We start from the raw sequence: 56250 nt of genomic DNA on the forward strand, positions 1-56250 counted from the left end.
CTTGCCAAGTGCCGGCCCGGCCGCTACAACCCCGCCCTCGTATCGGGTGTTCCGGCTCAAAAGGGCTGCCGTGTCCACCCAGAAGATCACTCCATACCGTCGGAGGTTATGAAATGCCCAAGATGAAGACCAAAAGCGCGGCCAAGAAGCGCTTTAAGCTCACCGCGACCGGCAAGGTCAAGCGGGCGCACGCCGGCAAGCGTCACGGCATGATCAAGCGCACCAACAAGCAGATCCGGAATCATCGCGGCACCGCCGTGGTGTTCGAAGGCGATGCGCGCAAGATCGTCAAGAACTACCTGCCGAACGATTGAGCTTAAGGAGATACTGACATGGCACGTGTAAAGCGGGGCGTCACCGCCCATGCCCGCCACAAGAAGGTCCTGAAGCTCGCCAAGGGCTATCGTGGCCGCAATTCCACCGTCTTCCGCGTCGCGATCGAAAAGGTCGAAAAGGGACTGCAGTATGCGTTCCGCGACCGTCGCGCCAAGAAGCGCAATTTCCGCTCGCTGTGGATCCAGCGCATCAACGCCGCTGCCCGCGAGCAGGGTCTGACCTACGGCCGATTTATCAACGGCCTCGCGCTCGCCGGCATCGAGGTTGACCGCAAGGTCCTCGCCGATCTCGCCGTGCACGAGCCCGAGGCTTTCAACGCCCTGGTGGCGCAGGCCAAAGCGGCCCTGCCTGCCTCGGCGGCCTGATCGGCCCGCGTTCGCCCAACTCAATTCAAGCGACCGTTTGCGAAGGGGGCCGTCATTGCGGCCCCCTTTGTTTTTGTCCACGCTGTCGCTGATCCGTGCGTTGAAAGAGGAAGCATGACCGAGATCGCCACGCTGGCAGCCGAGTCCGAAAAGGCCGTGGCTGCGGCTCCGACGCTGGAAGCCCTGGAAGAGGCTCGCCTTGCCGTACTTGGCAAGAAGGGCTGGCTCAGCGCCGCGCTGAAAGACCTGGGCGGCCTGTCGCCCGACGAGCGCAAGGCGCGCGCCCAGATGCTCAACGAGGTGAAGGATCGCCTCGGCGGCACCATCGAGGCGCGCAAGGGCGTGCTGGCCGATGCCGCGATCAACGCGCGGCTGGCGGCGGAAAAGCTCGACATGACGCTGCCGCTGAGCGACAGCCACGAAAGCCAGGGCCGCATCCATCCGGTCAGCCAGGTGATCGACGAGATCACCGAGATCTTCGCCGCGATGGGCTTCTCGATCGCCGAAGGTCCGGATATCGAGGACGACTTCCACAATTTCACCGCGCTGAATATCCCGGCCGAACATCCGGCGCGGCAGATGCAGGACACTTTCTATCTGCCGAAACGCGACGACGGCGAGCAGATGGTGCTGCGTACCCATACCTCGCCGGTGCAGATCCGCACCATGCGCTCGGGCCCGCCGCCCTATCGCATCGTCGTGCCGGGCCGCACCTATCGTTCCGACTACGACATGACGCACACGCCCATGTTCCACCAGATCGAAGGTCTGGTGATCGACCGCGACATCCATATGGGCCATCTCAAGGGCGTGCTGGTCGAGTTCTGCAAGGCCTTTTTCGAGACCGACAACGTGAAGATGCGTTTCCGTCCCAGCTATTTCCCCTTCACCGAACCCTCGGCGGAAGTCGACATCAACTGCTCGCGCGAGGGCGGCGTGCTGCGCGTGGGCGAGGGCGATGACTGGCTGGAAATCCTCGGCTCCGGCATGGTGCATCCGCGCGTGCTGCAGCATTGCGGCCTCGATCCGAACGAATGGCAGGGCTTCGCCTGGGGCATGGGCATCGACCGCATCGCCATGTTGAAATACGGCATCCCCGATCTGCGCGCCTTCTTCGATGCCGACCTGCGCTGGCTGAAGCATTACGGTTTCGTGCCGCTGGATGTGCCCACTCTGGGCCAGGGGGTGGCGCGATGAAATTCACGCTCGCCTGGCTGAAAAGCCATCTCGACACGAATGCCTCGCTCGACGAGATCGCCGCGAAGCTCACCGCCATCGGCCTCGAGGTCGAGGGCATCACCGATCCCGCCGCCGTCTTCGCCCCCTTCGTGGTGGCCGAGGTGAAGAAGGCCGAGCCGCATCCCAATGCCGACAAGCTGCGGGTTTGCGAGGTCTTCACAGGCAAGGAAACCCTGCAGGTGGTCTGCGGCGCGCCGAATGCGCGCGCGGGCATGAAGGGCGTCTTCGCGCCGGTCGGCTCCACCGTGCCGGGCACGCAGTTGCTGCTCAAGGCTGCCAGCATCCGCGGCGTCGCCTCCAACGGCATGCTCTGCTCCGAACGCGAGATGGGCCTGACCGACGAGCATACCGGCATCATCGACCTGCCGGCCGACGCACCCACCGGCGCGCCATTCGCCGCCGTGATGGGTCTCGACGATCCGATGATCGAGATCAAGCTGACGCCCAACCGCGGCGACTGCCTCGGCGTGCGCGGCATCGCGCGCGATCTGGCCGCTGCCGGGCTGGGCACGCTCAAGCCGCTCGAGATCAAGCCGGTGCCGGGCCAGTTCAAAAGCCCGATCAATGTGCGCCGCCAGTTCACGCCCGAGAATGACCGCGCCTGCGCGATCTTCGCCGGCCGTCTGGTCCGCGGCGTGAAGAACGGCCCGTCGCCGCGCTGGCTGCAGCAGCGCCTGAAGGCCATCGGCCTGCGCCCGATCTCGGCTTTGGTCGATATCACCAATTTCTTCACCTACGATCTCGGCCGTCCGCTGCATGTCTTCGATGCCGCCAAGGTGAAGGGCGACATCCAGCCGCGCATGGCCAAGGCGGGCGAGAAGCTGCTCGCGCTGGACGGCCGCGAATACGCGCTGGACGAAACCATGTGCGTGATCGCCGACGACAATGGCCCCGAGGGCATCGGCGGCATCATGGGCGGCGAGCATTCCGGCTGTTCGGAAGCTACCACCGACGTCTTCCTCGAATGCGCCTGGTTCGATCCGGTGCGCATCGCCACCGCGGGCCGCAGGCTCGGCATCCATTCCGATGCGCGCCACCGGTTCGAGCGCGGTGTCGATCCGGCCATGGTGCGGCCCGGCATCGAGCTGGCGACGCAGATGATCCTTGATCTGTGCGGCGGCACGCCGTCGGAGGTGGTGGTGGACGGCACCGAGCCCGACTGGCGGCGCAGCTTCACCCTGCGGCCCTCGCGCCTGCAGGGCCTGGTCGGCTTCGATTTGGCCATCGCGGAGCAGACCCGCATCCTCACGGCGCTCGGCTTCACCGTCATGCCGGCGGGCGACGCGCTCGCCGTGGCACCGCCTTCGTGGCGCCCCGACATCGACGGCGAGGCCGACCTGGTCGAGGAAATCGCGCGCCTGCATGGCTTCGAGGCGATTCCCGCCGTGCCGCTGCCGGTCTCGCGCGCCGTGCCGCAGCCGGCGGTGAATGCCGGCCAGCGCCGTGCCCGCATCGTCCGCCGCGCGCTGGCGGCGCGTGGCCTAGTCGAGGCCGTGACATACTCTTTCATCAAGCGCTCGGAAGCCGAAGTGTTTGGCGGCGGCCAGCCCGAACTGCTGCTGGTCAACCCGATCTCGGCCGACATGGATGCCATGCGGCCCTCCACACTGCCGGGTCTGATCGCGGCGGCGAAGCGCAACATGGATCGCGGCATGATGGATGTCGCGCTGTTCGAGCTGGGGCCGCAATATGCCTCGGCCGCGCAGGATGGCCAGGCCCTGGTTGCCGGCGGCATCCGCCGCGGCCAGACCGGCCCGCGCCACTGGCGCGACAAGCCGCGCAATGTCGATGCCTATGACGCCAAGGCCGATGCCATCGCCGCACTGGCCGCCGCCGGTGTGGCGGTCGAGTCGCTGATGGTGATGGACGGTGCGCCGGATTATTACCATCCCGGCCGCTCGGGCACCTTGCGCCTCGGCCCCAAGACGGTGCTGGCCGCCTTCGGCGAACTGCATCCACGCACAATCCAGGCCATGGACATCAAGGGGCCGCTGGTGGGCTTCGAGATCTATCTCGACCGCATCCCGGCCAGCCGCGCGAAGACCAAGGCCAAGCCGGCGCTCAAGCTGTCCGAGCTGCAGGCGGTGGACCGCGATTTCGCCTTCATCGTCGATGCATCCGTGGCGGCCGAAACGCTGCTGAAGGCCGTGCGCGGTTCCGATAAGGCGCTGATCGCGCGCGCCAGCGTGTTCGACGTCTTCGCCGGTCCGGGTATTCCCGAGGGCCGCAAGTCGCTGGCCATCACCGTGCGGCTGGAGCCGACCCAGCAGACGCTGACCGATGCCGAGATCGAAGCCGTGGCGAAGAAGATCGTGGCTGCGGCCGAGAAGGCCTGCGGCGCGACGTTGCGGGCCTAGGCGCCGGGCGCGGCATGCTGATCCTTGGCGTTCATTCCGGTTGGGCTGACGCCGGGGCGGCGGTCTTCGACGATTATGCGCTGCTGGCCGCCGTGCCGCTGGCGCGGCTGACCGGCATGCCGCGCGACGGCGGGCGTCTGCCCATCGAGGCCATCGTCGAATGCCTCGACATCGCCCAGGTCCGCGCTGATGAGATCGGCGCTTTGTCGCTGTCGCAGGGCGTCTTCCCCGGCCGCTATTTCGGCCAGCTCTCGCTGCCGCGCCGGCTCGGTCGCGGCTTGCGCCAGATGTTCGGCCGCGACACGCCGATGAACCTGAGCGACGAGATGCGCCGCCATGGCCGAGCGGCCGCCGGCCTGCTCGATATGCCCCTACTGCTCGACGATCTCGGACTCAACCGCAACATCGCGGTGCATGTGCATCGCGACCATGCCGCCCAGGCCCTGCTGGCGCTGGCCGAGGCCGAATGGGACAGCGGCCTGGTCTTCACCGCCGGCGAACAGGGCTGCAGCGCGCAGGTGCTGAAATACGGGCGCCTCGCCGCATTGTTCGACGACGAAGGCGAGTCCGCCGCGTTCAATCCCGGCCGCCTGCTCGACCTATGCGTCGATGTGCTCGGCCTGCCCGATGCAGCCACGCTGTTCGCACTGGCTGCCCATGGCGAGCCGATGCTGGGCCAGGCCTTCCTCGCCCATCTGCGCGTCGACGATGCCGGCCGCATCGACGCCGATTTCACTGCCGAGGGCGGCATGCAGCGCTGGCTGCGCCGCCTGGTGGGCGAACAGCCGCCGGCGCTGGTGGCATCCTCGCTGGTGTTTGCGCTGGCCAGCCTGTTTTCCCAGGCGATCACTGCGCTGATGCGGCGGCACGAGTTGCGCCATCTGGCTTTGGGCGGCAGCCTGTTCGCCGATCCGCGCCTGGTGCACATGATCGGCCAGGCCCTAGATCTGCCCGGCCCGCCGGCCGCCCTGTCGCTCTATCCGCGCGCCTCCAATGCCGCCCTGCCGCTGGGCGGTGTGCTCGACCTGCTGCTGCAGCGCGATGGTACAGCCGCATGGCTGCAGAAACGCCAGCCGTTGTCGCGCGCGGCCTGGGGCCGCGATTACGGCGCCGATATCGATCCGGTGCTGGGCAATGCCGGCTGCCGGCTGGTGAGCCACGATCCGGTGCGCGCCGCTGCCGCCCTGCTCAATGCCGGCAAGCTGGTCGCCTGTTACGATGGCCGCGCCTATGGCGCCGATGGCGGCGCGGCGCGGGTGGTGCTGTTCTCCGGCGCCAATGCCGGCGCGACGGCTGCGGCGAACCAGCGGCTGGACCGGCCTGGCTGGTTGCCGCCCTCGGTTTATGTCCCCGAGGTCGGCCTCGGCCTGCTCTGTCCCGGCCTCGATGCCGCACAGGCCCAGGGCGGCGTCGCGGCCCTGCCGGCGCCGCGCTGGCAGCAGACCCTGCATGCCGCCTTGCTGCCCGATGGCCTGGTGGTGCCCGTTGCGGTCGATGCGCGGCAGCAGCCCTTGCTGGCCGACCTGCTCGCGGCCTATGCCAACCTGAACGAATGGCCGGCCCTGCTCGGCCTGCCGATGCAGGCCGGCTCTGCACCGCCGGCCGATGCCCCGGCCGAGGCGCTGCAGCTGCTGCAGGATGGCCGCGTGGATTACATCGTCACCGACAACGCGGTTTGGGAACGCGGGATCTGAAGCGACGCCGCCAGTCATACCTGTAGTGCATCTGGTGCTCTCCACGTTGCGCCGCTGCCACTGCCGCCTATACTCATGGCCTTATCCAAAGACAGGAAACGTCATGAGCAAAACACACAGGATCGCGGTCATACCCGGCGACGGCATCGGCAAGGAAGTAGTGCCCGAGGGCCTGCGCGTGATGGACGCCGCCGCGCGCCGCTTCGATATCGGTTTCGCCTTCGATTCCTTCGACTGGAGCTGCGACTACTACCTGAAACACGGCAAGATGATGCCGGACGACTGGAAGCAGAAAATCGGCGGCCACGATGCTATCTTCTTCGGCGCCGTGGGCTGGCCCGAGAAGGTGCCCGATCACATCTCGCTCTGGGGTTCGCTGATCCAGTGGCGTCGCGAATTCGACCAGTATGTGAACCTGCGCCCCGTGCGCCTGATGCCGGGCGTACCGTCGCCGCTGGCCAACCGCAAGGTGGGCGACATCGATTTCTATGTCGTGCGCGAGAATACGGAAGGGGAGTATTCCTCCATCGGCGGCCGCATGTTCGCCGGCACCGAACGCGAATTCGCCATCCAGGAAACCATCATCAGCCGCATCGGCACGGACCGCATCCTGAAATTCGCCTTCGAGCTGGCGCAGAGCCGGCCGAAGAAGCATCTCACCTCGGCCACCAAGTCGAACGGCATTTCGATCACCATGCCCTACTGGGACGAGCGCGTGGCCGAGATGCAGAAGAACTATCCCGGCGTGAAGGTCGACAAGTTCCATATCGACATCCTCACCGCCCATTTCGTGCAGCATCCCGACTGGTTCGACGTGGTGGTGGGGTCCAACCTGTTCGGCGACATCCTCTCCGATCTCGGCCCGGCCTGCACCGGCACCATCGGCATCGCACCCTCGGCCAACCTCAACCCCGAACGCAAATTCCCCTCGCTGTTCGAACCCGTGCATGGCTCGGCGCCGGATATCGCGGGGCGTGGCATCGCCAATCCGGTGGGCCAGATCTGGTGCGGCGCCATGATGCTGGAGCATCTGGGCCATAAGGACGCGGCCGCGGCCGTTATGAAAGCCATCGAAGAGGTGCTGGAAGCCGGCCCGCGCACGCCCGACATGGGCGGCCAGGCCAATACCACCGATGTGGGCAAGGCCATCGCCGAAGCCGTGGTGAAGGGGTGAGTTTCTGATGACCGTCATGCCCGGATCAGGAAATGTTTTCTGGCCGGGCACCGACGCTTTCTTGCTTTTTTCTGAAGCGCTGAAACGTGAATGACGGGTATTTCTGCCCGGCCGTGTTTATTCGACCATTGCGTCCCATCACATCCGCCATCCCATTCGCAGCGGTATTATGATCCACGCTGCTACGGCATGCTGCAGTCTCAACGGTATCATGATCCGTCCCGTCATTGGTTTCTTCATCACCGGGCAAATGTTCGCGCACAAAATTGTGTCTTGGCGCGCGATTGGAAGCCTTTTTGACCTGCGTCAACCTCGTCTGGCCTGCCGCGTGTTATCGACGCCACGCATCTTTGATGAGAGCGAAAGAACGAGGCAGGGAGCAGATGATGGCATTGCAATTGCTGGTACCGGTAATCACCTATCAGGCCGGAAATGCCGATAAGCTGATCGATAACGTCACTGGTATAGCGAAATATCTTGCAGCAGATGTGCATGCCCTGGTCCATGTGCCGGATTTTCCGCCCGTGGCAAGCGCACTTGGCAACATGATGCTCGATGTGCCGTCGATGGTCCGTGACGTGAAGACGGATTGCCGCGCGCGCGCAAGAGTCCTGGTTGAAGTAATCGGCCAGGCGCTGGCGGGACAAAAATTGCAGTTCCGGACCACGGAAGTCGTGTGCTTTCCGCCGGAGTTCGGGGATGTGACGGCGGTGCATGCGCGATATCACGATCTGGTTGTCGTGGACCTGGACACCAGCGCATCGGCCCCGGGCGCGGCGGAGGCGATCATCTTCGGCTCGGGCAAGCCGACATTGCTGGTTTCCGACAAGGTGGAGAAAATCGACTTCGGCCATGTGATGATCGCGTGGGACGGAACGCGTGCCGCATCCCGTGCGGTGACGGATGCCGCCCACTTTCTCCAGCGCGCGACGAAGGTCACCGTCGCCACGGTGACGGAGGAGAAGCAGTTGCCGAGTGACGATCCGAATGCCCGTCTGGTGGATTATCTGTCTCGCTGGGGGATTCCGGCGCAGACCATCAATGTCGGCGGCGGCAGGTTCAACCCCGTTGCTAAGCTGCTCCAGGACAAGGCCAGGGAACTCGGTGCCGGCCTGCTGGTCATGGGCGGCTTCGGTCATTCCAGGGTGCGCGACTTCGTCCTGGGCGGCGCCACGAACGGCATCCTGAAAGACCTGCAGGTTCCGGCCCTGCTGTCGCACTGAAGGCGAGCGCGGGGCGACTTTAGTCCAGGCTCCGCGCCAGCCGCCATTCATCGGCGATCCGCGCCCGGCGGCGCAGCAGCGCCTTGTAGGTTTCCGCCTCCTGCGGGTTCAAACGCGGCCGCCGGCCCAGATGGGCGGCCAGCGCCCGGCATTCTTGCTCGCAGATCGCATATTCGCGGCCCAGCTCGTCGGCGGGATGGGGTGCGGGCGGCAGGGCAGGGGGCATGAGGACGTCTCCGGGGATCAGGATTGAAATGTACGCTCTTTGTTCTATCTGAACAAGGGCTGATCGGTGGTGAAGCGATTCTGCATCCCAAAAATCCGATTCAATAGAAATCAATGGTTTACACTATCAAAACCATCGCAAAACGACGCAAAACCTTCGCCGCCTGCCGCGAAATGGCGCCATTGCGCGCAGGAGCGCCGGCCGGCGGTGTGGCTGCATCCGAAAGCCGCGCAAAACGGCCGGCCTTGTCGGGGACTGCTCCGCTGCGGCCTGCGTTGCCGCCCATCATGGCGGATGCTACAACCCCCGCCCATGAGCGCACCCCCGATCACCGACCAGCCGGCAGCGGCCCCCGCCGGCATGAAGAAGCTCGACCTGCTGGCCGGCTTCATGGAAACCAACGGCCCGCTCTGGGGTCGGCTGGACGAGGCCGATGGTCTGCCGGTGATGGGTTTCCGCGTCGAGCTGCGCCACTGCAACCCGATGCAGATCTGCCATGGCGGCATGCTGATGACCTTCGCCGACATGCTGCTGGGTTTCACCGTCTCGGTCGCGGCCGGCGGCAAGAAGTTTCTGCCCACGGTGCAGCTTGGCGGCGATTATGTCGGGCCGGCGCCGCTGGGCGCCTGGGTCGAGGGCAAGGGCCGTCTGATCCGCATGACGCGCAACCTCGGCTTTTCCGAATGCCTGATCACCGCCGATGGCGCGCCCTGCCTGCGCGCATCCGGCATCATGAAAATTCCGTCTCAGGAATCCCGCGAGGGCAATGTCCTGAGCCTGTTCCGCTGAAACACGCGCTGGAAACGAGTCCGCTGTGGCCACCGACCTGTCCCTGATCCGCAACTTCTCGATCATCGCCCATATCGACCATGGCAAATCGACTCTGGCCGACCGCCTGATCGAGGCCTGCGGCGCGCTGGAAAAGCGCGAGATGAGCGAGCAGATCCTCGACAGCATGGACATCGAGAAGGAGCGCGGCATCACCATCAAGGCGCAGACCGTGCGCCTGAACTACAAGGCCAAGGACGGCAAGACCTACGTGCTCAACCTGATGGACACGCCCGGCCATGTCGACTTCGCCTACGAGGTCAGCCGCTCGCTCGCCGCCTGTGAAGGCTCGCTGCTGGTGGTCGATGCCAGCCAGGGCGTGGAAGCGCAGACGCTGGCCAACGTCTATCAGGCACTCGACGCCAACCACGAAATCGTGCCGGTGCTGAACAAGATCGACCTGCCGGCGGCCGATGCCGACCGCGTGAAGCAGCAGATCGAGGATGTGATCGGCCTCGATGCATCCGATGCCGTGCCGATCTCGGCCAAGACCGGCATCGGCATCGATCTGGTGCTGGAAGCGCTGGTCAACCGCCTGCCGGCACCCAAAGGCGACCGCGCCGCGCCGCTGAAAGCTTTGCTGGTGGATAGCTGGTACGATGCCTATCTGGGCGTCGTGGTGCTGTTCCGCGTGATCGACGGCACGATCAAGAAGGGCATGAAGATCAAGTTCATGTCGTCGGGCGCTGTGCATCTGGTGGAACGCGTCGGCGTCACCACGCCCAAGAAGGTTATGGTGGACGAACTCGGCCCCGGCGAGATGGGCTTCTTCACGGCGGCGATCAAGGAAGTGGCCGATACCAGCGTCGGCGACACCATCACCGACGAGAAGCGGCCGGCCGCCGAGGCGCTGCCGGGCTTCAAGCCCTCGATCCCCGTGGTGTTCTGCGGCCTGTTCCCGGTCGATGCCAGTGCCTTCCCCGAACTGCGCGAAAGCCTGGCCAAGCTGCGGCTGAACGATGCCAGCTTCCATTTCGAGATGGAAAGCTCGGCGGCGCTCGGCTTCGGCTTCCGCTGCGGCTTCTTAGGCCTGCTGCATCTGGAAATCATCCAGGAGCGGCTGGAGCGCGAATTCAACCTCGATCTCATCACCACCGCGCCCAGCGTGATCTATCACGTCTACAAGACCGACGGCACGATGGAAGAGGTGCATAACCCGGCCGACATGCCCGATCCGATGCTGATCGACCATATCGACGAGCCGTGGATCAAGGCCTCCATCATGGTGCCGGACGAGCATCTGGGCGCCATCCTTAAATTGTGCGAGGAAAAGCGCGGCCGTCAGATCGAGCTCACCTATGTCGGCAACCGCGCCATGGTGATCTACCGCCTGCCGTTGAACGAGGTGGTGTTCGATTTCTACGACCGGCTCAAGTCGGTCAGCCGCGGCTATGCCAGCTTCGACTACCAGATGGATGGCTACGAGCCGGGCCAGCTGGTGAAGATGACCATCCTGGTCAATGCCGAGAATGTCGACGCATTGGCCACCATCGTGCATTCGGCCCGCGCCGAGACGCGCGGGCGGCAGCTCTGCGAGCGGCTGAAGGAACTGATCCCGCGCCAGATGTTCAAGATCGCGATCCAGGCCGCCATCGGCGGACGCATCATCGCCCGCGAAGACATCTCGGCCCTGCGCAAGGACGTGCTGGCGAAATGCTACGGCGGCGACATCAGCCGCAAGCGCAAGCTGCTGGAGAAGCAGAAAGAGGGCAAGAAGCGCATGCGCAATGTGGGCAATGTGGAGATCCCGCAGGAAGCCTTCATTGCCGCGCTGAAGATCTCGGACAACTGAGCGGTTTTTAGGCCAGGGCTCCGAAGCGCTGGCGCCGTTTCGGCGGCTGCCGGCGGAACAGGATCAGCAGCACCAGGCCCAGGCCGCCCAGCACGAGGCCGGCCGGCGCGGCCAGGATCGCCACCATGGCGGGGTCCCACACCACGGGCGGCAGCAGGCTCTGCAGCAGGGCCGGACCCTCGGGATGGAAATGCATCCAGAAGTCGCGCAGGCTGATCAGCATGAGCCGGCCGCTTTCCAGCCAGCGCAACCCGTCGCCACCCAGTGCCAGCATCGCCAGCGCCAGCAGCAGCCAGCCCAGAATCCGTCCCAGCAGCACGATGCTCCCCCTGGTGAATCCGCCCGTCGGCCCAAGACTTTACGCCGTCCCGTGGGCCGATTGCAAATTCGTGTCCGGCGGGTATAGTGCCGGCCGCGCCGGAGGGATGGCCGAGTGGTCGAAGGCGCACGCCTGGAAAGTGTGTATACCTCAAAAGGGTATCGTGGGTTCGAATCCCACTCCCTCCGCCAGCCACCTGCTGCCGCCGTTCGATCCCTCAAGGGCAACGCGCAGCCGTCATTCGTTCTAACCGGGCCGGATGCCTCTCAGCCAAGGCTGGGCATGCCATTGGGTGCGCCATCGACACGGCCTTCCGGGAACGTTAAACCGGTCGCATGACATTGCGGCTCGGCCTTATCGGGTATGGCGGCATCGGACGGTCGATCCTGGCCGCCTGGGCGCAACGGCCCATCGATGGTCATGACATGATCGCCTTGCTGGTGCGGCCATATCAGCTTGCAGAGGCGCAGCAAGCCTGGCCGGGCCTGGCGGTGGCCGACAGCCTCGCCGATTTCCTCGCGCATCGGCCCGATATCATCATCGAGGCGGCCGGCCAGCCGGCGGTGCGCGAAACCGCCGAAGCCGCTCTGAAGCAGGGTTGCCACTATTACATCATCTCGACCGGCGCGCTCGCCGATGCGGCAATCCGCACGCGTATCCTGGAACTCGCAAATGCGGGCACGGGACGTCTGGTGATTCCGGTCGGCGCCACGGCGGGCCTCGATGGCCTGCTGGCGATGCGCCAGGACGGTTTGCACAGCGTCACCTACACCTCGACCAAGCCGCCGAAGGCCTGGAAAGGTACGCCGGCGGAACAGGCTTTCGACCTCGAAGCCATCGCAGCGCCCACGGTGATCTTCTCCGGCCGTGCCGACGAAGCGGCGTTGCGTTATCCCAAGAATGCCAACCTCGCGGCGACCGTCGCGCTGGCCGGTCTGGGCTTCGAGCGCACGCAGGTGAAACTGGTGGCCGATCCCGCCGCCACCGGCAATACCGGCTGCATCGAGGCGGAAAGCACATCCTCGCGGCTCACCGTCACCGTGTCGGGGCGCAGCAGCGCGGCCAACCCAAAAACCTCGGCGATCACCGGCATGAGCGTGCTGTCCGCCCTGGAGAACCGGCAGGCGCGGCTGACTTTCGGCTGAAGTTTCGCGTTTTGCGCGCCCGCGCCAATTGATCACTGTACGATCCATTGCTACGGTCGGGACCAACAAGAACATAAAATCCCGAGAACAGGCCCGTGAACCCACCCAATATTCCGGCAGCCGAGCTGCTGGAGCTCTATCGCATGATGTGCCGCATCCGCGCCTTCGAGGATGCCGCCGAGGAAGCCAGCAAGGGCGGCGTTGCCGCCTTCGGCCAGCAGGCCGCCGGCCAGGCGCATGTGCGTGGGCCGCTGCATCTTTCCACCGGGCAGGAAGCCGTGCCGGCCGGCGTGTGCCGACACCTCCGCGCCAGCGACTATCTCACCTCCACCCATCGCGGCCATGGCCACACGCTGGCCAAGGGCGCCGATCTCGAACGCATGATGCACGAGCTGTTCGGCAAGGCGACCGGCTTCTGCGGCGGTCGTGGCGGTTCGATGCATATCGCCGACTTTTCAGTTGGCATGCTGGGCGCCAACGGCGTTGTTGCCGCCGGCATTCCCATTGCGCTGGGCGCGGCGCAGTCGATCAAGATCCGTAAATTGGATGCCATCGCCGTCACCTTCTTCGGCGATGGTGCCATCAATCGTGGCCCCTTCGCCGAAAGCCTGAACTGGGCCGCGGCCTTCCAGTTGCCGATCCTGTTCGTCTGCGAGGATAACCAGTGGTCGGCCACCACCAAGACCGGCGCGATGTCGGCCGGCGAAGGTGCAGCGGCGCGCGCGCGCAGTTTCGGCATCGAGGCCGCCGTGGTCGATGGCAACGATGCCGGGGCCGTATCGGAAACCGCGCGGCAGATGATTGCCGATATCCGCGCCGGCAAAGGGCCGCGCCTGCTGCATGCCCGCACCTACCGCTTCAAGGGCCATGTCTCGGTCGATCCCGCCGTCTATCGCGATCCGAAGGAACTGGAGGCGGCACTGAAATCCGACCCCCTGCTGGTGACAGCGGCGCAACTGCGTGCTCATGGCATGGACCATGCCGGGATCGATGCGGTGATGCAGGCGGCGCGCGATGAAGTCGCCGCCGCGATCAAGACCGCTCTGCGGGCGCCATGGCCGCAGACGGATGCAGCCTTCTCGCATATCCAGGATACGGGAGCGGGACAATGGCTGTGATGAGCTATGCCGCTGCGGCGGCTGCCTCCCTGAACGATGCCATGCGTCGCGATGCGACCATCGTGGCGCTCGGCGAGGATGTTGGCCGGGGCGGCATCTTTGGCCAGTATGCCGGTCTGCAGCAGGCTTTCGGATCCGACCGCGTGATCGACACGCCGATCTCGGAAGCCACCATCATGGGCGCCGCCGTCGGCATGGCGCTGACCGGCCTGAAGCCGGTGATCGAACTGCGCGTGATCGACTTCGCGCTCTGCGCCATGGACGAGATCATCAACCAGGCCGCCAAGAACCGCTTCATGTTCGGGGGCCAGGGCCGCGTACCGGCCGTGATCCGCATGCCCATCGGCATCTGGAGCGCGTCAGCCGCCCAGCATTCGCAGTCGCTGGAAGGCTGGTTCGCCCATGTGCCGGGCCTGGTGGTGGTGGCGCCTTCCACGCCGCAGGACAATTACGGCCTGCTGCAGGCCGCGCTGCAATGCGGCGATCCGGTCACCTATTTCGAGCATAAGGAACTCTGGGCATTGCAGGGCGAGGTCGATCCGGCCGCCGCCATACCGCTCGGCAAGGCTGCCATACGCAGGCCGGGCAAGGATCTCAGCATCATCAGCTGGAGCAAGGCGGTGCATTGGTCGCTGGAAGCAGCCGATACCTTGGCCGGCGAGGGTATCGACGCCGAAGTGATCGATCTGCGCACGCTCTGGCCCTGGGATCGCGAAGCCGTCTTCGCATCCGCAGCGAAAACCGGCCGCGTGCTGGTGGCGCATGAAGCGATCCAGGTGGCCGGTTTCGGCGCGGAAATCGCGGCGACTTTGGCTGAAGCCGGCAACGTCAGGGTGGCGCGGCTGGGCGGATTGCGCGCTCCGGTGGGTTATGCCCCGGTGCTGGAAGCGGAAACGCGGGTCACGCCGGCGCGCATCGCGGCGAAGGCGCGCGAATTGCTTGCGCGATGAGCAGGGCAGGAAAGCGGCAGATGCGTCGCTCCGTATCCATCCCATCTTGGCGCGCCACACGGAATGCTGTATTGGCTGAACAACAAAAATAAACACTGGAGGAAACAGACCATGGATCGTCGTTCGCTGCTCAAGGCCGGTCTTGCCGGCACCGCTCTTTTCGCCGCGCCCGCCATCATCGGCCGCAGCGCCTATGCCAGCAATTACAAGCCGGAATACAAGCTCTCCACCGTGGTCGGTTCGGCCTTCCCGTGGGGCAAGGGCGGCGACATCTGGATCGAGTTGGTGAAGGAGCGCACCCAGGGCCGCATCAACATCAAGATGTATCCCGGCGTGTCGCTGGTGAATGGCGACCAGACCCGTGAATTCACCGCGATCCGTCAGGGCGTGATTGATCTCGCCATCGGCTCGACCATCAACTGGTCGCCGCAGATCAAGCAGCTCAACCTTTTCTCGCTGCCCTTCCTGGCGCAGGACCATGCCGGCCTCGATGCCATGGTTCAGGGCGACGTGGGCAAGGAGATCATGGCCCTGGTCGAGAAGAACGGCGTGATGCCGCTGGCCTGGGGCGAGAACGGTTTCCGCGAGGTCTCGAATTCCAAGCACGAGATCCGCAAGCCGGCCGACATGAAGGGCTTGAAATTCCGCGTCGTCGGTTCGCCGATCTTCAACGACACCTTCACGGCGCTCGGTGCCAACCCGACGCAGATGAGCTGGGCCGATGCGCAGCCGGCGCTGGCGTCTGGCGCGGTCGAGGGTCAGGAGAATCCGCTGCATGTCTTCACGGCGGCCAAGCTCAACACGCTGGCGCAGAAATTCGTCACGCGCTGGGGCTATGTGGCCGATCCGCTGATCTTCGTCGCCAACCAGGATGTGTGGAAGTCCTGGAGCGCCGACGACCAGAAGATCGTGCGTCAGGCCGCCATCGATGCCGGCAAGCAGGAAATCGCCATTGCCCGCAAGGGTCTCACCGCCAGCGACAGTTCCTTTGTGAAGGAAGTCGAGGCGCTGGGCGTGAAGGTCACCGAGCTGACTGCTGCCGAGAAGGATGCCTTCAAGCAGGCGGTCAAGCCGGCCTACGATAAGTGGGTGCAGCAGATCGGGCCCGATCTGGTGAAGAAGGCCGAGACTGCCGTCGCCGCCTCGCGCAAGAAGGCCTGATCGGCGCGGCAAGTGGCGCAGGCCGGAAGCGGGGCCGGGATTTCCCGGCCTTTGCTTTTCCGGCCGGCCGCCGCCGGTTGCCGGTATGGGGGAAGTAGCGTGCAGGAAACCTCGAAACCAGATCCATTGATGCCGCCCCAGCCGCAGGCACGCGGCCGGCTGCGCTGGGAGGACTGGGTCGGTGCGGCCGTCATGCTGCTGCTGGCGGCGATCACCTTCGCCAACGTGATCGCGCGCTATTTCACCAACCAGTCCTTCGCCTGGACCGAAGAGATTTCCATCTCGCTGATGGTGATCCTCACCATGGTGGCGGCCAGCGCCGCCGTGGCGCGCGACCGCCATATCCGCATTGAGGCGTTTTTCGAACGCGGCTCGGCCGGCCGCCGCCGCATGCTGGCTTTGATATCAGCGGCCGCCACGGTTGTTGGTTTTGTCATCCTTACCGCGCTGGCGGCCCGCTTTGCCTATGACGATTACCGCTTCGACGTGACCTCGCCGGGCATCGGCATACCGCAATGGTGGTACAGCGTGTGGCTGCCGGTGTTGTCGGCGGCCATTGTTGTCCGCGCGGCGCAGGTCTTTTGGCGCAAGTGGCGGGCGAAAGCATGATCGGCTTTTCCATCTTCGCCGTCTTCGTCGTGCTGATGCTGGCCGGTGTGCCGATCGGCGTGGCGCTGATGCTGGGCGGCGCGCTCGGTATCTGGCTGGCCGATCTGGGCTTGATGTCGCTGCCGAACAACTTCTATGCCGGCATCGCCAAGTATCCGTTGCTGGCCCTGCCGATGTTCGTGCTGGTCGGCGTGATCTTCGAAAAATCCGGTGTGGCCGCGCGGCTGGTCAATCTCGCCATCGCCATCGTGGGCCGCAAGCCCGGACGGCTGCCGCTGGTGGCCATCGCGGTTGCCATGCTGCTGGGTGGCATATCCGGTTCCGGCCCGGCCACGGCGGCGGCCGTGGGCGGCGTGATGCTGGCGGCCATGGCGCGATCCGGCTACCCGCCGGCCTATTCCGCCACCGTGATCGGCTCCGCCGCCGCCATAGATATCCTGATCCCGCCGTCCATCGCCTTCATCGTCTATTCGGTGCTGGTGCCGGGCGCCTCCGTGCCGGCCCTGTTTGCGGCCGGACTCATTCCGGGCCTGCTGGCCGGTGTCGCCCTGATGATACCGGCATACTGGCTGGCCAGGCGGCATGGCTTCGGCCTGGCCGACAGGGATCAGTCGCGACCGCCCTTCTGGCCGTCGCTGCGCGCGGCAAGCTGGGGCCTGGCCGCGCCGGTGCTGATTCTGGGCGGCATGCGCATGGGCTGGTTCACACCCACCGAGGCCGCCGTGGTGGCAGTGGTCTACGGCCTGTTCGTCGGCATGGTGATCTATCGCACGATCAGGATGAAGGAACTGCTCGATATCCTGGTCGATGCGGCCGAGACCTCGGGCATCATCATGATCGTGGTAGCGCTGGCCAGCATCTTCGCCTATGCGGTCAACACGCTGGGCATCGTCGATCCGATTGCCCGGGCCATCACCGGCAGCGGCCTGGGGTCCTACGGCACGCTGGCGATGATCGTGGTGGTGCTGCTGTTCGTCGGCATGGTGCTGGATGGCATCTCGATCTTCCTGATCTTCCTGCCGATCCTGCTGCCTATGATGCGCGCCTTTGCCTGGGACCCGGTCTGGTTCGGCGTGCTGCTCACCTATATGGTGGCCATCGGTCAGTTCACCCCGCCGATGGCGGTGAACCTGATGGTATCGTCCAAGCTGGCCGGCGTGCCGATCGAGCAGACCACGCGCTGGGCCGGTTGGTTCGTGCTGGCGATGATGCTGGCGCTGGTGCTGCTGATCGCAATGCCCCAGATCGTGCTGTGGCTGCCGCACAGCCTGGGTTACTGACAGACGAGGCGAGCATGCTGTTCTGCTTCTACAATCTCGATAAGCCAGGCGCGGCCGACCTGCGCCTGAAATGGCGGCCTGTGCACAAGGATTATCTGGCGAAGGTTGCCGACCGCATCGCCTTTGCCGGACCTTTGCTGGCCGACGATGGCACGACGATGCAGGGCAGCCTGCTGGTGATCGATTTCCCCGACCGCGCCGCCGCCGAAGAATGGCTGCGGCACGAGCCATTCACGCAGAATGGTGTCTATGCCTCGGTATCGATCCGGGCTTATGCCAATCTGTGGCCGCAGAAGGTGGGCTTCCCCGCCTGAGCCCTATTCCCGATCTGATCTATTCTCGGTGTTTGGCCGGCTGCCAGCCGGTATGGGCCAGGTTTCGGCTGCCGGCATCCACGCCGATATCCTCCAGCGTGGTGGCCATGGAATCATTCCACCGGTTGAGAAAGCCGAACAGGGCGATCACGCCCATGATCTCGACGATCTCGTCATCGGTCCAGTGTTTGCGCAGGTTGGCCTGGATCTCCGGCGTCACGGCAGACGGCACGCAGGCAGCCGCCAGCGCGAAATCAAAGGCAGCGCGTTCGGCATCGGAAAAATGCGGACTGGTCTGGTATTCCCAGATCGTCGCCAGCCGTTCCGGCGTCGCGCCAAAGCGTTCGGCGGCCAGGATGGTATGCGCCTCGCAATAGCGGCAACCGGCAGCGTGAGAGGCGACATAGCCGATCAGGCGCTTCTGTTCCGCAGTGACGCGTCCGCCGTTTTCCATCACGGCTTGGTTCAGCGCCGTGAAGGCGCGCGCGATGGCCGGCCGGCGCTGCATGGTCAGCACGCTGTTGGGCACCACGCCCAGCGGGCCGCGAAAGAACTGGATCAGATCGACCAGCTCCGGGTTATGGTCTTCGGGCAGGGGCGGGACGAGCGGCATGGTGATTCCATCAGTTTGATGCAGTGCTGCGTTCCTGGTCCTGCAGCACGCGCCACAGGATCTTGCCGGTGGCCGATTTCGGCAGCGCATCAGCGAACACCACCACGCGCGGCACCTTATAGGCGGCCATGCGGTCGCGGCACCAGGACTGAATCTCTTCCGCCGTCAAATTCTTCGCATCGTCCTTCGGTACGATCACGGCCTTCACCGTTTCGCCGCGATGGGCATCGGGCGTGGCGATGATGCAGACCTCGCGGATGCCGGGATGGGCGTACATCATCGCCTCGATTTCGGTCGGCCAGACCTTGAAGCCCGAGGCGTTGATCATGCGTTTCAGCCGGTCGACCAGGAAGAAATAGCCTTCCTCGTCGTAATAGCCCAGATCGCCGGTGCGGAAGAACCGTTTGCCGTCGCGCTCGAAGAACACCGCCGCCGTTTCGGCCGGCCGGTTCCAGTAACCCAGGAATACCTGCGGCCCGGCCACCACGATCTCGCCGGTTTCGCCCGGTCCCAGTTCCTGCAGGGTATCGGGGTTGACCACGCGGGAATCCACGTCGAAGACCGGAATGCCTAAGCATTGCGGGCGGGGATTGTCGACCGGGTTGATATGCGTGGCGGCAATAGTCTCCGACAGGCCATAACCCTCGATGTAATCCAGCCCGGTCAGTTCCTTCAGTTTCGCCGCCACTGCCTTCGGCATCGGCGCACCGCCGCCGCCGATGCCGGTCAGGCTGGAGAGGTCGTATTTGCCGATGGCCGGATCGGACAGGAAGTCGATGCACATGGTGGTGATGTTGCGCCAGTGCGTCACGCGGTGGCGCTGGATCAGTTCGGCCGCCACCCTTCGGTCCCAGCGCGTCATCAGCACCAGCGTCGCGCCGTTGAACAAGGGCGCGTTCATCGAATTCTGCATGCCGGTGACATGGAACAGCGGCAGGGTGACAAGCTGCACGGATTCCGGCGTCGCCGGGTTCCAGGCGATTGAGCCGAACAGCGTGGCCGTCACGCCACGTATGTTGTGCAGGCAGCCCTTCGGCGCGCCGGTGGTGCCCGAGGAATAGGGCAGCACGCACCAGTCGTCATGACTGGCTTGGTGCGGCGAGGCGGCGAGATGCGCCGCCAGCGCATTGCTCCATGATGTGGCGCCGGGCGTGTCGAAAGCCGTTCGTGCCACAGCCACCACATCGGGCAGGGGCAGGTCGGTCGGCGCGGTGACGTAATCCCCATAAGCCGCCACCACGGCATGCTGCAGATTTTCGCCCAGCAGCGGCTGCACGAAGCCCAGCAGTTCCTGGCCGCAGATCACCGTGGTCGCGTCGGTATCGGTGGCGATGTGGCGCAGCTCTTCCGTCTTGCTCATCGGATTGACCGGCACCACCACGGCGGTCAGCCGCTGGATCGCGTAATAGGCGATCACGAATTGCGGACTGTTCTGCATATACAGCAGCACGCGGTCGGCTTTCTTCACGCCGCAATGCTGCTCCAGCCAGCCGGCCAGCCGGTCGATATGGTGTTTCAGCTCGGCATAGGACAAAGCCGTGCCGTAATAGAGCAGGGCCGGTTTGCGCGGAAAGCGGCGGGCGGAAATCTCGATATTCTCGTACAGGCTGGTCTCGGGCAGGGTCAGGTGTTTAGGTACGCCCTTGGGCCAGACCGTGTAATGCCGGTCGAACATGGTTTTCCTCCCTGACGGACCGGTATCGTCGGGTGTTTTGCCGCATAATTCAATCGGTTACCTTACGGAAGCCGAATGAGGGAAACCCATTGACGGACGCCGACGCCGGCGCGAATATATTTGCAAATACAAATAAATTCCGTGTCGGGAGGATCGCATGACCATGCATGCCGAACTGTGCCAGCCAGTGGCACCGGATACTCTGCCGCGCTGGGACGGCACGGGCTCCAGCCGCGTGCCCTACTGGGCCTATACCGATCCGGCCGTGTATCGCCGCGAGCTGGAGCGGTTTTTCCATGGCGGCGGCCATTGGTGCTACGTCGCGCTGGAAGCCGAGCTGCCGAAACCGGGCGATTACAAGCTGTCCCATGTGGGCGAGCGGCAGGTGATCGTGGTGCGCGACCGCGATGGCAGCCTGAATGTGGTGGAAAACCGCTGCGCCCATCGCGGCGTGCGTTTCTGCCAGAAACAGCGCGGCAGCGCACGCAGCTTCGTCTGCCCCTATCACCAATGGACCTACAAGCTGAATGGCGATCTTGCCGGCCTGCCGTTCCGCCATGGCGTGAAGAAAGACGATGGCAGCGTGCAGGGCGGCATGCCGGAAGATTTCGACCTGAAGCAGCATGGCCTGACCAGGCTGAAGGTCGCCACCTATAACGGGTTGGTCTTTGCCAGCTTCTCGCCCGATGTGCCCGCGCTGGAGGAGTACTTCGGCCTGGACGTGATGCCCTGGCTGAACCGCATCTTCGATGGCCGCAAGCTCACCATCCTCGGCACTAACCGCCAGCGCATTCCGGGCAACTGGAAGCTGATGATGGAAAACATCAAGGATCCCTATCATCCGGGTCTGCTGCACACCTGGTTCGTCACCTTCGGCCTGTGGCGCGCCGACCAGCAGTCGCGCATGGTGATGGACAGGGAAGGCCGCCATGCGGTGATGATCTCGCAGCGCAATGCCGGCGGCGAGGTGAAGGCGGTCACCGAGGGTGTCACCAGTTTCAAGAAGGACATGGCGCTGAACGATCCGCGCCTGCTGGACGTGGTGCCGGAATACTGGTGGAACGGACCGACGGTAACGATGATCACCCTGTTCCCCAGCGTGATCATCCAGCAGCAGGTCAATTCGCTGTCCACCCGCCATATCGTGCCGGCCGGCCCCGATGCCTTTGATTTCATCTGGACACATTTCGGATTCGAGGAAGACGACGAGGCGATGACGCGCCGCCGCCTGCGCCAGGCTAACCTGTTTGGTCCGGCCGGCTTTGTCTCGGCCGACGATGGCGAGGTGATCGAATTCTCGCAGGACGGTTTCCGCCAGAATGGCGGCGATGCCAGCACGATCTGCGAGTTGGATGGGCGCGCCGCCGGTCCTGCGCCCCATATGGTGACCGAAACGCTGATCCGCGGCATGTATGGCTACTGGCGCAAGGTGATGGAGATCTGATCATGCCGATGCGGGCCCATGCCATCGCGCTTTCGATCCTGGAATCGCAGTATCGCGTCGACCAGTTCAATGCCGATTATGCCGATTGTCTGGATCGTGGCGATTTCGACGCCTGGATCGCCATGTTCACGCCCGATTGCCTGTACAAGGTGATCCCGCGCGAGAATTTCGATGCAAGCCTGCCGCTTTGCACCATGGCACTGGAAGGCCAGGGCATGCTGAAGGATCGCGCTTACGGCATCACCAACACGCTGTTCCATGCGCCCTACTACCAGCGCCATGTGATCGGCACGGCGCGCATCCTGTCCGATAACGGGGATGTCATCCATGCCTCGGCGAATTATGCCGTGTTCCGCACCAAGCCCGGTTCGGTCTCGGAGGTCTATAATGTCGGGCGGTATGTCGACCGCTTTGTCTATGGCGAGAAGGGTGGGTTGCTGCTGGAAGAGCGGTTTTGCGTGTTCGACAGCGAATTGATCCTCAATTCGCTGATCTATCCGATCTAGGCCGCTTGTCATAACCTGGAAAAGCGTATAATCGCGATTCCAATCTGGTTGGGGCATACGGTCTAGTCATGATAGGGCATCGGAATGGTCGCGTGGCTCGTCCGCCAAGGCGCTGGCCTGTTCTGCGTTTGGCAGATGCAGCCGCCCGGCTATTTTCCGCGGCAGGGCCTCGTAATGTTGTGCTACTGGTTCGCACTTTTGGGATTGGTGATGCCCTGTTGTTCCGTTTGCTGCTCGAGTCCTATAAAGCAGCGTTAGTACCGCCGGGTATGCGTTGCATAATTTTGGGTGCCACTGACTGGCAACCCGTAATAGCCGATTTCTTTGCAGGAGAAACGGTTATTCTAGTCGATCAGAAGCGGTATGCGCGGCGCTTTTTTTACCGGCTTCGGTTTAATGTCATGCTGCGCCGACTTGGCGTGGCGCGCGCAGTTTGTCCAGTCTATCGTCGCAATCCCATCGTCGCCGACGCCATGGTGGCGGCCACAGGCGCGCCTGAGCGCTGGGTGATGGAGCCTGAGGTGCCACCCAAGATGCAAGTGGTTGCTGAATATTTTCGCAGTGGCATGACCCGCATTGTCGATTGTTCAGCCGAGGCGCCAAAGCATGAGATACAGCGACAACGCGATTTTATAGATGCACTTGCCCTGCCGGCTCATACATCGAACGACTCGCGCGTTGGCTTGAAAGATCTGCTGATGCCCCTTGACGATGTCGGTGATGCGGCTGGAGCAATCCTGATCAACTTGGGCGCCAGCTATGGTCCTCGTCGATGGCCGCTGGAAAACTGGTTCGAAGTGGCGGCGGCGCTGGCGGCGGAGGGGCGTCGGGTGCGTCTGGTTGGTGGGCCTGCCGAGCGCGATATGCTGTCCGCTGTTCTAGCTTGGCATTTGGCGCAAGCTGAGTTTATCCGTCGCCATATAGAGGTGGCGATAGGGGCCTGGAGTTTCACCGAGTTGGTGTCGCAGATTCTCAAGGCTTCTCTAGTATTATCTTCCGATACCGGTCCTGCCCATTTGGCCGCGTTGTTAGGCGTTAGGGTCATTGTGGTATTGGGGGGCGGTCATTTTGGAGAATTCTTTCCTTATCCCGGGCAACAGGCTTGGGCGCATGTGGCCGCTCTATGGCATCGTCGTGACTGTTATCATTGCAGCTGGGACTGTCCCTATATATCGGAGTCCACGCGCACCTATCCCTGTATCACTGATGTGACAGTGGCGGATATGATTGCTGCTACGCGCCGCGCACTGGTTGCGCCACTTCACAATACCTGATCTCGCAAGGCCTTCGCCGCCTGCAGCAGCAGGGGCAGGAAGCCGTCCTTCATCTGCTTTGGCGTGGCGCGTTCGATGCGGATGCCGATATTCAGCGCCGCCACCACGCGGCCGTCGAAGCGGCGCACCGGGACGGCCAGCGAGCGGAAACCCAGCTCGGTTTCCTGGTCGGCCAGCGCATAACCGTCCCGTGCCGTTTTCGCGATGATCGCCTGCAACTCGGTCTTACTCGTCACGGTCCTGGGCGTCAGACTCCGGATGCCGGCCGGTTGCGCGCCGCTGGCTGCCAGCAGCACACGCCCCAGCGCCGAGCAGAAAGCCGGCACGCGGAAGCCGATGCCTGGCGCCGACGACATGAAGCGCGGCGGCGAGGCATGTGCCACCATCACGGCAGACTCGCCATCCAGGATGGCCGCCGAACAGGCTTCGTCGGTAGCGGCGCATAACCGGCCGCAGGCCGTTTGCAATGCCGCCGCGTTGCCCGCCGTTCCGAGATAGGCCGAGGCGAAGCGCAGCACCTGCGGCGTCAGGCGGAACAGTTTGCCGTCGCTTTCCAGATAACCAAGCTGTTCCAGTGTGTAGAGTGCGCGCCGTGCGGTGGCGCGCGGCAGGTCGACGGCGCGGGCCACATCGCTCAGGCTCATCTGCGGCCGGCTGTCGTCGAAAGCGGTCAGCACACTCAGCCCCCGGGCCAGCGCTTCGAGGAAATCGGGGCTGCGGCCGCTCTGGGCGCGTTTTTCGGCATCGCTCTGGCGCAGTTTGGTCATGGTTTTCCCGTTGCCGGTACAAGTCTACTGGTTTAAAATCGCACATATGTTCGCTAGTCGGACATTGTCGGGCCTGTGGGAGGGTCCGTCAAGGCCGAAGCTGAGCCGGCTGGATCTGAGGGAGTCCGCGATGACCACGCACGAACAGAATATGCGCATGACCCTGGTGGGGCCGGACAAGCCGGCGGGCAAGCTGCTGCGGCAATACTGGCAGCCGGCGGCCCTGATCGAGGAGCTTGATCCCGAGCGCCCGGTGCGCGCCGTGAAGCTGCTGGGCCAGGACTTCGTGTTGTTCCGCGACGAGCAGGGACGTTACGGCATGCTTGACCGCGACTGCCCGCATCGCGGTGCCGATCTGGCCTTCGGCCGGCCCGAGGATGGCGGCCTGCGCTGTCCCTTTCATGGCTGGCTGTTCGATGTGAAGGGCCAGTGCCTGCAGACCCCGGCCGAGCCGGAGAACAGCCGCCTGTGCCAACGCATCCGGCAGAAAAGTTACCCGGTGGTCCTGCGCAGCGGCATCCTGTTCGCTTACCTCGGAGACGGTGAGCCGCCGGCCTTCCCCGATTTCGACTGCTTCGTCGCGCCCGACAGCCACGTTTTCGCCTTCAAGGGCCATATCGCCTGTAACTGGCTGCAGGCCCTGGAGGTCGGCATCGATCCGGCCCATGCCTCCTTCCTGCACCGTTTCTTCGAGGACGAGGATACCAGCGCCAGTTACGGCAAGCAGTTCCGTGCCGCGTCCGCCGATTCCGACATGCCGATGACCAAGGTGCTGCGCGAATTCGACCGCCCGCAGATCGAGGTCGAGCGCACGGATTACGGCATGCGGCTGTTCGCCCTGCGCCAGATCAGCGATGCCAGCACCCATGTGCGCGTCACCAACCTGATATTCCCGCAGACGTTCAACATCCCGCTCTCGGCCGAGATGACCATCACGCAATGGCATGTACCGATCGATGATGTGAACTGCTACTGGTATGCCATCTTCACCAGCTTCGGCGCGCCGGTCGACAAGGCGCAGATGCGGGCCCAGCGGCTGGAGCTCTACACCCTGCCGGATTACATCCCGCGCCTCAACAAGGCCAACAATTACGGCTTCGACCCGCAGCAGCAGAAGACCCAGACCTATACCGGCATGGGCTTCGACATCAACGTGCACGACCAATGGGCGGTGGAGAGCCTGGGGCCGATCCAGGACCGCACCCGCGAGCATCTGGGCAGCACCGACAAAGCCATCATCAACTATCGTTCGATGCTGATGAAGGCCATCGACCAGGTCGAGCAGGGCGGCGAAAAGCCGCTGATGGTGCTGGATGGCGAAAGCGCCCGGGCCATCCGGGGCCCGATCACGGTGGATGGTGTTGCCCCCACGGCGCAGTGGCAGGCATACTGGCGCGAGGCCGATGCCCGTAAGCGCCGCCAGGCGCCCTGGCTGGCGCAGGCGGCCGAATAGCGGCGATTTTGCGTTGGGGGACAGCAGCGTGAGTTTTGTCGAACGGCACGGCCTGTGGACGCCGGAGCAGAAAAAGGCGGCCGAGGCCGTCGAACGCGAGGTGGCCGGCCGCGGTCTGGGCGTGGTGCGGTTTTCCTTCGCCGACCAGCACGGCATCCTGCGCGGCAAGACGGTGGTGGCCGAGGAACTGCCGGGCGCAATGCGCGCAGGCGTCGGCTTCACCACCACTTTGCTGGCCAAGGACACCGCGCACCGCACGGTGTTTCCGGTCTTCACCCAGGGCGGCGGTTTCGGCCTGCCGGAAATGCAGGGTGCCGCCGACATCCTGATGGTGCCCGATCCCACCACATTCAAGATACTGCCCTGGGCGCCGCATAGCGGCTGGCTGCTCTGCGACCTTTATTTCGCCGATGGCCGTCCGGTGCCATTTTCGACGCGCCGGATTTTCCGCGACACGCTGACCCGGCTGAACGAGCAGGGCTACGATTATGTCTCGGGCCTGGAAGTCGAGTTCCATGTCTTCAAACTCGAAGACCCGAAGCTGAAGCCCGAAGATGCCGGCCAGCCCGGCAATCCACCCGAGGTGAGCCTGCTGACGCAGGGCTATCAGTATCTGACCGAGCAGCGCTACGACCAGTATGACGAGATTTATGAAATCCTGCGCAAGGACGTGCAGGCGCTGGGTCTGCCGCTGCGGTCGCTGGAGGTCGAGTTCGGGCCCAGCCAGGCGGAATTCACCTTCCGCCCGGGCGCCAATCTCGAATCCGCCGATACCATGGTGCTGTTCCGCTCGGCGGCCAAGCAGATCGCGCGCCGGCATGGTTATCACGTCACCTTCATGTGCCGGCCGAAGCTGCCCAACGTGTTTTCCTCGGGCTGGCATCTGCACCAGTCGCTGAAGGATCGCAAGACCGGCGCCAATGCCTTCATCCCGGAGGAAGACGGCCAGCCGCTGTCGAAACTCGGCCGGCATTTCCTCGCCGGCCTGCTGGAGCATGCGCCGGCCTCGGCCGCTTTCGCCGCGCCCACGATCAACGCCTATCGCCGCTATCGCCCCTATTCGCTGGCACCCGACCGCGCCATCTGGGGCCGCGATAATCGCGGCGTGATGTGCCGCGTGCTGGGCGCCAAGGGCGATCCGGCCAGCCGCATCGAAAACCGCCTGGGCGAACCGGCGGCCAATCCCTATCTCTACATGGCGTCGCAGCTGATCGCCGGCATGGACGGCATGGCGAAACAGGCCGAACCGCCGCCCTCGGCCGATGTGCCCTATGAAACGCCGGCCCCGATGCTGCCGCGTTCGCTAGAGTCTGCGTTGGCTGCCCTGCGCGCCAGCGCCTGCTATCGTGGCGGCTTCGGCGACCGCTTCGTCGACTATTTCCTGCATATCAAGGAAGCCGAGATCGCGCGCTACCAGCTCGAGGTGAGCGAATGGGAGCATCGCGAATATTTCGAGATGTTCTAATGACGCTGCTCAGCCTGTTTGCCACCCGCATCTATTCGGCGCCGTTGAAAAAGAACGGCCTCGAGCGTTTCAACCGCGACCTGATCGACGAATGCGACGGCCTGCGTTCGGCCGATACTGCCGGACAGGCCTGGAGCGCGAAGAACTATCCGGGCGGCTATACCTCCTATGGCAGCCACGACAAGCTGCATTGCATTTCCTCGGGCTTTGCAGCGCTGGAAAAGGCCATCGCGCCGCATGTGAGGGCTTATGCGAAGCAGCTGGGCTACGACATGCGCGGTCGTCGGCTGGAAATGACCGATTGCTGGGTCAACATGATGGCCGGCCCGGTCACCCACGGCCTGCATCTGCATCCCCTGAGTTTCATCAGCGGTACATATTACGTGCAGGCCCCGCGCGGCGCGGCGGCAATCAAGTTCGAGGACCCACGGCTCGACCGACTGATGGCAGCGCCGCCCAAACGCGACGACCTGCCGCCGCGCGAAAGGCTGCATTACAGCGTCAAGCCGAAGGCGGGCAGCCTGGTGCTGTTCGAAAGCTGGCTGCGCCATGAGGTGCCGCCCAGCTTTACAAAGCAGGAACGGATTTCGATCAGCTTCAACTACGCTTGGCGCGACCAATCCTGAAATTGGTGCAGCGGAAGCGAGGCGCTTGAAATCGCGGCGCGCTGCGCCACACTCAAGCGGCGTCGTTCCAACCAGCTTCCGGTATCCCAGACATGTCCGCCCTGTTCGAGCCTTTGCAGCTGCGCTCCGTCACGCTGCCCAACCGCATCGTGCTGTCGCCGATGTGCCAGTATTCCGCCACCGATGGCGTGCCGAACGAGTGGCACCGCATCCATCTCGGCCGCTATGCCGCCGCCGGCCTGGGCCTGATCATGGCCGAGGCCACCCATGTCAGTGCCCAGGGCCGCATCACGCCCGGCTGCCTCGGCCTCTATAACGCCGTGCAGGAGGCTGAATTCGCCGCCATTGCCGCCGATCTCAAGCATTTTGGCCGCGCCCCGGTGGCGATCCAGCTGGCCCATGCCGGCCGCAAGGCCTCCACCGACCTGCCCTGGCGCGGCGGCAAACCACTGATCGGCCCGGAAGCCTGGCTGACCGAGGCGCCAAGCGCGTTGCCCCACGGCGAAGGCTGGCATGTGCCGCAGGCGCTGGATGAGGAAAGCCTGGCGCGGGTGAAGCGTGACTTCGTCGAAGCGACGCAACGCGCCGACCGCGCCGGCATCGATCTGATCGAGCTGCATGGTGCCCATGGTTACCTGCTGCACCAGTTCGTCTCGCCGATTTCCAACCGGCGCAACGACTCTTACGGCGGCAGCCTGGACAACCGCCTGCGCTTCCCGCTGGAAGTGTTCGAAGCCGTGCGCGCCGCCTGGCCCGCGCACAAGCCGCTGGGCATGCGCATCACCGGCAGCGACTGGATGGGCGCCGAAGGCCTGGAGATTGCCGATGCGATCCGTTTCGCGTCAGCGCTTAAAGAGCTGGGCTGCGATTTCGTCGATGTCTCGTCCGGCGGCGTTTCGCTGCAGCAGAAGATCGTCACCGGGCCGGGCTATCAGGTGCCGTTTGCCGAGGCCGTGAAGAAAGCTACCGGGATGGTCACCATGGCGGTCGGCCTGATCACCGAGCCGGCGCAGGCCGAAGCCATCGTGGCGGAAGGTCGTGCCGACCTGGTGGCGATGGCCCGCGCCCTGCTCAACGATCCCTTCTGGCCCTGGCGCGCCGCCGATGCGCTGGGCGCGGATGTCCATGTGCCGCCGCAATATCTGCGCGGCCGGGTGCGTGGCGTGGATACGCCGCGCGAAATGCTGAAGGCCGTGCGCTGACGTAACGACAGTCTTGCCGTTGGCCTCGTCCCGTCCTATTCAGGATTTGGCCGTCCGGATGAGCCGGGCGGCCACGTTCTCAGGGCGGGGTGAAAGTCCCCACCGGCGGTAAGCATCTTCGGATGCAAGCCCGCGAGCGCCTGGTCGCTTTCATGCGGTGGCCGGGGTCAGCAGATTCGGTGCAAGGCCGAAGCCGACGGTTACAGTCCGGATGGAAGAGAACGGTGCGCAGTCCGTGTCGGACGGCTGTGCGGCTTTGCGCCGCGCGGACGGCCGCGCCTCTGTCGCCGTGCGCCCTGATTCTGGCAATGGCAGAGGAAAGGACGCCATCATGAATCAGAGCCAAGCAGAACATACCTCCTCATCGTTCCGTCTCGATGCTGGCGGCAGCCAGGCCATCAGGGTCGCCTTCGTGCAATCCTGCTGGCATCGCGACATCGTGGACAAAGCCTGGGACAGTTTCCTGGCCGAAATGGGTAGGGCCGGCCTGCGCCAGGGCAGTATCGACCGTTTCGAACTGCCCGGCGCCTTCGAAATCCCGCTGCAGGCCAAATTGCTGGCCCAGGGCGGGCGGTATCAGGCCATCGTCGCCGCCGGTTTCGTGGTGGATGGCGGCATCTATCGGCATGATTTTGTGGCCGATGCCGTGATCAAGGGCCTGATGCAGGTGCAGCTCGAAACCGGCGTGCCGGTGTTGAGCTGCGTGCTCACGCCGCTGCGCTTCCACGAGCATGAGGAACATCGGCGTTTCTTCGCCGATCATTTCGTGGTGAAGGGCCGCGAGGTGGCGCTGGCCTGCGCGGCGACGCTGAAGAATATCGGCAGTATCAGGAAGGCGGCCTGAGGTGGGAGGCCTCGCCGGCAACGGCGGGGCCTCAGCCCTTCTTTACGAACTTTGCGATCCGCTCCACCGCACCGTCCAGCTTGTCGTAGCTCTTGGCGAAGCAGAAGCGCACCACGCTGCGCACATGGTCTTCGGCATAGAAGGCGCTGACCGGGATGGCGGCCACCTTCGCCTGTTCCACCATGCGGGTGCAGAAATCCGCATCGTCGATGGCGTTGCTGCCTTTGGCCGCGTAGATCGGCGCCAGGTCGACATTCAGGAAATAGGTCGCCTTGCTGGGCAGCACGGTGAGGCCGGCTTCGGTCAAACCCGCCGCGAAGCGGTCGCGCGCCGTTTGCAGGGTCTGGCGCATGCCGGCGAAATATTCGTCCGTCTTGCCCAGGCCATAGGCCACGGCGGTCTGCAGGTTGGGCGGCGTGGTGAAGGTGACATACTGGTGCGCCTTGGCCAGCACCTTCATGATCTGCGGCGCGGCGCAGACGAAACCGACCTTCCAGCCGGTGAGCGAAAAGATCTTGCCGGCCGAGCCGATCTTGATGCAGCGCTCGCGCAGGCCCGGCATGGCGATCAGCGGCGTATGCGTCAGGCCATCGAACAGCACATGCTCCCAGACTTCGTCGCAGATCGCGATGGCATCGTATTTCACCAGGAAGCGGCCCAGCAGCTCCAGATCCTCGCGCGTGAAGACCGTGGCGGTGGGATTGAGCGGGTTGTTGAACACCACCGCCTTGGTCTTCGGCGAGAAGGCGGCCTCCAGCGCGGCCTCGTCCAGCCGCCAGTGCGGCGGCCGCAGGGTGACGAATTTGGCGATGCCGCCGGCGCGCTGCACCAGCGGCAGATAGGCATCGTACATCGGCTGGAACAGCACGACCTCGTCGCCTGGCTCGATCAGCGCCAGCAGGCTGTCGGCCAGGGCCTCGGTGGCGCCCGAGGTGATCATCACTTCCGACTGCCAGTCGAGGTCGAGTTTGTGAAAGCGTTTGTAATGCTCGGCCACAGCCTGGCGCAAATCGGGCAGGCCCATCATCGGCGGGTACTGGTTCCAGCCCGATACGACTGCTTGCGCTGCCTTGGCGCGCACATCCTCGGGGCCCGGATCGTCGGGGAAGCCCTGGCCAAGGTTGATCGCGTCATGCTGCAGCGCCAGCCGCGACATGGTCTCGAAGATCGTGGTGGGCGCGTCGGCAAAGATCGGGTTCAGGCGGGTGGTCATGGCGACGGACAAGCTGGTTTTCAGGGATGGCGCCATGTAGCACGCGGCCGGGCCGGCCAAAAGCCCCAGAAAGCCCTCAGGCCACGTTAACCCGCTTCATTTGCCGCCGCCGCAACAGGCCGAGCGTCAGCGCCACCAGCAGCGAACCGGCAATGCCCAGCATGAAGGCGGTAAAGCGCGGCAGGCCAGCGGCGGCAAAAGCGGGTCCGAGCAGGATCAGGCAGCAGAAAAAGGGGATATGGCTGACCATGCCGATCTGAGTCGCGCGCATGGCGGCCCGGATGCCGGCCGCATCCAGACGACGCGGCAGGAACCAGCAGACCGCCAGCAGGGCAACCGGAAAAGACGCGAAGATGCCGGCGATGCGCGGGCCGAACAACTCGGCCAGCAGGCTGACGCCAATTACCAGTATGCCCGCCATGGCGCCGCGCAGCACGATCTCGAACAGCGGCGAGCGACTGCGCGCGGCCGGCGCGGTCAGCAATACATTACGGCCGGCCAGCCAGGCGACCAGCGCGGCGGTGGCCAGGATGCCCAGCGAGATGAAGATGCTGGCGGGCAGCAGGCGGATCGCCAGCCCGACCACGAACCATGTGCCCAGGGCACAGGCCAGCACGGCCGGCATCGGCAGGTAACGCACCAGGCCAATCACCACGGCGATGAATAGCAGCACGGCGCCGATGGTGGCCAGGCTGCCCTGCGCGGCGGTGGCGATGAAGCCGGCATCATGCTGCAACAGCAGGAACAGATAAGCCGGCGCGGTGACGATCGGCAGGGCCAGCACGATGCCGCCGATGAAGGGCGAGCTGCGTTCCATCAGCGCGATCACGCCGCCGACGAAGCCGGCGGTGGCGAGGCCGCGGGCCAGCACCGCCAGCCACGCGATATCGGGAATCTCTGTCATGTCTTGCCGGGTGGATGATCGCCGGGCGGCAGCGGGGTGCCCTGGCTCATGCGCTGGGTCGGTGCGAACAGGCGGTGACCGCTCACTTCCGCGCCGGCATCGGGCGGCAGGCGCAGGAAGATGATGGCCGACAGCATCGCGGTCAGGCCAACCGTGAGGAAGGCTGGCGTGAAATCGGCGGGGCCGATCCGCTCGGGCCCGCCGCCCCAGGTGACGGTGGCATGCAGCACCATGGCGCCCACCGCCACGCCGGCCGACAAGGATAATTGCTGCATCATGCTGGTGAAGCTGGTGGCGCGGCTCATGCGCGCATTGTCGATGTCGGAGACCGCCAGCGTGTTGATGCTGGTGAATTGCAGCGAGCGGAAGAACCCACCGAACAGCAGCAGGCCGAGGATCAGCAGATGCGGCGTATCGGGCCGGAACAGGCCGCAGATGGCGATGAAGGCGCCGCTTAAAATCGCGTTGCCGATCAGCACATGGCGGAAACCCAGCCGGCGCAGGATCGGGCCGGCCGCCATCTTCATGGTGAGCGCGCCGGCGGCCGAGACGAAGGTGAGCATGCCGGATTCGAAGGCCGTGAGGCCGAAGCCGAGCTGCAGCATCAGCGGCAGTAGGAAGGGCAGGGCGCCGACGCCGATGCGGAACAGGAAGCCGCCCATCACGCCGATGCGGAAGGTCGGCACGCGCAGCAGCCTGAGGTCGAGCACCGGATGCGGGTGGCGCCTTGCATGGCGGATGTAAAGCCCGATGCCGATGCTGCCCATCACCAGCAGGCCGGCCACCACGGCATCGGGCAGCAGGCCGCGGCCGATGGTCTCGAAACCGAACACCAGGCCGCAGAGCCCGAGCGCGGAGAGCAGGAAGCCGCGCCAGTCCAGCGGCGGCACATTCTCTTCCCGCACATTCGGGATATAGAGCGTGACCAGCACCATGCCGAGCAGGCCGATCGGCAGGTTGATCCAGAAGATCCAGCGCCAGGAGAGATAGGTGGTGAGGAAGCCGCCCAGCGGCGGGCCGATCACCGGTCCGACCAGCGCCGGCACGGTGAGCCAGGCGATGGCGCGCACTAGTTCCGATTTCGGGATCGAGCGCAGCATCACCAGCCGCCCCACTGGCACCATCATGGCGCCGCCCAGGCCCTGCAGCACGCGTGCGCCCACCAGGGTCCAGAAGGAATCGGCCAGGCCGCAGAGCAGGGAGCCGATGGTGAAGACGGCGATGGCGGCGCGGAACACGGTGCGTGCGCCGAAACGGTCGGCGACCCAGCCGCTGACCGGTATGAACACGGCCAGGCTGAACAGGTAGGAGGTGATGGCGAGGTTGAGCTTGAGCGGGCTCTCGCCCAGGGATGCCGCGATGCTGGGCAGGGCGGTGGCCAGCACGCTGGAGTCCAGATTCTCCATGAATAGCGCGCAGGCGACGATCAGCGGAATCAGCATCGGTGGTGAAGTGAGGAAAACCGGGAGACAGGAAACGGGACGCTGGCATCATACAGGCAATTGCCGTCCCGATCCCTGCAAATGCTGCAGGGCCGATCTGCAAGATCCGGCATTATCGTCGCGCGACTCCGTGCCGCAGTGCGGCAATTCGCGCCGGGATGCCGCGATTGACCACCGGCATCCGTGCGGCATTTCTTTCCACATCCGGCAAATGGCGTTAGCCTGATCGAACGCTTTGCCACATTCCGCGTTGTTATCCCGACCGGAGGCCCCTGATGCAAGCGCTGCTCGATCCCGTCTTCCTTGCCCGGCTGCAATTCGCCTTCACGGTGTCGTTCCATATCATTTTCCCGGCCTTCACCATCGGGCTGGCCAGTTATCTCGCCGTTCTGGAAGTCCTGTGGCTCGCGACCAAACGCGAGGTCTACATGCAGGTCTTCCGGTTCTGGCTGAAGATCTTCGCCGTCACCTTCGGCATGGGCGTCGTGTCCGGCCTGGTGATGAGCTACCAGTTCGGCACCAACTGGTCGGTGTTTTCCGACCGGGCCGGGCCAATCATTGGTCCGCTCATGGGCTATGAGGTGCTGTCGGCCTTCTTTCTCGAAGCCGGTTTTCTCGGCGTGATGCTGTTCGGCATGCAGCGTGTCGGCAAGGGCCTGCATGTCTTCGCCACGCTGATGGTGGCCGCCGGCACCTTCTTCTCCGCCTTCTGGATCCTGGCGGTGAACAGCTGGATGCAGACGCCTGCTGGCTATGCCATCGCGCCGAACGGCCAGTTCGTGCCGGAGGACTGGTGGGCCGTGATCTTCAATCCTTCTTTCCCCTATCGGCTGGTGCATATGGTGCTGGCGGCCTATCTCACCACCGCCTTCGTGGTCGGCGCGGTTGGTGCCTGGCATCTGCTGAAGGATCGCACGAATGCGCCGGCGCGGGTGATGTTCTCGATGGCGATGTGGATGGCGGCCATCGTGGCGCCGATCCAGATCTTCGCCGGCGACCTGCATGGCCTCAACACGCTGGAACACCAGCCGGCCAAGATCGCGGCGATGGAAGGCCATTACGAAACGCGGCGCGGCGCGCCGCTGATCCTGTTCGGCCTGCCCGACAACGAGGCGGCGGAAACCAAATATGCCATCGAGGTTCCCAAACTCGGCAGCCTGGTCCTGACCCATGACTGGGACGGCGAAGTGAAGGGTCTGAAAGATTTCCCGCGCGAGAACTGGCCGCCGGCCGCCACCGTGTTCTGGAGCTTCCGCATCATGGTCGGTCTGGGCCTGCTGATGGCGGCTTTGGGGCTTGTCAGCCTCGTCATGCGCTTTGGCGGGCGCATATACAGCAATGCCTGGCTGCATCGCGCCGCGATCCTGATGGGGCCGAGCGGTTTCGTCGCCGTGCTGGCCGGCTGGATCACCACCGAGGTCGGCCGCCAGCCCTTCACCATCTATGGCCTGCTGCGCACGGCCGAGTCCGTCTCACCCATCGGCCTGCCCGGCGTGACGGCCTCGCTGCTCGCCTTCATCGTGGTCTATTTCGCCGTCTTCGGCGCCGGCGTGTTCTACCTGCTGCGCCTGATGGGCAAAACACCCGGTGGAAGCGAGCCGGAGATGCACGGGCCATTGCGGGCCGCCGGCATCACGCCAGCCGCCGGACTGCTGCCGCAGCAGCTCGACCGCCCGGCCGAATAGGAGGAGAAGTATCATGACCCTCGATCTTCCCCTCATCTGGGCCGGCCTGATCGCCTTCGCCGTGCTCGCCTATGTGATCCTCGACGGCTTCGACCTCGGCATCGGCATCCTGTTCCCGCTGTTCAAGCAGGAAAAGGAACGCGACATCCTGATGAACACGGTGGCGCCGGTATGGGATGGCAACGAGACTTGGCTGATCCTTGGTGGCGGCGGCCTGCTGGCAGCCTTCCCGCTGGCCTATGCCATCGTGCTGCCGGCGCTTTATGCCCCGATCACCGTGATGCTGCTCGGCCTGATCTTCCGCGGCGTGGCATTCGAATTCCGCTGGCGCACGCGGCGCGGCAAGGGCGTGTGGGACTGGAGCTTCGCGCTCGGTTCGCTGGCGGCCGCGTTCACGCAGGGCGTCGCGCTGGGTGCGCTGGTCCAGGGCATCCGTGTGGTCGACCGCGCCTATGCCGGCGGCTGGTGGGATTGGCTCACGCCTTTCAGCATCCTCACCGGCATCGCCCTGGTGGTGGGCTATGCTCTGTTGGGCGCCTGCTGGCTGATCATCAAGACCGAAGGCGGTATCCAGGACCGGAATTATCTGTATGCGCGACGCCTGAGCGTGCTGCTGGTTACCCTGATCGGCCTGGTCAGCCTGTGGACGCCTTTCCTCGATCCACAATTCCTCGGCCGCTGGTTCGCCTGGCCCAATATCGCGCTCACCGCGCCGATGCCGGTGCTGGTCCTGGTCATGGCCGGCATCCTGTGGCGCGGCCTGCATGACTACAAACGCCCGCTTCAGCCTTTCCTCGCCGCGCTGGCGCTGTTCGTGCTGTCGTATATCGGGCTGGGCATCAGCTTCTGGCCGCTGATGGTGCCGCCGTCCATCACCATCTGGGATGCGGCGGCACCCGATGCGTCGCTGGGTTTCCTGCTGATCGGCGCCGCGGTGCTGTTGCCCATCATCCTGGCCTATACCGGTTATGCCTACTGGGTCTTCCGCGGCAAGGTGGATCGCCATGCGCATTACCACTGAAGGCCGGATCACTGAAGAACCGGCAGTCCCGTTATGGCGGCGCCTGCTATGGTTTGTGATCTTATGGGCCGGCGGCGTGCTGGTGGTCGCCGGTATCGGCTTTGCCCTGCGGCTCGTGCTTAAGGGCTGAATAGCCGCAGGCAGCCAGGGCGGCCAGCATATGGGCCGGCGGGGCCGCGCTGATGCCGACCGGCGCGCGCGACGGATACAGCGGAAGGGTGATGCTGCGGCTGTGCAGGTGCAGCGGCTGTTGCGATGTCTCGCCATATTGTGCGTCGCCCAGGATCGGGCAGCGCAGCGATGCCAGATGCACGCGGATCTGATGCGTGCGTCCGGTGCGCGGCCGGCATTCGATCCAGCTCAGATCCTCGTTGCCGCCCAGCACGCGGTAATCGGTCACGGCATGCTGGCCGTCCTCGGCGATGGCCATATGCCAGCCGCCATTGCGTGTGGAGAGTTTCTTCAGCGGCGCATCCAAGCGCCCTTCGGCCTGGTCCGGCCGGCCGCGCGTCACCGCCCAGTAGACCTTCTCGACCTTGCCTTCCTGGAACAACTTGCCCAGCTTGCGCAAAGCCTTCGGATGCCGGCCCAGCACGAGGCAGCCCGATGTGTCGCGATCCAGCCGGTGTGCCAGGGCAGGCGGGCGCGGCAGGCCAAAGCGCAGAAAGGCGAAATACCGTTCCAGGTTGTCGCCGCCGCCAGGACCGGCATGCACCGGCAGGCCCGCCGGCTTGTCGAGCACCAGCATCAGGCCGTCGCGATAAAGCAGCCGGGCCTCGATCTGGGCGGCGGTGAGGATCGATTTCATGCCCGACACCTTCGCCATCGTGGCCTCCGCGTCAAGTCGCATGTGATTCAGGGGATCGGCGCGGCCCTTTCGGCGCAGCCATGCAATGTCTGGCCGCCGAACATCACCTCGGCACTGTGATAGTATTGCCGGTCGGCCATGCTGTCGCTGCAGGGCCGGTCGGTGATGATCACCTCCAGCCGGTCGCGGGCATTGCCATCCGGCGGATCGACCACCCAGCTGCGGCGCCGCTCGCCTGATTCCGGAGGCGCGGCCGGATAGCGCCGGGGCAGGTCGCCCAGCCGGTCGAGAACGATGCCGTCGCTGGCGATCCGCACAGTCCAGAACGGCTCGTTGCCGAAGACGCGCCAGTTATCCTGCAGAACCGGGGTCTGGCCCCGTTCGCAATCGGGGCGGCGATAGCTCAGCCAGCCCAGCAGCCGGCCGTCGCGGGTCAGTACCGGTTCCGGCAGGAAGCAGGGTGCAAAAGGCTCGGCCATCGTCGCCGGTGTGAATGCAGGGCCTTTCAGGGGGCGGGTTTCCGCCGGCTCGAGGCGCGGGGCGGGGGTCCCGCCGCTGCCGGCCTGGCAGTCCGTGCTTGCGCCATCGGCACCGGTAACGCGCACCAGGATCATGCCGTGATTCTGCGGCACCACGTCATCCGCCCGTGCCGGCTGAGCCGGATGGGCATTCAGGCAGGCCATCAGGCCGGGATACAGCGCCGGCAGGAAGCGGCTCCAGTCTTCACTCTGCTGCGCGCGGGCGGGCAGCGTGATCTCATCGGGCGCCACGCGGTCGGCGCAGGCGGTCAGTGTCAGCAATGCGGCAAGACAGGCATGGCGGAACGCATGTTTCATGCAGCGATCCAGACAAAGAAATGCGGCAGCATCGCGGCAGCTTGACCGCTCCGTCCACGGATTCATACCGTCGCGCCATGACTCACAGCTTATCGCTGCCTGACGATATCGTACTGACGCCCTACACGGCTGACGATGCCGCCGCCGTAAGGGCCCTGCATGCGCTGGCTTTCCGCCATCTCGCCGCCGGCCATCATACGCCGGCGCAGATCGCCGCTCACGAGGCGCTGATTGCTGCGGCTGAATACGCAGACGACCTCGCGCGCTCGCATCTGATCCTCGCGCAGCACCCGACAGCCGGTCTGGTCGCCACCGCAGGCTGGCTGGAATTCCCCGAACGGGCGGGCACCGCGCGCATCCGCAAGGTCTTCGTGCATCCCGGCTGGGCCCGCCGCGGTCTGGCGACGGCCCTGGTGCGGGCGGCGGAAGATGCGGCACGCGATGCCGGTTACCCGCATCTCTATGTGCGTGCCAACATCAATGCCGTGCCGCTGTATGAACGGCTCGGTTATCGGCGCGAGAACGAAGGCGTGATGCCGGCGGCGGGCGAGGAGCTGCCCGTCGTCTATATGTCCCGCCGCGCGGACTGAGCATTTTTTTTGCCGCAGAAATCGGCAATCGCATCCGAAGCGACTGCCGCATAACACGGCAACGTATAAATCCGGTCTGTCTCCATGCAGCGGATTGGTCCGCTTCTTCCGCCGAATAGAAACGCAAAACAACGCTGTACCAATTCGGGTCGCGCCGGCCCGCCATGGCATATCGATTGCATACACGGCTAGGTCTTTCCCCAGACCTCCATGCAGCAACAAAAGAGGCATGCCATGAAACGCCGTTCCTTCGTGAAAGCCGGTCTGCTCGGCGGTGCCGCCGCGGCGGCAACCTTCGCCAAACCCAACATCGCCACCGCGCAGGGCAAGAGCTTCCAGTGGAAGATGACCAATGCCTATGGCCCCGGTTCGCCCTTCTACGTGGCCGGTCCCGGCAGCCCGACCGATTTCTGCGAGATGGTGAAGAAGATGTCGGGCGGCCGGCTGGTGATCCAGCATTTCGCCGCCGGCGAACTGATCCCCGCGCTGGAAGGCTTCGATGCGGTGTCGAAAGGCATCGTCGAGATGAATGCGGCCAACAGCTATTTCTGGGCCGGCAAGATTCCTGCCGCGCAGTATTTCACCACGGTGCCGTTCGGCCTGAATTTCCAGGGCATGACCGCGTGGCTCTATCACGGCGGCGGCCAGAAGCTGTGGGAGGACCTCTACGCGCCCTTCGACCTGGTGCCGATGGCGATGGGCAATACCGGCGTGCAGATGACCGGCTGGTACCGCAAGCCGATCACCGGCGTCGAGGATTACAAGGGCCTGAAGATGCGCATCCCCGGCCTGGCCGGCAAGGTGTACGCCGCCCTCGGCGTCGACGTGAAGCTGCTGCCCGGCGGTGAAATCTTCCCCGCGCTGGAGCGCGGCGTGATCGATGCCGCCGAATTCGTCGGGCCCTACCAGGATCGGCGCCTCGGCCTGCAGAAAGCGGCGAAATACTACTACACCACCGGCTGGCACGAGCCTTCCAACGTCACCGAGCTGATCGTCAACAAGAAGGCCTGGGCTTCGCTGCCCACCGACCTGCAGGAGATCGTGCGCATGGCCGCCGCCGCCTGCAACACGATCAGCCATACCTGGTGCGAGGCGACCAATGCCGAAGCGCTGGACGACCTGATCAAGAATCACGGCGTGACGGCTCAGCCGCTCCCGCCGCAGGTGGTGGCCAAGCTGAAGGAGGTCACTGAAACGGTGCTGAACGAGGGTGCCGCCAAGGATCCGGCCATCAAGAAGGTCCACGATGCCTTCATGGCCTTCAAGGCCAACCATGACAAATGGGCCGGCATTTCGGAATCCGTCTATCAGACGCAGATTCGCGGCCAGCTCAGCAAGGCATGATCTGTTTTCATGTTTGCGTCGCGTCTTGAGTCCGGCGCCCGCATGCTCGATCTGGTGGTCGAGCATGCGGGGCGCCTCGCATCCTGGGCCGGCTTCGCGCTGGTCTGTGTCATGGCCTTCAACGTGCTGCTGCGCTACCTGTTCCACACCGGATCGGTGGCGATGCAGGAGCTGGAATGGCATCTCATGGCGCCGGTTTCGCTGCTCTGCATGGCCTATGCGATCAAGCATGAAGGCCATGTGCGGGTCGACATCTTCCACAGCCGCTTTCCGCCATGGCTGAGGCAAGTGCTGGAAATCCTGTCCTGCCTCGCCGCTGTCGCCTTCTCGCTCATCATCATCAGGCTGTCCTGGGGTTATGTGATGCAGTCCTACCTGATCGGCGAGACCTCGCCCGATCCGGGTGGACTGCCCTATCGTTTCCTGCTGAAGGCGATGATCCCGCTCGGCTTCCTGCTGCTGCTGATCCAGAGCCTAGCTGCCACCCTGCGCGCCCTGATCCCATTCTTCGGCGGCGATATTCCGCCCGAATCCCAACCTGATCGCCCGTTCGAACATGCCGCTGAATGAAATCCTGGCGCTGTCCTGCATCGCCTCCTTCTTTGTCCTGCTCGCGCTTGGCATCCCGGTCGCGCTCACGCTCGCCATCAGCGGCTTCTTCTTCGGCTGGCTCGGCTTCGGGTCGCTGCTGTTCAACCTGCTGCCGGCGCGTATCTACGGCGTCACCGCCAATTACACGCTGATCGCCATCCCGCTTTTCGTCTTCATGGGCATGATGCTGGAGAAATCCCGCATCGCCGACGACCTGATGGAAGTGATCGGCCACCTCTCGGGCGGTCTGCGCGGCGGCATGGGCATCGGCATCGTGCTGGTCGGCGTGCTGATGGGGGCCACCACCGGCATTGTCGGCGCCACCATCGTCACGCTGGGTCTGCTCACGCTGCCCACCCTGCTCAGGCGCGGTTACGACAAGGGCGTCGCCTGCGGCACCATCTGTGCCTCCGGCACGCTGGGCCAGATCATTCCACCCAGCACGCTGATCATCCTGCTGGCCGATATCCTGGGGCAATCGGTTGGCACGCTGTTCGCCGCCGCACTGATGCCCGGGCTTCTGCTGGCCGGCATTCTCTGCCTCTACCTGATCGTTATGGGCATGGTGCGACCCGACAAGGTGCCGCCGATCCCCCGCGAAGAACGGTTCGCCATGAGCCGGCAGGAGCTTTTGCGCAAGGCGCTCAAGGTCGGACTGCCGCCGATCGCACTCGTGCTGGCCGTGCTGGGTTCTATCATCGGCGGTATTGCCGCGCCCACCGAAGCCGCCTCGATGGGCGCGCTGGGGTCCATCGTGGTTGCCGCCATCGCCGGCCGGCTGAACTGGGGCATGCTGAAGGAAGCAGTGCATGCCACGGGGCGCATCACGGCCTCGATGATCTTTATCCTGATCTGCGCCCAGGTCTTCGCCCTGGCCTTCCGCGGCCTGCAGGGCGAACAGCTGGTGCATGATTTCTTCAAGCTGGTGCCCGGCGGCATCGAGGGTGTGCTCTGGTTCATGATGATCCTGATCTTCATCCTCGGTTTCTTCATCGAATGGATCGAGATCAGCTACATCGTCGTGCCGCTTTTCCTGCCGATCCTGCAGGCGGCGAATGTGGACCTGGTCTGGGTTGCGACCCTGATCGCACTCAACATGCAGACGTCGTTCCTGACGCCGCCGTTTGGCTGGGCGCTGTTCTACCTGCGCGGCGTGGCGCCGCCGCAGGTAACCACCATGGATATCTACAAGGGTGTAATTCCGTTCATCGGCCTGCAATTCCTCGCCGTGGTGATCCTGTTCTACACGCCTTCGATTGCCACTTGGCTGCCGCGCGCAATAGGTTGGTAAGGGGCGGGTGGTAAGGCTGGCATCCGCCATGGGCCTGTCGTAAAGACGCTTCATGCTGAACACACCGCGCGCCCGCCGGGGCATGGTCACCGCTCCCCACCATCTGGCCGCCGAGGCCGGCCTCGCCGTGCTGCGCGAGGGCGGCAACGCTATCGAGGCCACCGTGGCGATGGCGGCGGCGCTCACCGTGGTCTATCCGCACATGACCGGCATCGGGGGCGACGGTTTCTGGCTGATCGCCGTGCCGGGTCGCGATGTGATCGCTATCGAGGCCTGCGGCCGCGCGGCGGCAACGGCAACGCCGGCGCTGTATCAGGCGCAGGGTCTGGGCAGCATCCCCTGGCGCGGCCCGCTGGCCGCCAACACCGTGGCCGCCACGGTCAGCGGCTGGGGCGAGGCACTGCAACTCAGCGCCGAGCTGGGCGGCCGACTGCCGCTGTCGCGCCTGCTGCAGGATGCCGTCTGGTATGCCGAAAACGGCTTCGCGGTGACGCAGAGCCAGCATGACCTCACCGCCTCCAAGCTGACTGAACTCAAAGACGTGCCCGGCTTCGCCGCGCGGTTCCTGCCCGGCGGCAGGGCGCCGGCGGAACGCAGCCTTATGAAACTGCCGGCCCTTGGCGCCACGCTGAAACAGATCGGCGCCAAGGGCACGGAGGATTTCTATCGCGGCGACCTGGCTCGGCGCATCGTGGCCGATCTGGCCCAGATCGGCAGCCCGGTCTCGGCCGAGGATCTTTCCCGCCATCAGGCGCGCCGCGTCGCGCCGCTCGGCGTCGATATCGCGCAGGCAAAACTCTTCAACTTCCCGCCGCCGACGCAGGGCCTGGCCTCGCTGATGATCCTGGCGCTGTTCGAGCGGCTGGGCGTGCGCGACGCGGAAGGTTTCGATCATGTCCACGGCCTGGTGGAGGCCACCAAGCAGGCTTTCCTGGTGCGCGACCGCATCGTCGGCGATCCAGATGCCATGCCCGAAGCGCCGGAGAAATATCTTGAGGCCGCCACGCTCGACGCGCTGGCCGCGAAGATCGACCGCAAACGGGCTTTGCCCTGGCCGCAGCCGGCTTCTGGCGGCGATACCACCTGGATGGGCGCCATCGACGGCAACGGCATCGCGGTCAGCTTCATCCAGTCGATCTATTTCGAATTCGGTTCGGGCTGCGTGCTGGAGGAAACCGGCATCAACTGGCAGAACCGCGGCTCCAGCTTCCTGCTCGATGGAGACTCGCCACGCAAACTCGTGCCGGGCCGCATGCCCTTCCACACGCTCAACCCGGCGCTGGCGCGCTTCAAGGATGGCCGCGTCATGGTCTATGGCACCATGGGCGGCGAGGGCCAGCCGCAGACGCAGTCCGCTTTGTTCACCCGCTACGCGATGTTCGGCCAGGGTTTGCAGCAGGCGATCACCGCGCCCCGTTGGCTGCTGGGCAAGACCTGGGGCGAGAACAGCGTGACGCTGAAACTGGAAAGCCGGTTCGATCCTGCCCTCGTCGCAGCGCTGAAGGCCGCCGGCCACGATGTGGAAATCCTGGAGGATTTCACCGGCACCATGGGGCATGCCGGCGCCATCGTGCAGTATGCGGATGGCGTGCTGGAAGGCGCCACCGACCCGCGCAGCGACGGCGCCGCGGCAGGGTTCTGAGCTTTCTGCCTAAAATTCCGCCGCCGCGGCCCGGCTTTGGGCAACAGGCCTGCGGCATTTCCGGTTTAGGCTGGACAGCGGGCCGGCATACCGATTGCATCGTTCCGGCCGTAAACCGCCGGGATCGAGCATGAGCATTCAGGTCGCGCTGCACCACCGCACCACCTATCGTTACGACAGGCTGATCAGTCTTGGGCCACAGACGGTGCGCCTGCGCCCGGCGCCGCATAGTCGCACGCCGATCGTCAGCTATTCGCTGAAGATCCAGCCCAAGGATCACTTCATCAACTGGCAGCAGGATCCGCAGGGCAATTACCTCGCCCGGCTGGTCTTCCCGGAGCGTACCGATGTCTTCGAGGTGGCGGTCGATCTGGTCGCCGACATGGCGGTGATCAATCCCTTCGACTTCTTCCTCGAACCCGAAGCCGAGCATTTCCCCTTCGATTACGACCCGGGGCTGGAGCAGGAGTTGGCACCATTCCAGCGCGTCGATCCGCCCGGCCGTCTGCTCAGCCAGTGGCTGGCCACGGTACCGCGTGAGAAGGCCCGCACGGTCGATTTCCTCGTCGGCCTCAACCAGCGCCTGAGCGAGGAGATCAAGTATCTCATCCGCATGGAACCGGGCGTGCAGAGTGCGGAGGAGACGCTGCAGCGCAAAAGCGGCTCCTGCCGCGACACGTCGTGGCTGCTGGTGCAGGCCCTGCGCCATCTGGGTTTCGCCACGCGTTTCGTCTCGGGCTACCTGATCCAGCTTGTCGCCGATATCAAACCGCTGGACGGTCCCGAAGGGCCGGTCGCCGATTTCACCGACCTGCATGCCTGGGTCGAGGTCTATCTGCCCGGTGCCGGCTGGATCGGACTGGATCCCACCTCGGGCCTGATGGCGGGCGAGGGGCATATCCCGCTGGCGGCCACGCCCGAGCCGCAATCGGCGGCGCCGATCAGCGGCGCGCTGGAAAAGACCGAGGTCGATTTCTCCTACGAGATGAAGGTGACGCGTTTCCGCGAGACGCCGCGCGTCACCAAACCGATCTCGGACGAGAACTGGCAGAAGATGCTGTCGCTCGGCGACGCGGTGGATGCACGGCTGCAAGGCGGCGATGTGCGGCTGACCATGGGCGGCGAGCCGACCTTCGTTTCCATCGACGACATGGATGGCGCGGAATGGAATACGGCGGCGCTGGGTCCGAATAAACGCCTGCTGGCCGGCCGCCTGCTGCGCCGTCTGGCGGATCGTTTTGCGGTCTCGCCTCTGCTGCATTACGGCCAGGGCAAATGGTATCCGGGCGAGCAGTTGCCGCGCTGGGCATTGTCGTGCCACTGGCGCCGCGATGGCGAACCGGTCTGGCGTGACCGGGCGCTGCTGGCAGCCGACGAGGATGCCGGCGACGGCGCCACGCCGCAGGATGCCGATATTTTCGCGGCCGCGCTGGCCGAACGCCTGCAGCTCGATCCCGGCTACCGCATCCCGGGTTACGAAGACCTCTGGTATTACCTGTGGCGCGAACGCCGCTTGCCGGTGAATGTCGATCCTTTCAAGTCGCATCTGGACGACCCGGAAGAACGCGCGCGGCTGGCCCGCATCTTCGAACAGGGTCTCGACAGGGTGGTGGGCTATGCCTTGCCGTTGCAGCGCGAAGGGCTGAACGGATCGAAACGCTGGCGTTCGGGGCCGTGGTTCTTCCGGCCGCAGACCATGTATCTGCTGCCCGGCGACTCCCCCATGGGCTTCCGCCTGCCGCTCGATTCCCTGCCCTGGGTGGTGGCGGCGGATTATCCCTATCAGCATGCGCCCGACACGATGCAGGACCAGCCGCCGCTGCCGCCGCATGGACGCTTCCGACAGGCCCATCACATGGTGGCGGATCGCATGCAGGCCTGGGCACGCGGGCAGAATTACGCCACGCTTCCGCGCGAGCAGAAACCGTTGCCGGCCAACCAGCAATCCGATGCTACGGTGGTGCGCACCGCCATGTGCATCGAGCCGCGCGGGGGTCTGCTGCATGTCTTCATGCCGCCGCTGGAACAGGCCGAGGATTACCTCGACCTCGTCACCGCCATCGAGGACACGGCGGCGACGCTGGGCCGCAAGGTGGTGGTGGAAGGCTACCTGCCGCCGCGCGATGCGCGGCTGCTGCATTTCAGTGTCACGCCCGATCCTGGCGTGATCGAGGTGAATATCCACCCTTCGGCCGACTGGCGCGAGCTGGCCGAACGGACAACGGTGCTGTACGAAGAAGCGCGGCAGACCCGGCTCGGCACCGAGAAATTCATGCTCGATGGCCGCCATGTCGGCACCGGCGGCGGCAACCATGTGGTGATGGGTGCGGCCACGCCGCCCGACAGCCCGTTCCTACGCCGGCCCGACCTGCTGCGCAGCCTGCTTGGTTACTGGCAGAACCATCCGTCGCTGTCTTACCTGTTCTCCGGCCTGTTCATCGGCCCCACCTCACAGCATCCGCGCGTGGATGAGGGCCGCGACGACGCGCTGGTCAATCTGGAGATCGCCTTCGAACAGGTGGCGAAAAACCCGAACCCGCCGCTCTGGCTGGTGGACCGCATCTTCCGCAACGTGCTGGTCGATATCACCGGCAACACGCATCGCACCGAATTCTGCATCGACAAGCTCTATTCGCCCGACGGCCCCACCGGCCGGCTCGGCCTGGTCGAGCTGCGCGCCTTCGAGATGCCGCCCGATGCGCGCATGAGTCTGGCCCAGCAATTGCTGCTGCGCGGCCTGATCGCGGCCTTCTGGGATCGGCCCTATACGCGCAAGGCGGTGCGCTGGGGCACGCGCCTGCATGACGAATTCCTGCTGCCGCATTTCTGCCTGCAGGCTTTCAACGATGTGCTGGCCGACTTGAATGAGCATGGCTTCGGCTTCGATCCCGAATGGTTCGCGGCCCATGCCGAATTCCGCTTTCCAAAGATCGGCGAAATCGCCGCGCGCGGCATCGAACTGGAGCTGCGGCATGCGCTGGAACCCTGGCATGTACTGGGCGAGGAGGCAGCGGGCGGCGGCACGGTGCGCTTCGTCGATTCATCGGTCGAACGCATGCAGGTGAAGGTGCGGGGCCTGGTCGATGGCCGCCATGTGGTGGCGGTGAATGGCCGCGCGCTGCCTTTGCGTGCCACCGGCGTGCCGGGCGAGTATGTCGCTGGCCTGCGCTACAAGGCCTGGGCGCCGCCCAGCGCCATGCATCCCACCATCGGCGTGCATACGCCGCTCAGCTTCGACCTGTTCGATGGCTGGAACGGACGCTCGCTCGGCGGCTGCAGCTATCATGTGGCCCATCCGGGCGGGCGCAATTACGACACCTTCCCGGTAAACGGCAACGAGGCCGAGGCGCGGCGCCGCGCCCGGTTTTTCGCCATCGGCCATACGCCGGGCCCCATGCCGGTGCCGCCGCTGGCCCCGCCGCGCGAACAGCCGCTTACCCTCGATCTGCGAACCGGGTAAACTTCCGCCCGATTCGGACGGGATGATGAATTCGCCCCTGCAGGCTAGGCTTTCCCCCACCGCGACGCCGGCTTCGCCCGCGCCGGGGGAGGCCTATGACGAAATGGTCACCGGCCAGGGGGTCATCCGCGCGCATTGGCAACCGTTGCTGGCGACCTTGAGCGAACTGGGCGCTGCCGGCCTGGCCGAACGTGCCGAGCGTGGCCGCCAGTATCTGGAAGACGAAGGCGTTACCTACAACCTCTACGAACTGCCCGGCAGCCCGGGCCCGAGCGGCGCCGCCATCGCGCCGCCCCTGCCGGAACAGCGGCCCTGGCGGCTCGATCCGGTGCCGGTGCTGCTCTCGGCCGAGGAATGGGCCGGCATCGAAGCCGGTCTGATCCAGCGCGCGCGGCTGCTCGATGCCGTGCTGCGCGACCTCTACGGTCCGATGGACCTGCTGGCGCAGCATCGCCTGCCGCCGGCCCTGGTTTATGGACACCGCGATTTCCTGCGCGCCGCGCGCCGCACCGATGGCCAGCCACAGGGACGAATGCTGCAGCATTACGCCGCCGAACTGGTGCGCGGCCCCGACGGCATCTGGCGCGTGATCGCCGACCGGACCCAGTCGCCGGCCGGTCCCGGCTATGCCCTGCAGAATCGCCGTGTGATGTCGCGCCTGCTCGGCCAGGCCCTGCGGCAATGTCGCGTGCGGCCGCTGAATTCCTATTTCGAATACTGGCAGGCCGATCTGGCCAACCGTGCGCCGCAGCAGACCGACAATCCGCGTGTCGTGCTGCTCACGCCCGGCCCGTACAACGAAGCCTATTTCGAACATATCTATCTGGCACGCGAACTCGGCGCCACGCTGGTGGAGGGCGCCGATCTCACGATGCGGGACGGCCGCATCTTCATCAAGACGCTGGCCGGCCTTGAACCGGTCGATGTGATCCTGCGCCGCCTGGATGGCGAATGGTGCGACCCGCTGGAACTGCGCGCGGATTCCACATTGGGCGTGGTCGGCCTGATGCAGGCCCTGCGCGATGGCCAGGTCTGCGTCAGCAACGCCATCGGCAGCGGCCTGGCCGGCGCGCCGGCCCTGCAGGCTTTCCTGCCCAAACTGAGCGAGCATCTGCTGGGCGAAAGCCTGACCCTGCCGTCGATCGCCACCTGGTGGTGCGGCCAGTCCTACGCGCTGTCGGAAGTGGAGGCGCGGTTCGACGACCTGGTGGTGCGCGGCGCCTATGGCCTGAACGACCGGCCCGTCATGGTTGGCAGTCTGCCCGAAGCCGAGCGCACCAGCTTCCTGGCGCAGATCAAGGCGCGGCCCGGCGATTACGTGGCGCAGGAGCGCATCACGCCATCCGTTTCGCCCGGCTTGGGCGAGAAGGGGCTGGAACCGCAGCCGATCCTGCTGCGGGTGCAGGTGGTGGCCGATGGCGATGACTATGTGGTGATGCCGGGCGGCCTGGCCCGCGTGCCCAGCAGCAACGATCCCTTCGCCGCAACCTTGCAGCGCGGCGGCATCAACAAGGATGTCTGGGTGGTGGCCAAGGAGCAGGGGCCCACCGTGATCCGCGGCACCGCCACGCGGCAGCGTCTCGCCCTGCGCCGCTCCTCCGGCACGCTGCAAAGCCGCGTCGCCGACGATCTCTACTGGCTCGGCCGCGGGGTCGAACGCCTGGATGGCGGCGCGCGGCTGCTGCGCGCCGTGCTATCGCGCCTGGTCGGAGAATTCTCCTCGGCGCGCGATCTGGTCGAGATGACGGTGCTGGCCCGCGCCATGGCGCGCTGCGGCCTGCTGGACCAGAAGGCCGCCGCCGCGCCGCCGGATTCGGCCCTGTTCGTCGGCAGCATCACGCGGGCCTGCGCGCCCAGCCAGCTTCTGGGCCAGACCATCGACGGCATCGAACGGCTGGCTGCCGTATCGCGCCATCGTTTCTCGGCCGACATGTGGCGCATGCTCAATCATCTGCTGGGCGAGTTGCGGATCAGTCAGCCGGCGGCGGCCGGCGATGCCGATGCCATGCTGGAATTCTGCGACCAGATGATCCGCGCGACCGCCGCCATCGCCGGCATGCTGGCCGAACACATGACGCGCGGCTCGGGCTGGCGCTTCATCGATTTCGGCCGGCGGCTGGAACGCGCCATCTTCATCGCCCGCAGCGTCTCGGCCGCCACCACCGTGCTGGGGCAGAACAGCGATTCCGCCTTCCGCGTCGCTCTGGAGGTCAGCGATTCCACGCTCACCTACCGCCGCCGCTACCGCGCCGCCCTGCAGGCGGCGGCCGTGTTCGACCTGCTGCTGCTCGATGGCAGCAATCCCCATGCGCTGGTCTTCCAGCTGCAGACCATGGCCCAGCACCTGGACGCGTTGCCCAATCCCGATGCGCCGCCGCGCGCCGCCGACTGCCTTGCCCTGGCCAAGCCCTTTGCCGATCTGGTCGTGCTGTTCGACCGCGACGAGATACCGCGCGAGGAGATGGCGCAGCTCAGTACCCGTCTGCGCGGCAGCCTGGATGCGGCCTGCGACGCGCTGATGGATATATCCGACCAGCTCTCGCGCAGCTATTTCAGCCATGTGCAGGTGGCGCGTGCCTTCGGTTTCGGCTCCTGATGCGGATCGGCTTGCCATGAAATACCGCCTGCGCCACACCACCTCCTACAGCTATTCCTGGGCAGTCGATATCTCGCACCACCTGCTGCATCTGGCGTTGCCCGAATTGCCGCGCCAGCGGGTGAAATCCTGCACCGTCACCACCAATCCCAATGCCGGGCGGATCGCCGCGCAGGTCGATCATTTCGGCAACCGCATCGCCAACCTCACCATCGATGCGCCGCATACCCGCTTCGATGTCGAACTGCGCGCCGAGGTCGAGGTCGATCCCTGGTCGCCGTCCGACCCGAAGGCCACGCCGGCCTGGGAGGATATCCGCGAGGCCCTGTGCGGCGACGGTTTTCCCGAACCCGTCCGTGAAAGCGAATTCGTGCACGACTCGCCGATGGCGCAGGCCAGCGACGAGGCGCTGGCCTATGCGCAGACAAGCTTCGCCGCAGGTCGCCCGATCCTGGAGGCGGTGGTCGATCTCACGGCCCGCATCTATCGCGATTTCCGGTATGACCCCGCCGCCACGGAAGTCTTCACGCCGGTGGCCGCCGTGATGCAGAAGCGCGCCGGCGTGTGCCAGGATTTCGCCCACCTGCAGATCGCCATGCTGCGCGGCCTGGGGCTGGCCGCCCGTTATGTCTCGGGCTACATCCGCACGCTGAAATCGGGCGACGCCCCTGAATCCGGCCTGCGCGGCGCCGATGCCAGCCATGCTTGGATTTCGGTCTGGTGCGGGCCCGCGCTGGGCTGGATCGACCTCGATCCCACCAACAACCTGATCTGTTCCGACGAGCATGTGACGGCGGCCATCGGCCGCGATTACGGCGACATCAGTCCGGTGCGCGGCGTGGTGCTGGGCGGTGGGCCGCATCGCGTGGGCGTGGCGGTGGAATTGCTGCCGGTCGGCTGAACAACTGGCCAATCGGCCAGGCCGCTCCATCTTTTCTCTCCGTCAGCCATCCGAGGGAATGTCATGGCCACTCATATGCCCTATACCGCCCGCACCAGCAGCGGCGACGTGTTCGAAATCAGTTTTCCGCTGCATGCCGAAACCGGTTCGGCGATGCGCGTGTCGCAACTGCTCACCGCCATCCTCGAAACGCTGGACCGCGAGATCGCCATCCTGGGCGAGACCAGCAACGGCGATGTGTTGCAGGCCTTAAGCATGGCCAGCGCGATCCGCGCCGCGATGATCCATGCACCGCTGCCGCTCACCCAGCGGCTTGCCGCCGAATTGCAGGCCTCGGCCCTGCGCGCGATGGACAGCGCCGAACGCCAGTCGCCCCAGGCAGGCCATGCATGAGGCCGGCCATGTCTGATCGCGTCCCATCGGCGGCGCTCTGGCTCGGTGCCGCCGGTGCGCTGCCCTTCATCGCGCTGGCGCTGGCCGTGCGGTTCGCGCCGGTGCCGGGCAATTTCGTCGCCGAAACCCTGCTTACCGGCTATGGCACCGCGATCCTGAGTTTCATGGGTGGCGTGCATTGGGGGCTGGCGATGCGCGACCATCGCCCGTGGCAGTATGCGGCCAGCGTATTGCCGGCGCTGTATGCCTGGCCCGCTTTGTGGCTGTCGGCGGAAACCGGCTGGCTCTATCTGGGGGCCGGTTTTGCGCTGCTGCTGGCCTTCGATTTCTGGGCCGGACTGCGCGGATGGACACCCTTCTGGTACGCCCGGCTGCGCCCGCCGCTCACCCTGGCGGCCGTGGGCAGCCTGCTGTTCGCCGCACTGCTGGCCTGATCGCGCAGCCGCTGCCTTATGCCTCATGGCTGGGCAGGCGGCCGGCGGCATCGCCCGCTTCTTGCGCATGAAACCGGGCCAGGCGGCTGCAAGCGGGCGTAAACCCCATCCCGGCGCTGGCATGAAACCTGCTTTGTAGTGTTCAGCATCCGGTGCCGAGGCGCATCGGGCTGCGAGTATCCCCGGCCCTGGGTCTCCACGGCCGGGTGGCGAGACGGACACTTGCGCCGGCCGTGCCGGGTTTCCCCGGACACTGCCGGCGCTCTTTTTTCTCCCACTTGTATCGGTTCGTATTGTCGTCATTGTCCGCATGGCGCCGCTGGCGTCCGGCCGCTAGTCTGCCGGGCAACGTCAACGAGGAAACCCCATGAAGCTCTATTATTCCCCCACCTCGCCCTATGTGCGCAAAGTGGTCATCCTGGCCCTGGAGACCGGGCTGGATGCGAAGATCGAACGCATCCCGGCCGCCACCACGCCGGTGGCGCAGAATCCCGATGTGGCCAAAGCCAACCCGATTGCCAAGGTGCCCACGCTGGTCACCGACGACGGCCTGCATCTCTTCGACAGTCGCGTGATCTGCGAATACCTCGACACGCTGCATGCGGGCAAGAAATTCTTCCCGGCCGACGCCTCGCGCTGGGCCGTGCTGCGCCAGCAGGCGCTGGGCGATGGCCTGCTCGATGCCGCCCTGCTGGTGCGCTACGAGGGTTTCCTGCGGCCGGACGACAAGCGCTGGTCCGACTGGGCCGATGGCCAGATGAAAAAGGTGCTGGGCGCCATGGCCGAGATCGAGAAGCTGGCGCCGTCCTTCGGCGACCGCGTCGATATTGGCATGGTGACGATCGCCTGCGCGCTGGGCTATCTCGATTTCCGCTTCGGCGACATGAACTGGCGGCAGAAATATCCGCAGACCGCGGCCTGGGCGGCACGCTTCTTCGAGCGACCCTCGGTGAAGGCGACGGTGCCGGTCGGCTGATTGAGCTGCGATGGAGGTTACGCCGCCAGGGCGCGGCGGCGATCCTCCACCACACGGTCGGCCAGTTTGCCGGCCAGTTCCTGCAGATGGTCGAACCGCGCAGTGAAGCCGCCGACGCCCAGCGTCATCGAGCGCAGTTCGACCGCCAAGTCATGCATCTCGGCCTCGGGCATGTAGCAGTCGATCTGGTCCCAGCCCGGCCAGTCCTCGCGCGCGGCGATGCCCAGGATCTGCCCGCGCCGCGACGACACGATGGCATGCACCTTCGCCGTATATTCGTTCGGCACCGTGAAGGTGACCGACTGGATTGGCTCCAGCAGCACCGGCGCGCATTTCAGCAGGCCCTCGGCCATGGCCAGCCCGCCGGCGGTGCGGAAGGCTTGGTCGGATGAATCCACCGAATGATACTGCCCGTCGGTCAGGGTCACCATCACGTCCACCACGGGAAAGCCCAGCGGGCCGCGATGCAGCGATTCGCGGATGCCGTCATCCACGGCGGGGATGAAGTTCTTCGGAATTGCCCCGCCGACCACGCGGTTGACGAAAACATAGCCCGCACCGCGCGGCTGCGGCGCGATCTCCACCTTGATGTCGGCAAACTGGCCATGGCCGCCCGATTGCCGCTTGAAACGCGCATGCTGCTGCGCGCCGTGGCGGATCGTTTCCTTGTAGGCAGTCAGCGGCGCGCTGCCATGCACGCCGACATTGAAGCGCTGCTGCAGCTTGTCGAGGCTGAGCTTCAGGTGGATCTCGCCCTGGCCCTTCAGCAGCAGTTGCCCCGCCGTCTGTTCGATCACCAGGCTGGGATCCTCCTCGCGCAGCTTGGCCAGCGCCGTTGTCAGCTTCACCTCATCCTTGCGGTCGCTGGTATGCAACGCGATAGCATGCACCGGCGGTGCCGGGTCGGGCCAGTCGACGATGGCGCGGCCTTGGCCATCCGCATTCAGGGTCTGGCCGGTGGCGATGTCGTCCAGCCGCCCCAGGCCGACGATGTCGCCGGCCTGCGCCTGGCCGGCCTTTTCCACGTGATTGCCCATCAGGCGATACAGGCCGCCCAGCCGCTTGCCGCCCAGCATGGCATTCTCGACGATGCCGCCCTGCCAGAGGCGAACCAGGCTCAGCTTGCCGGTATGGGCCTGATGCAGCGTCTTGAATACCGTGGCGCTCAAGCTGCCGCCATCGGCATTCACATCCAGCCGCGTGGCCGTGGCGTCATGATGCGGCGCTTCGTGGCGCAGGGCCTTCCACAGGCGCGTGACGCCGTTGCCGCGCTCGGCCGAGCCGAAGAAGACCGGCACGATCAGGTCGTTCGCCACATCCTTGCGCAGCAGCGCGTAGATGTCCTTCGGCGCCGGCGCGCGGTCTTCCAGCAACTGCTCCAGCAGCGCGTCGTCGAAATCGGCGATGGCTTCCAGCATCTGCTGCCGCGCCTCGTTCTCGCGCGGGCGGATATCGGCCGGCATCTCGATCAGGTCGGAGGGCTTCTGCTCGCCATAGCGATAGGCGCGTTCCGACACCAGATCGACATAGCCGGTGATGGCGTCGTTCTCGCGGATCGGCACCTCGCGCAGCACCAGCGGCCGGCTGGACACCTGCTGCAATGCGGCCAACAGGTCGCGCATGCGGATGCTGGTCTTGTCGAGCTTGTTGACGAACAGCAGATGCGGTATGCGCCGTGCATCGAGGAATTTCAGCAGGGGCGCCAGGGTCACGGCGCGGGCCGGGTCGGGCTCCACCACCACGACGGCGATGTCGGCCACCATCAGCGCGCTCAGGCCTTCCTGCGCCAGTTCCACCGAACCCGGGCAGTCGAGCAGCACCCAGGGTTCGCCGAGAAAATCGCAATGGGCCAGATTGGGTTCCACCGTCATCTGACGGCTGCGCGCCTCTGCCGAGGCGTCGCCTACGCTGGTGCCAGCCGCCACCGAGCCCTTGCGGGGAATCGCGCCAGCGGCGAACAGCAGGGCTTCGAGCAGGGTGGTTTTGCCGGCCGTATATGGACCGACAATAGCGGCAACCCTGGGGGCATCGCCCCCGGCAACGCTTACACTGGGATGGGAAGAGAAGGATGCATTCGGCATGGCGGTCTCCCTGTCTGCCTGCATGGAGATGCAGGCGGTCTGGCGCGTCGATAACGCGGCAAGCCTGGCGGCTTAAGCGGGGACCGGTTCTGCTGCCGGTCCTTGGGAACGCGGCACTCAACCCTCTGGCCAACAGGATTCCACAAGCCCGGCGCCGGCGATAGGGATGATTTGGACCGCGATGCCGCAGCCCTCTTGTTGTTTTAGAAATCGCTAATACATACAGGGAAAGCCGCCGACCTCACATCTGGCGGCATTCGAGGTTTTCCGCATGTCAAATCAGGTCCTTATTCCCTGCCCCCAGTGCAATACGGTGAATCGCCTGACGGCCGAGCGCCTGGGCGATCATGGCAAATGCGGCAAATGCGGCCAGCCGCTCTTCGTCGGCCGGCCGCTCACGCTGACGGGGGCGAATTTCGAGCGCCATGCCGGTTCGGCCGACCTGCCCCTGCTGGTGGATTTCTGGGCGGCCTGGTGCGGGCCCTGCCGCATGATGGCCCCGGTGATCGACCAGGCGGCGCAGTCCTTCGAGCCGCGCCTTCGTGTGGGCAAGCTGGATACCGAGGCCGAGCAGGGCCTGGCGGCGCGGTTCAACATCCGCTCGATCCCCACGCTTGCCTTGTTCCGCGGCGGACGTGAAATCGCGCGCATCAGCGGCGCCATGCCGCTGCCGCAGCTTTCGCGCTGGATCGAGCAGAATATCTAAAGCGGCCAGAAGATCGGCAGCACCAGCATGCTGGCAACGAACACGACGATCTCCAGCGGCAGTCCCAGCCGCCAGTAATCGCTGAAACGATAGCCGCCTGGGCCCATCACCAGCAGATTGTTCTGGTGCCCTATCGGCGTGAGGAAAGCGCAGGAGGCGCCGACCGCTACGGCCATCAGAAAGGCATCGGGATTGACCTGCAGCCGGTTCGCGATATCGATGCCCAGCGGCGCCATCAGCAGCGCGGTCGCAGCGTTGTTGACGATGTCGGAAACCAGCATGGTCACCACCAGCACCAGCGCGAGAATCCACAGAGGCGACAATTCGCCCGACAGGTCGACCAGCAGATTGGCGATTAGCCTGGTGGTGCCGGTGCTGTCGAAGGCCTCGCCCACCGGCATCATGGCGCCCAACAGTACCAGCACCGATCCGTCGACGGAATCGTAGGCCTCGCGCAGACCGACGCGCCCACTCAACAGCAGCAATACCGCCGCGGCCGCGAGGCAAATGGCTGCCGGTGCAAGGCCGAAAGCCAATGCGGCCAACGCCAGCAATACTATGCCAACCGTGGCGAAGGCTCCGGGGCGCGGCCCCAGGGAAAGGTCGCGTGCGGCCAGCGGCAGCAGACCCAGTCGGCCAAGAGCGTCGTCGATGCGGTCGGCCTCTCCCTGCAGCAGCAGCACGTCCCCGCCGTTGAATCGCCAGTCTTTCAGGCCACGGAAACGGCGCACGCCTTCGCGTGCCACACCCAGCAGGTTAATCATATAACGCTGGCGCAGCCGTACTTCGGCCGGGGTCAGACCATCGATGATACCGGCAGGCCGCACCACTGCCTCGATCACTTTCAGATCGCCGGCCTTGGCCAGTTCGATCAGTGGATTGTCGGGGTTCAGCAATGAAAGCCCAAGCGGCTTGAGCAAGTCGCCAACGACATCGGGCGACGCTTCGATCAGCAGTTCGTCGCCTTCGCGCACCACGGTCCATTGCGCCACGCCGGGAATGGTGACATCGCCACGTTTCAGGCCCAGCAGGGCGGCATCGTGTTCGTCGAGTGCCGCCGTAGTGTGACGGAGCGGCTTTCCGATCAGCGGCGATTGTTCCTCGACGCGCGCCTCCAAAAGGTATTCCTGAACGCCTTCATCGCTGCCGCGGGTGGCTGCCACGCGCTGCGGTACCAGCCGCCAGCCGGCGAGCGCGATGAAGCCGATGCCGGCCAGCGCCACCACGATACCCACTGGCGCAAAATCGAACAGGCCGAAAGCCTCGCCCATCCGGTCGGCACGGATGGTGGCAATGATCACGTTGGGTGGCGTGCCGATCAGGGTGATCAGGCCACC

At 65.2% G+C, this 56250-nt stretch carries 51 protein-coding genes, 1 tRNA gene and 1 riboswitch (1 of these 53 only partly in view); of the genes, 39 read left to right on the forward strand and 13 right to left on the reverse strand.

All coding sequences use genetic code 11. From position 1 onward, the window contains the following. Window positions 1–113 precede the first annotated feature (113 nt). The 6 genes from rpmI (at window position 114) to ACK4FJ_RS17580 (ending at window position 7165) form a co-directional block, all read left to right on the forward strand. Window positions 114–314 carry a 50S ribosomal protein L35 gene (gene rpmI / locus ACK4FJ_RS17555; RefSeq protein ID WP_409768029.1) on the forward strand — a complete coding sequence of 67 codons (201 nt, stop codon included), beginning with the start codon at window positions 114–116 and terminating at the stop codon, window positions 312–314. Window positions 315–332: 18 nt separating this feature from the next. Then, complete coding sequence (gene rplT / locus ACK4FJ_RS17560; protein WP_409768030.1) at window positions 333–701, forward strand: 50S ribosomal protein L20; 369 nt, start codon at window positions 333–335, stop codon at window positions 699–701. Window positions 702–815: 114 nt separating this feature from the next. After that, window positions 816–1898, forward strand: coding sequence for a phenylalanine--tRNA ligase subunit alpha (gene pheS, locus ACK4FJ_RS17565; RefSeq protein WP_409768031.1), 1083 nt, complete (start codon window positions 816–818; stop codon window positions 1896–1898). Continuing rightward, window positions 1895–4297 carry a phenylalanine--tRNA ligase subunit beta gene (pheT, locus tag ACK4FJ_RS17570; RefSeq protein WP_409768032.1) on the forward strand — a complete coding sequence of 801 codons (2403 nt, stop codon included), beginning with the start codon at window positions 1895–1897 and terminating at the stop codon, window positions 4295–4297. Before pheS ends, pheT begins: the two co-directional genes overlap by 4 nt. A 14-nt stretch (window positions 4298–4311) precedes the next feature. Continuing rightward, complete coding sequence (locus tag ACK4FJ_RS17575; RefSeq protein ID WP_409768033.1) at window positions 4312–5991, forward strand: hypothetical protein; 1680 nt, start codon at window positions 4312–4314, stop codon at window positions 5989–5991. Between the two features lie 103 nt (window positions 5992–6094). Then, window positions 6095–7165 carry a tartrate dehydrogenase gene (locus ACK4FJ_RS17580; protein ID WP_409768034.1) on the forward strand — a complete coding sequence of 357 codons (1071 nt, stop codon included), beginning with the start codon at window positions 6095–6097 and terminating at the stop codon, window positions 7163–7165. A 25-nt stretch (window positions 7166–7190) separates the two neighbouring features. Here the strand turns inward: ACK4FJ_RS17580 and ACK4FJ_RS17585 are convergent, their stop codons facing one another. After that, window positions 7191–7475, reverse strand: a complete 285-nt coding sequence (locus tag ACK4FJ_RS17585) for a hypothetical protein (RefSeq protein WP_409768035.1) — start codon at window positions 7473–7475, stop codon at window positions 7191–7193. A gap of 73 nt (window positions 7476–7548) precedes the next feature. Here ACK4FJ_RS17585 and ACK4FJ_RS17590 point away from each other — a divergent pair, with 73 nt between their 5' ends. Next, a complete protein-coding gene (locus ACK4FJ_RS17590) occupies window positions 7549–8388 on the forward strand; it encodes a universal stress protein (protein ID WP_409768036.1) in 840 nt (279 codons plus the stop codon). Between the two features lie 19 nt (window positions 8389–8407). Here the strand turns inward: ACK4FJ_RS17590 and ACK4FJ_RS17595 are convergent, their stop codons facing one another. Next, window positions 8408–8614 (reverse strand): hypothetical protein, encoded by a 207-nt coding sequence (locus ACK4FJ_RS17595; RefSeq protein ID WP_409768037.1) that lies wholly within the window; start codon window positions 8612–8614, stop codon window positions 8408–8410. Window positions 8615–8926: 312 nt separating this feature from the next. Between ACK4FJ_RS17595 and ACK4FJ_RS17600 the strand changes: the two genes are divergently transcribed. Together ACK4FJ_RS17600 and lepA are read left to right on the forward strand one after the other, a co-directional pair. Then, on the forward strand, window positions 8927–9403 hold the full coding sequence (locus tag ACK4FJ_RS17600; protein ID WP_409768038.1) for a PaaI family thioesterase: 477 nt from the start codon (window positions 8927–8929) through the stop codon (window positions 9401–9403). 25 nt (window positions 9404–9428) lie between these two features. Next, window positions 9429–11234, forward strand: a complete 1806-nt coding sequence (gene lepA / locus ACK4FJ_RS17605) for a translation elongation factor 4 (RefSeq protein ID WP_409768039.1) — start codon at window positions 9429–9431, stop codon at window positions 11232–11234. A 7-nt stretch (window positions 11235–11241) separates the two neighbouring features. Here the strand turns inward: lepA and ACK4FJ_RS17610 are convergent, their stop codons facing one another. After that, window positions 11242–11553, reverse strand: a complete 312-nt coding sequence (locus ACK4FJ_RS17610) for a hypothetical protein (protein WP_409768040.1) — start codon at window positions 11551–11553, stop codon at window positions 11242–11244. Window positions 11554–11653: 100 nt separating this feature from the next. On the opposite strand from ACK4FJ_RS17610, the gene ACK4FJ_RS17615 reads away from it, so the two are divergent. From ACK4FJ_RS17615 to ACK4FJ_RS17650, 8 genes are all read left to right on the forward strand, one after another. After that, window positions 11654–11744: transfer RNA gene (locus ACK4FJ_RS17615), tRNA-Ser, on the forward strand. 144 nt (window positions 11745–11888) lie between these two features. Further along, window positions 11889–12698 (forward strand): aspartate dehydrogenase, encoded by an 810-nt coding sequence (locus ACK4FJ_RS17620; protein ID WP_409768041.1) that lies wholly within the window; start codon window positions 11889–11891, stop codon window positions 12696–12698. Window positions 12699–12793: 95 nt separating this feature from the next. Next, a complete protein-coding gene (locus tag ACK4FJ_RS17625; protein ID WP_409768042.1) occupies window positions 12794–13816 on the forward strand; it encodes a thiamine pyrophosphate-dependent dehydrogenase E1 component subunit alpha in 1023 nt (340 codons plus the stop codon). Continuing rightward, window positions 13807–14766 carry an alpha-ketoacid dehydrogenase subunit beta gene (locus ACK4FJ_RS17630; protein WP_409768043.1) on the forward strand — a complete coding sequence of 320 codons (960 nt, stop codon included), beginning with the start codon at window positions 13807–13809 and terminating at the stop codon, window positions 14764–14766. The genes ACK4FJ_RS17625 and ACK4FJ_RS17630 overlap by 10 nt, the downstream gene beginning before the upstream one ends. A 111-nt stretch (window positions 14767–14877) precedes the next feature. Continuing rightward, on the forward strand, window positions 14878–15927 hold the full coding sequence (locus ACK4FJ_RS17635; RefSeq protein WP_409768044.1) for a DctP family TRAP transporter solute-binding subunit: 1050 nt from the start codon (window positions 14878–14880) through the stop codon (window positions 15925–15927). A gap of 129 nt (window positions 15928–16056) precedes the next feature. Further along, entirely contained in the window at window positions 16057–16536 is a 480-nt protein-coding gene (locus ACK4FJ_RS17640; protein ID WP_409768045.1) for a TRAP transporter small permease, read from the forward strand. Continuing rightward, complete coding sequence (locus ACK4FJ_RS17645) at window positions 16533–17816, forward strand: TRAP transporter large permease (protein ID WP_409768046.1); 1284 nt, start codon at window positions 16533–16535, stop codon at window positions 17814–17816. Before ACK4FJ_RS17640 ends, ACK4FJ_RS17645 begins: the two co-directional genes overlap by 4 nt. Before the next feature lie 14 nt (window positions 17817–17830). Then, window positions 17831–18130, forward strand: coding sequence for a YciI family protein (locus ACK4FJ_RS17650; protein WP_409768047.1), 300 nt, complete (start codon window positions 17831–17833; stop codon window positions 18128–18130). Window positions 18131–18149: 19 nt separating this feature from the next. On the opposite strand, the gene ACK4FJ_RS17655 is transcribed toward ACK4FJ_RS17650, so the two are convergent. Both ACK4FJ_RS17655 and ACK4FJ_RS17660 read right to left on the reverse strand, forming a co-directional pair. Beyond that, window positions 18150–18743, reverse strand: coding sequence for a carboxymuconolactone decarboxylase family protein (locus ACK4FJ_RS17655; protein ID WP_409768048.1), 594 nt, complete (start codon window positions 18741–18743; stop codon window positions 18150–18152). 10 nt (window positions 18744–18753) lie between these two features. Next, window positions 18754–20418, reverse strand: coding sequence for a long-chain fatty acid--CoA ligase (locus ACK4FJ_RS17660; RefSeq protein WP_409768049.1), 1665 nt, complete (start codon window positions 20416–20418; stop codon window positions 18754–18756). Window positions 20419–20575: 157 nt separating this feature from the next. On the opposite strand from ACK4FJ_RS17660, the gene ACK4FJ_RS17665 reads away from it, so the two are divergent. The 3 genes from ACK4FJ_RS17665 to ACK4FJ_RS17675 all read left to right on the forward strand — a co-directional run bounded on the left by ACK4FJ_RS17665 (window position 20576) and on the right by ACK4FJ_RS17675 (window position 23642). Next, window positions 20576–21862, forward strand: a complete 1287-nt coding sequence (locus ACK4FJ_RS17665) for an aromatic ring-hydroxylating dioxygenase subunit alpha (protein ID WP_409768050.1) — start codon at window positions 20576–20578, stop codon at window positions 21860–21862. Between the two features lie 2 nt (window positions 21863–21864). Next, a complete protein-coding gene (locus tag ACK4FJ_RS17670; RefSeq protein WP_409768051.1) occupies window positions 21865–22368 on the forward strand; it encodes an aromatic-ring-hydroxylating dioxygenase subunit beta in 504 nt (167 codons plus the stop codon). A gap of 128 nt (window positions 22369–22496) precedes the next feature. Further along, window positions 22497–23642, forward strand: a complete 1146-nt coding sequence (locus ACK4FJ_RS17675; protein WP_409768052.1) for a glycosyltransferase family 9 protein — start codon at window positions 22497–22499, stop codon at window positions 23640–23642. On the opposite strand, the gene ACK4FJ_RS17680 is transcribed toward ACK4FJ_RS17675, so the two are convergent. Beyond that, window positions 23630–24409: an IclR family transcriptional regulator C-terminal domain-containing protein gene (locus ACK4FJ_RS17680; protein ID WP_409768053.1), complete on the reverse strand. Its 780-nt coding sequence runs from the start codon at window positions 24407–24409 to the stop codon at window positions 23630–23632. The genes ACK4FJ_RS17675 and ACK4FJ_RS17680 overlap by 13 nt on opposite strands. A 130-nt stretch (window positions 24410–24539) precedes the next feature. Here ACK4FJ_RS17680 and ACK4FJ_RS17685 point away from each other — a divergent pair, with 130 nt between their 5' ends. The 5 genes from ACK4FJ_RS17685 (at window position 24540) to ACK4FJ_RS17705 (ending at window position 29999) form a co-directional block, all read left to right on the forward strand. After that, entirely contained in the window at window positions 24540–25862 is a 1323-nt protein-coding gene (locus ACK4FJ_RS17685) for a Rieske 2Fe-2S domain-containing protein (RefSeq protein ID WP_409768054.1), read from the forward strand. A 28-nt stretch (window positions 25863–25890) separates the two neighbouring features. Further along, the gene (locus ACK4FJ_RS17690) at window positions 25891–27327 is read left to right on the forward strand and encodes a glutamine synthetase family protein (protein WP_409768055.1); all 1437 of its coding nucleotides are present in this window, start codon (window positions 25891–25893) and stop codon (window positions 27325–27327) included. Then, window positions 27327–27953 (forward strand): TIGR02466 family protein, encoded by a 627-nt coding sequence (locus ACK4FJ_RS17695; RefSeq protein ID WP_409768056.1) that lies wholly within the window; start codon window positions 27327–27329, stop codon window positions 27951–27953. The genes ACK4FJ_RS17690 and ACK4FJ_RS17695 overlap by 1 nt, the downstream gene beginning before the upstream one ends. A 92-nt stretch (window positions 27954–28045) precedes the next feature. Then, complete coding sequence (locus ACK4FJ_RS17700; RefSeq protein ID WP_409768057.1) at window positions 28046–29155, forward strand: NADH:flavin oxidoreductase/NADH oxidase; 1110 nt, start codon at window positions 28046–28048, stop codon at window positions 29153–29155. 71 nt (window positions 29156–29226) lie between these two features. Then, window positions 29227–29382, forward strand: a riboswitch (FMN riboswitch). A 104-nt stretch (window positions 29383–29486) separates the two neighbouring features. Further along, window positions 29487–29999: a 6,7-dimethyl-8-ribityllumazine synthase gene (locus ACK4FJ_RS17705; protein ID WP_409768058.1), complete on the forward strand. Its 513-nt coding sequence runs from the start codon at window positions 29487–29489 to the stop codon at window positions 29997–29999. A gap of 31 nt (window positions 30000–30030) precedes the next feature. Here ACK4FJ_RS17705 and ACK4FJ_RS17710 read toward each other — a convergent pair whose 3' ends face one another. Genes ACK4FJ_RS17710 through ACK4FJ_RS17720 form a run of 3 tightly spaced genes read right to left on the reverse strand, consistent with a single transcriptional unit; the run spans window position 30031 to window position 33558 of the window. Next, window positions 30031–31248, reverse strand: a complete 1218-nt coding sequence (locus ACK4FJ_RS17710) for an aminotransferase (RefSeq protein WP_409768059.1) — start codon at window positions 31246–31248, stop codon at window positions 30031–30033. A gap of 40 nt (window positions 31249–31288) precedes the next feature. Next, window positions 31289–32116 (reverse strand): hypothetical protein, encoded by an 828-nt coding sequence (locus ACK4FJ_RS17715; protein WP_409768060.1) that lies wholly within the window; start codon window positions 32114–32116, stop codon window positions 31289–31291. Next, window positions 32113–33558: a DHA2 family efflux MFS transporter permease subunit gene (locus ACK4FJ_RS17720; RefSeq protein ID WP_409768061.1), complete on the reverse strand. Its 1446-nt coding sequence runs from the start codon at window positions 33556–33558 to the stop codon at window positions 32113–32115. The genes ACK4FJ_RS17715 and ACK4FJ_RS17720 overlap by 4 nt, the downstream gene beginning before the upstream one ends. Before the next feature lie 275 nt (window positions 33559–33833). Between ACK4FJ_RS17720 and ACK4FJ_RS17725 the strand changes: the two genes are divergently transcribed. Both ACK4FJ_RS17725 and cydB read left to right on the forward strand, forming a co-directional pair. Then, the gene (locus tag ACK4FJ_RS17725) at window positions 33834–35243 is read left to right on the forward strand and encodes a cytochrome ubiquinol oxidase subunit I (protein WP_409768062.1); all 1410 of its coding nucleotides are present in this window, start codon (window positions 33834–33836) and stop codon (window positions 35241–35243) included. Between the two features lie 13 nt (window positions 35244–35256). Next, window positions 35257–36264 (forward strand): cytochrome d ubiquinol oxidase subunit II, encoded by a 1008-nt coding sequence (gene cydB, locus ACK4FJ_RS17730; RefSeq protein WP_409768063.1) that lies wholly within the window; start codon window positions 35257–35259, stop codon window positions 36262–36264. Between the two features lie 61 nt (window positions 36265–36325). Here cydB and ACK4FJ_RS17735 read toward each other — a convergent pair whose 3' ends face one another. Both ACK4FJ_RS17735 and ACK4FJ_RS17740 read right to left on the reverse strand, forming a co-directional pair. Further along, window positions 36326–37090, reverse strand: a complete 765-nt coding sequence (locus ACK4FJ_RS17735) for an RluA family pseudouridine synthase (protein ID WP_409768064.1) — start codon at window positions 37088–37090, stop codon at window positions 36326–36328. Between the two features lie 29 nt (window positions 37091–37119). Then, window positions 37120–37908 carry a COG3650 family protein gene (locus ACK4FJ_RS17740; protein WP_409768065.1) on the reverse strand — a complete coding sequence of 263 codons (789 nt, stop codon included), beginning with the start codon at window positions 37906–37908 and terminating at the stop codon, window positions 37120–37122. A gap of 77 nt (window positions 37909–37985) precedes the next feature. Here ACK4FJ_RS17740 and ACK4FJ_RS17745 point away from each other — a divergent pair, with 77 nt between their 5' ends. The 11 genes from ACK4FJ_RS17745 to ACK4FJ_RS17795 all read left to right on the forward strand — a co-directional run bounded on the left by ACK4FJ_RS17745 (window position 37986) and on the right by ACK4FJ_RS17795 (window position 52126). Continuing rightward, window positions 37986–38498, forward strand: a complete 513-nt coding sequence (locus ACK4FJ_RS17745) for a GNAT family N-acetyltransferase (RefSeq protein WP_409768066.1) — start codon at window positions 37986–37988, stop codon at window positions 38496–38498. A gap of 234 nt (window positions 38499–38732) precedes the next feature. After that, a complete protein-coding gene (locus ACK4FJ_RS17750) occupies window positions 38733–39842 on the forward strand; it encodes a TRAP transporter substrate-binding protein (protein WP_409768067.1) in 1110 nt (369 codons plus the stop codon). A gap of 9 nt (window positions 39843–39851) precedes the next feature. Continuing rightward, window positions 39852–40412 (forward strand): TRAP transporter small permease subunit, encoded by a 561-nt coding sequence (locus tag ACK4FJ_RS17755; protein ID WP_409768068.1) that lies wholly within the window; start codon window positions 39852–39854, stop codon window positions 40410–40412. Then, window positions 40399–41724: a TRAP transporter large permease subunit gene (locus ACK4FJ_RS17760; RefSeq protein WP_409768069.1), complete on the forward strand. Its 1326-nt coding sequence runs from the start codon at window positions 40399–40401 to the stop codon at window positions 41722–41724. The genes ACK4FJ_RS17755 and ACK4FJ_RS17760 overlap by 14 nt, the downstream gene beginning before the upstream one ends. Before the next feature lie 52 nt (window positions 41725–41776). Beyond that, the gene (locus ACK4FJ_RS17765; protein WP_409768070.1) at window positions 41777–43366 is read left to right on the forward strand and encodes a gamma-glutamyltransferase family protein; all 1590 of its coding nucleotides are present in this window, start codon (window positions 41777–41779) and stop codon (window positions 43364–43366) included. Between the two features lie 130 nt (window positions 43367–43496). Then, on the forward strand, window positions 43497–46826 hold the full coding sequence (locus ACK4FJ_RS17770; protein ID WP_409768071.1) for a DUF2126 domain-containing protein: 3330 nt from the start codon (window positions 43497–43499) through the stop codon (window positions 46824–46826). A gap of 22 nt (window positions 46827–46848) precedes the next feature. Beyond that, a complete protein-coding gene (locus tag ACK4FJ_RS17775) occupies window positions 46849–49422 on the forward strand; it encodes a circularly permuted type 2 ATP-grasp protein (RefSeq protein WP_409768072.1) in 2574 nt (857 codons plus the stop codon). A gap of 16 nt (window positions 49423–49438) precedes the next feature. Then, window positions 49439–50323: a transglutaminase N-terminal domain-containing protein gene (locus ACK4FJ_RS17780; RefSeq protein ID WP_409768073.1), complete on the forward strand. Its 885-nt coding sequence runs from the start codon at window positions 49439–49441 to the stop codon at window positions 50321–50323. Window positions 50324–50386: 63 nt separating this feature from the next. Then, window positions 50387–50716, forward strand: coding sequence for a hypothetical protein (locus ACK4FJ_RS17785; protein WP_409768074.1), 330 nt, complete (start codon window positions 50387–50389; stop codon window positions 50714–50716). 8 nt (window positions 50717–50724) lie between these two features. Continuing rightward, window positions 50725–51150 (forward strand): DUF3429 domain-containing protein, encoded by a 426-nt coding sequence (locus tag ACK4FJ_RS17790; RefSeq protein ID WP_409768075.1) that lies wholly within the window; start codon window positions 50725–50727, stop codon window positions 51148–51150. Between the two features lie 367 nt (window positions 51151–51517). Continuing rightward, window positions 51518–52126, forward strand: a complete 609-nt coding sequence (locus tag ACK4FJ_RS17795; protein WP_409768076.1) for a glutathione S-transferase family protein — start codon at window positions 51518–51520, stop codon at window positions 52124–52126. Between the two features lie 17 nt (window positions 52127–52143). On the opposite strand, the gene ACK4FJ_RS17800 is transcribed toward ACK4FJ_RS17795, so the two are convergent. Next, window positions 52144–54207, reverse strand: a complete 2064-nt coding sequence (locus ACK4FJ_RS17800; RefSeq protein ID WP_409768077.1) for an elongation factor G — start codon at window positions 54205–54207, stop codon at window positions 52144–52146. Window positions 54208–54478: 271 nt separating this feature from the next. Here ACK4FJ_RS17800 and trxC point away from each other — a divergent pair, with 271 nt between their 5' ends. Next, window positions 54479–54913, forward strand: a complete 435-nt coding sequence (gene trxC / locus ACK4FJ_RS17805; protein ID WP_409768078.1) for a thioredoxin TrxC — start codon at window positions 54479–54481, stop codon at window positions 54911–54913. On the opposite strand, the gene ACK4FJ_RS17810 is transcribed toward trxC, so the two are convergent. Then, window positions 54910–56250: the 3' portion of an SLC13 family permease gene (locus ACK4FJ_RS17810; RefSeq protein ID WP_409768079.1), read on the reverse strand. It continues 435 nt past the right edge of the window; only the last 1341 of its 1776 coding nucleotides appear in the window; its start codon lies off the right edge, out of view; its stop codon occupies window positions 54910–54912. The two genes, trxC and ACK4FJ_RS17810, sit on opposite strands and share 4 nt — an antisense overlap.

The sequence above is a fragment of the Ferrovibrio sp. genome, assembly GCF_046297595.1.
GTDB lineage: Bacteria > Pseudomonadota > Alphaproteobacteria > Ferrovibrionales > Ferrovibrionaceae > Ferrovibrio.

Excerpts from the sequence above, each read along its gene's own strand:
- ACK4FJ_RS17745 (WP_409768066.1), top strand. The coding sequence starts at position 37,986 with ATGACTCACAGCTTATCGCTGCCTGACGATATCGTACTGACGCCCTAC.
- ACK4FJ_RS17580 (WP_409768034.1), top strand. The coding sequence starts at position 6,095 with ATGAGCAAAACACACAGGATCGCGGTCATACCCGGCGACGGCATCGGC.
- cydB (WP_409768063.1), top strand. The coding sequence starts at position 35,257 with ATGACCCTCGATCTTCCCCTCATCTGGGCCGGCCTGATCGCCTTCGCC.
- ACK4FJ_RS17800 (WP_409768077.1), bottom strand. The coding sequence starts at position 54,207 with ATGCCGAATGCATCCTTCTCTTCCCATCCCAGTGTAAGCGTTGCCGGG.
- ACK4FJ_RS17740 (WP_409768065.1), bottom strand. The coding sequence starts at position 37,908 with ATGAAACATGCGTTCCGCCATGCCTGTCTTGCCGCATTGCTGACACTG.
- ACK4FJ_RS17715 (WP_409768060.1), bottom strand. The coding sequence starts at position 32,116 with ATGACAGAGATTCCCGATATCGCGTGGCTGGCGGTGCTGGCCCGCGGC.
- ACK4FJ_RS17710 (WP_409768059.1), bottom strand. The coding sequence starts at position 31,248 with ATGGCGCCATCCCTGAAAACCAGCTTGTCCGTCGCCATGACCACCCGC.
- ACK4FJ_RS17705 (WP_409768058.1), top strand. The coding sequence starts at position 29,487 with ATGAATCAGAGCCAAGCAGAACATACCTCCTCATCGTTCCGTCTCGAT.
- ACK4FJ_RS17575 (WP_409768033.1), top strand. The coding sequence starts at position 4,312 with ATGCTGATCCTTGGCGTTCATTCCGGTTGGGCTGACGCCGGGGCGGCG.
- ACK4FJ_RS17635 (WP_409768044.1), top strand. The coding sequence starts at position 14,878 with ATGGATCGTCGTTCGCTGCTCAAGGCCGGTCTTGCCGGCACCGCTCTT.
- ACK4FJ_RS17720 (WP_409768061.1), bottom strand. The coding sequence starts at position 33,558 with ATGCTGATTCCGCTGATCGTCGCCTGCGCGCTATTCATGGAGAATCTG.
- ACK4FJ_RS17685 (WP_409768054.1), top strand. The coding sequence starts at position 24,540 with ATGACCACGCACGAACAGAATATGCGCATGACCCTGGTGGGGCCGGAC.
- ACK4FJ_RS17645 (WP_409768046.1), top strand. The coding sequence starts at position 16,533 with ATGATCGGCTTTTCCATCTTCGCCGTCTTCGTCGTGCTGATGCTGGCC.
- rpmI (WP_409768029.1), top strand. The coding sequence starts at position 114 with ATGCCCAAGATGAAGACCAAAAGCGCGGCCAAGAAGCGCTTTAAGCTC.
- ACK4FJ_RS17670 (WP_409768051.1), top strand. The coding sequence starts at position 21,865 with ATGCCGATGCGGGCCCATGCCATCGCGCTTTCGATCCTGGAATCGCAG.
- trxC (WP_409768078.1), top strand. The coding sequence starts at position 54,479 with ATGTCAAATCAGGTCCTTATTCCCTGCCCCCAGTGCAATACGGTGAAT.
- ACK4FJ_RS17695 (WP_409768056.1), top strand. The coding sequence starts at position 27,327 with ATGACGCTGCTCAGCCTGTTTGCCACCCGCATCTATTCGGCGCCGTTG.
- ACK4FJ_RS17795 (WP_409768076.1), top strand. The coding sequence starts at position 51,518 with ATGAAGCTCTATTATTCCCCCACCTCGCCCTATGTGCGCAAAGTGGTC.
- ACK4FJ_RS17765 (WP_409768070.1), top strand. The coding sequence starts at position 41,777 with ATGCTGAACACACCGCGCGCCCGCCGGGGCATGGTCACCGCTCCCCAC.
- ACK4FJ_RS17750 (WP_409768067.1), top strand. The coding sequence starts at position 38,733 with ATGAAACGCCGTTCCTTCGTGAAAGCCGGTCTGCTCGGCGGTGCCGCC.
- ACK4FJ_RS17760 (WP_409768069.1), top strand. The coding sequence starts at position 40,399 with ATGCCGCTGAATGAAATCCTGGCGCTGTCCTGCATCGCCTCCTTCTTT.
- ACK4FJ_RS17665 (WP_409768050.1), top strand. The coding sequence starts at position 20,576 with ATGACCATGCATGCCGAACTGTGCCAGCCAGTGGCACCGGATACTCTG.
- ACK4FJ_RS17785 (WP_409768074.1), top strand. The coding sequence starts at position 50,387 with ATGGCCACTCATATGCCCTATACCGCCCGCACCAGCAGCGGCGACGTG.
- ACK4FJ_RS17650 (WP_409768047.1), top strand. The coding sequence starts at position 17,831 with ATGCTGTTCTGCTTCTACAATCTCGATAAGCCAGGCGCGGCCGACCTG.
- ACK4FJ_RS17655 (WP_409768048.1), bottom strand. The coding sequence starts at position 18,743 with ATGCCGCTCGTCCCGCCCCTGCCCGAAGACCATAACCCGGAGCTGGTC.
- ACK4FJ_RS17775 (WP_409768072.1), top strand. The coding sequence starts at position 46,849 with ATGATGAATTCGCCCCTGCAGGCTAGGCTTTCCCCCACCGCGACGCCG.
- ACK4FJ_RS17660 (WP_409768049.1), bottom strand. The coding sequence starts at position 20,418 with ATGTTCGACCGGCATTACACGGTCTGGCCCAAGGGCGTACCTAAACAC.
- ACK4FJ_RS17780 (WP_409768073.1), top strand. The coding sequence starts at position 49,439 with ATGAAATACCGCCTGCGCCACACCACCTCCTACAGCTATTCCTGGGCA.
- ACK4FJ_RS17770 (WP_409768071.1), top strand. The coding sequence starts at position 43,497 with ATGAGCATTCAGGTCGCGCTGCACCACCGCACCACCTATCGTTACGAC.
- ACK4FJ_RS17590 (WP_409768036.1), top strand. The coding sequence starts at position 7,549 with ATGATGGCATTGCAATTGCTGGTACCGGTAATCACCTATCAGGCCGGA.
- rplT (WP_409768030.1), top strand. The coding sequence starts at position 333 with ATGGCACGTGTAAAGCGGGGCGTCACCGCCCATGCCCGCCACAAGAAG.
- ACK4FJ_RS17755 (WP_409768068.1), top strand. The coding sequence starts at position 39,852 with ATGTTTGCGTCGCGTCTTGAGTCCGGCGCCCGCATGCTCGATCTGGTG.
- ACK4FJ_RS17620 (WP_409768041.1), top strand. The coding sequence starts at position 11,889 with ATGACATTGCGGCTCGGCCTTATCGGGTATGGCGGCATCGGACGGTCG.
- ACK4FJ_RS17640 (WP_409768045.1), top strand. The coding sequence starts at position 16,057 with ATGCCGCCCCAGCCGCAGGCACGCGGCCGGCTGCGCTGGGAGGACTGG.
- ACK4FJ_RS17725 (WP_409768062.1), top strand. The coding sequence starts at position 33,834 with ATGCAAGCGCTGCTCGATCCCGTCTTCCTTGCCCGGCTGCAATTCGCC.
- ACK4FJ_RS17600 (WP_409768038.1), top strand. The coding sequence starts at position 8,927 with ATGAGCGCACCCCCGATCACCGACCAGCCGGCAGCGGCCCCCGCCGGC.
- ACK4FJ_RS17680 (WP_409768053.1), bottom strand. The coding sequence starts at position 24,409 with ATGACCAAACTGCGCCAGAGCGATGCCGAAAAACGCGCCCAGAGCGGC.
- ACK4FJ_RS17735 (WP_409768064.1), bottom strand. The coding sequence starts at position 37,090 with ATGGCGAAGGTGTCGGGCATGAAATCGATCCTCACCGCCGCCCAGATC.
- pheS (WP_409768031.1), top strand. The coding sequence starts at position 816 with ATGACCGAGATCGCCACGCTGGCAGCCGAGTCCGAAAAGGCCGTGGCT.
- pheT (WP_409768032.1), top strand. The coding sequence starts at position 1,895 with ATGAAATTCACGCTCGCCTGGCTGAAAAGCCATCTCGACACGAATGCC.
- ACK4FJ_RS17630 (WP_409768043.1), top strand. The coding sequence starts at position 13,807 with ATGGCTGTGATGAGCTATGCCGCTGCGGCGGCTGCCTCCCTGAACGAT.
- ACK4FJ_RS17595 (WP_409768037.1), bottom strand. The coding sequence starts at position 8,614 with ATGCCCCCTGCCCTGCCGCCCGCACCCCATCCCGCCGACGAGCTGGGC.
- ACK4FJ_RS17700 (WP_409768057.1), top strand. The coding sequence starts at position 28,046 with ATGTCCGCCCTGTTCGAGCCTTTGCAGCTGCGCTCCGTCACGCTGCCC.
- ACK4FJ_RS17790 (WP_409768075.1), top strand. The coding sequence starts at position 50,725 with ATGTCTGATCGCGTCCCATCGGCGGCGCTCTGGCTCGGTGCCGCCGGT.